The organism is Kribbella sp. NPDC031520, assembly GCF_055580825.1.
Genome location: NZ_JBVIKS010000003.1, coordinates 611,749 through 668,168 on the forward strand (window position 1 = coordinate 611,749; position 56,420 = coordinate 668,168).

The window sequence follows — 56,420 nt, forward strand, 5'->3', positions numbered from 1 at the left end:
GGCGGAGCTGAAGACCAGCCATCGGGTGATCACCCTCGACCTGCGCGGGTACGGCGAGTCGCCGTCGGCGCCGCAGTACTCCGACGCCGGCGACGTACTCGCGCTGCTCGAGGAGCTCCAGGCGCACGACGTGACGGCGGTCGGGGCGTCGTACGGCGGGTACGTCGTACAGCAGGTGGCGAGTCGCCGGCCGGAGCTGTTCTCGCGGCTGGTGCTGCTCTGCGCGCCGACCGACAACGTGCAGCCGGACGACGAACTCCGGGCGCTGTGGGCCGAGGAGAACAAGCTGCTCGAGGCCGGCGACGTCGACGGCGCGACCGACCTGACCGTACGCCGCTGGATCGGCCCCGACGCGGACCACGAGGCCCGCGAGCTGCTCCGGGTGATGCAGAAGCGTGCGTACGACGTACAGCTGGCGGCCGGCGACGTCGACAACGAGGAATGGCCGGTCGAGCCGGAAAAGATCAGCGCGCCCGTGCGACTGGTCACGGGCGCGCATGACTTCGCGTTCTTCACCGACAGCGCGGACTACCTCGCCGACCGGCTACCGGCCCCGGAGCGGATCCACCTCCCCTGGGCCGGCCACCTGCCGACTCTGGAGCGTCCGGCCGAGGCGCTGGAACTACTGGGCTAGGGCACCCATCGGGTCCCAGGCGGGGAGCACGATCGGCGCGTCGTCCAGGCGCGCCTGCAACTCGGCCGGCAGCGCGGAGCGGCGGACCGCGATCTCGAAGACGTGCTCGCCGAACCACGAGTCGTTCATGGTCCAGAAGCCGTTGTCGGCCTTCTCGTCGCCCCAACTGTTCTCGACCCGCCAGCGGCGCGGCTCGCCGTCCACCACGTCCACGCCGGTGAACAGCATCGCGTGCGTCATCAGGGTCTCGTGGTGGACCAGGCGGTCGGCCTTGTCCAGCGTGAACTCGGTGTCGTAGACGGCGCTGTAGTCGTACAGCTTCGCGTCCCAGAAGCCGAGGTCGGCGTTCATCTGCTTGCCGACGTCGCAGCCGAACCAGACCGGCTCGCCGCCGACGATCGCGTCCTGGGTGAGCTTCTTCATCAGGTCGATGTCGACGTTCAGGTACACCACCGGCGGCGCGTCGATGACATTGCCGAGGAAGTCGACGGTGAACGTCTTGCCGACCGGGCTGGTCGACCGCGGGTCGTGCACGAGGCAGACGTACTCGTCGACGGGCAGCTGGACGTACGCCCGGGCGAACTCGGTCGGCGTCACCCAGCCGTCGCGGTGGAAGCCCTTGTCGCTGTCCTTCCACTGCCACAGGAACTTCTGCGGCGGCGTACCGAGGTGGATGCTGAGCACCCGATGCACGGTGGTGAGGATCTCGCCCTTGCGGTCGCGGCGCGCCTCCTCGCCCTCCAGCGTCCGCAGGTCGCGCGCGCCCTGGCGGAGCAGCTTGCGGAGGATGTCGTTCATCTGCGCGGTCGCCGACGAGCTCTCGCTCTCCGGCATCGCCGACTTCGGCACCAGGCCGTGCTTGCGGACCACCGCGATGAACATGTTCCACTGGCCGCCGTCACCGATCGGGTCGGACAGCAGGTGCGCGACGGTCCGGTCGTCGGCGTCGCGGTCCGCGGTCTCGATGATCGCCTCGAGGAAGAAGTTCGCCCGCTCGAACTTGTCCCAGAACAGCACGTAGTTCTGGGAGAACTCGAAGTCCTTGACGCCGAGTTTCTCGGCGGCACCGACCCGGAGCAGGTTCAGGCCGGCGAACATCCAGCACCGCCCGCTCTTCTTCTGGTTCGTCACCTTCCAGTCGTCCAACTGGTTCGACACCGAATGGTCGATCGAGGTGAGGACCTGACGGTCCAGGGCAATGCTGTTGACCGGCGTCTGCGTGACGGCGTTCTGCATCACCCGGTACTGCGGGTTCGACGCGAACTCCTTCTCGAAGAGCGCGAGCTGATCGGCTGTGAGATTCCGCTCCATAAGAGTCGACGGTATAACAGCCGCCAAGCCCGGACCGCCGCAACGGTGTGGCGCATGTATGCCCTGGCCGAAACGCGCCACCGGCCAGGGCTCGCGCGGGCAGTGCGTGATCAGACCAGGCGGCGGTCGGTGGCCCAGCGGGTGAGTTCGTGACGGTTGGAGAGCTGGAGCTTGCGGAGTACGGACGAGACGTGGGTCTCCACGGTCTTCACCGAGATGAAGAGCTCGCGGGCGACCTCCTTGTACGCGTAGCCGCGGGCGATCAGCCGCAGCACCTCCCGCTCGCGCTGGGAGAGGCGGTCGAGGTCCTCGTCGACCGACGCGATGTCGATCGCGCCGGAGAACGCGTCCAGGACGAAGCCGGCCAGCCGCGGTGAGAACACCGCGTCGCCCTCGGCGACCCGGTTGATCGCGTCGACCAGCTCGGTGCCGGAGATGTTCTTGGTCACATACCCGCGGGCGCCGGCCCGGATCACGCCGATCACGTCCTCGGCCGCGTCCGACACCGACAGCGCCAGGAACTTGATGTCCGGGTGCCGCTGGTGCACCTGCTTCATCACCTCGGTACCACCGCCGCCCGGCAGGTGGACGTCGAGCAGCACCACGTCGGGCTCGGTACCGACGATCGCCTTGACCGCGGTGTCGACGTCGGAACCCTCCCCGACGATGTCGACCGAGCTGCCGATCTCGCTGCGTACCCCGGCCCGGAACATGTCGTGATCGTCGACGACGACAACGCGCCTGCTACTCATCTGTCCATCTCCAGTCGCACTTCGGTCCCTGTCTCCGGATCGGACCGCACTGTCGCGCGCCCGCCGTGCCGTTCCATTCTGCCCATCACACTGTGCCGCAGGCCGAGCCGGTCGTCCGGGACGTCGTCCACCACGAAGCCCTTGCCGCGGTCCCGGACGAACATCTCCACCCGGTCGCCGTCCACCTCGACGAACACGTCGATCTTCGCCGCACCGGAGTGCTTGGCCGCGTTCACCATCGACTCCCGGGCGGCCCGGACCATCGACGCCAGCTGCTCGGTCAGGTCGCAGTCGCCGACCGTGACCACCTCGATCGGTACGCCGTGCGAGTCCTCGACCTCCGCGGCGGCCTGTTTCGCGGCCCCGGTGACGGTCTGGCCGGCGTCGTGCTCCTCGTCGTACAGCCAGGACCGCAGCTCGCGCTCCTGGGAACGTGCCAGCCGCGCGACCGCCTTCGGGTCCTCGGCCTGCTTCTGGATCAGCGCCAGCGTCTGCAGCACCGAGTCGTGCAGGTGGGCGGCCATGTCGGCGCGCTCCTGCGAGCGGACCCGCTCGGCGCGCTCGGCGTTCAGGTCGCGGGTCAGCCGGTGCACCCACGGGCCGGCGATGACGCCGATCCCGACCACCGCGAGCAGCAGGGCGATCAGTACGTCGCCGACCATCTGGAGGCGGCCGTTCTGGACCAGGAACAGGGTGACCGCAGTCCCGAGCAGGACCAGGCCGACGGCGATCCGGACCAGCGACTTCCAGCCGCCCTTGCCGAGCACCAGGCCGAGGAACGGGACGCGGATGTCCTGCGTCCACTTGTCCTTCTGGGCCTCGTCGGCCTGCCGCCAGATCAGTGCGAGACCGGTCGCCGCGAACACCAGCGGCCAGAACAGCTTCCCGGCGATGCCGAGCCCGGCGACCTGCAACAGGATCAGCACACCGATCCCGATCGCGACCAGCGCGGGCAGCTGGCCGCGGCTCTTCTCCCGCTTACGCTGCTTCGCCTCGGCGACCGGCGCCGGCGGCTCGTCGGTCCGCATCCCGGAGCGCGTGTGCGCGGCCAGGCCCGGTGCGCCCGGCACCGTCTCGGGTGCGAGCGGCATCAGGAACCACAGCGCCGCGTAGATCAGTACGCCGAAGCCGCCGGACACAGTGGTCGCGATCAGCACCAGCCGTACGACAGTGTCCGAGATCCCGAGGTGATCCGCTATCCCACCGGCAACACCGGCGATCACGCGTCCTTCGGTACGGCGGTACGCCCGGCGCGGCGCGTCCGAGCGCGGCGCGGACTGCCCCGGTGGCAGGTAGGACGAGCTGCTGAACGGACCGGTGTAGCCGCCGGTGACACCTGCCTGGGCGCTCATGCGCGCAGCGTAGGCGGCGTACGGGCCCTGGTACTGGCCGGCCGGTCCCTGCGGGCCCCAGCCTTTGTAACGCCACTGGTCCTGGTTCTGGCCAGGCGTAGCCTCAGGCGGGGCTCCGTTGTCGGAGGGTCCGCCCGGCGGCGCGGCTGCTGGCTGGCTCATCACCACGATCGTCACATGCGGACCGGCCCGACACCAGCGGGCTTGTCCCCGGCCGCCTCCTCAACGCCTGCCCGGCCGGCTCAGGGTCGCCTCGGGGTGAACCCCGATTTCGGGCCACTCCGGGGGCCGTCAGGGTGCATCCCCGATGTTCGCGGCGGGAAACTGGTGTGAGTATCGATGGCATGGAGCAGAACCAGAGTGGACCCGCCGGGTTCGACCGCGACCGCCTGCAGAACCCGCAGAGCTGGCGTCGCAGCAGGTCGGACCGCTGGGTCGCGGGTGTCTGCGGCGGTATCGGCCGTTCGCTGAACATCGACCCCGTGCTGGTCCGCGTGGTGATGGCCGTACTGATCATCAGCGGCCCGGGCATCGTCTTCTACCTGGCCGCCTGGCTGCTGATGCCCGAGGAGGGCAGCGACCGGGCGCCGGTGCAGAGCGTGCTCGGCGACAAGATCCGGACCGACCACCCGTGGTTCTGGCCGGTGGTGATCGGGATCTGCCTGTTCGCGGCGATCGCGACCATGTCGTCGTTCAAGTTCGGCCACTTCGTCCCCGGTCCGGTGATCGTGGTGGCGGTGATCTGGCTGCTCGCCAAGCACCGCAAGGGCAACAAACAGAACCACGGGCCGCAGCAGCCGCCGCAGCCGCAGCCGCCTCAGTACGGGCAGCCGATGCGGCCGCAGGACACGACGTCCCCGGCCGGCTCCGGCCAGCAGTTCACCTCGGCGTACACGCCTCCTCAGACCGGCCCGTCAGCTCCCCCGGCGGGCCCGTCGTCCTCGGCCACACAGCGACCCCAGGACCGCACCGTCGAACCGGTCCAGCCTGTGTGGACCGAGGACGACCCCCTAGGCCTGTACGTCGACGAGCCGGCCGGCGGTCGCGGTACGACGGCCACGACCACTCCGGCTGCGCCGCCCGCGAAGGGCATGCGCGGGGTGAAGTCGATCGTCGTCGTCCTGACCGGCCTCGCGATCGGTATCGCCGCGCTGGCCCATGCGTCCACTGCAACGATGCTGGTGATCGGCGTGGCAACGCTGGGCGCCGGCATGCTGATCGGCGGGTTCGTCGGCCGGACGCTCGGCCTGCTCCCGCTCGGGATCCTGCTCGCGGCGGGTGCGGTCGTCAGTACGGTCTTCACCAACGTGCCGCGGAACTTCGCCGACACGAACTACGTGGCGCCGGTCGGTACGACGATCACCGCTACCGGGTCGACGTACAACTTCGACGCCGGGTCGGTGCACCTGGACCTGACCAAGGCGAAGTTCGCCGACGGCGCGAAGGTGGACGTACGTGGCGGCGTCGGCGAGGTGATCGTCAAGGTCCCGAATGACGTCGACGTGAAGGGGCAACTGTCGACCGAGATGGGAGACGTTGCCTTCCTCAACGACAACCACAGCGGCCATAATGCGAGCCTGACCCTCAACGACCAGGGCGCCGACGGCAAGGCCGGCGAACAGGTCATCGTGGACGTGAGCCTCAAACTGGGCAGCATCAAGGTGGAACGCGGATGAGCCAGCAACGCAAGACCAGGCCGGACGTACCCGGCGTGGTGGCGGGCACCGTCCTGACCGGTGCCGCCACGATCTGGATGCTCACCGACAATGGAGTCCTGCAGACCGACGACCTCGGCGTCACCAGCGCCCTCCTGCTGGTCACCGCCGGGCTATTGGGCCTGGCCGCCTCGCACCGCGGCTGACCCCGCGGGGAACTCGGTGGACGGCGTTAGGCAGCTTCTCTAGGCTTCGGGGCGTGACCAGCCCGGAGGCGGACAGACCGTAACCGCCGGCCGTTCCGTGACGACCCCGGAACCGGCCGGAGACGACTCATGCCGTCTTCCTCTGGTTACGGAGTACCTCCATGCCTTTCGTGCTGTATCTGCTCGGCCTGGCCGTTTTCGCCCAGGCGACCTCCGAGTTCATGCTCTCCGGGCTCGGCCCGGAGATCGCCCAGGACCTGGGCGTCTCGATCTCGCCTCGGCTCGTTCGCGGGCGTGACGGTCGCGGGGCGGTACGCCGACCGTCGCGACCACCGGCTCGTGTTCGTTGCCGGGGGCATCCTGTTGCTTGGGTGGATCACATACGCGCTGACATCGGCGTACGTCGTACCGTCCATCGTGCTGGTGCTGGTCCAGGGGGCGTTGTCGTTCGCGGTCGGGTCGACGTTGATCGCGTACGCGCTGTATGCGGGCTCCCAGGACCCGGTCCTGACCGGCGGACTGGCCACCGCCGCCCTCAACGTCGGCGCCGCCGCCGGGCCGGTGCTCGGCGGGCTCGCGATCGGCGTGTCCGGCTTCCGTGGACCGCTCTGGGTGAGCGCGGCACTGGTGGCTGTCGCGCTGGTTGCCGGCGGCTCGATTAAGCTTGTTGGTCGCGAGGGGCCTGGGTAGAGCGGGTTCCGTGGTCGAGGAGATTCGATGGTGCGCGGCACCGTGAAGTGGTTCAACGCGGACAAGGGCTACGGCTTCCTGGCCGTCGACGGTCAGGACGACGTGTTCGTGCACTGGAGCAAGATCGTCTCCGACGGGTACAAGACCCTCGAGGACGGCCAGCAGGTCGACTTCCAGATCGTCGACGGCCCCAAGGGACGAGAGGCCGACGCGGTCACTCCGGTCTGAGGTCGTCTGGGAGTCCTGCGCCGTCGCGAGCAGGTGCTCGGCGGAGTGCAGCGCAAGGCGGAGGACGGGGCTCGGAGTGGGGTTCTCCGTGCCCCGTCCTCCAACGCGGCGATGTGCCCGCCGAGCGCCGCGCAGTAGGCGCAGGACTCCCAGACGTCCTCCACCAGCGGTACGGTCCGGTAAACGGTAACCTGACCTCTCATCGTGTGAGGGGTGAGACGTGGCCGATCCGGTACCCGTGATCCGGAAGCTCGAGCATGCGCTGGCGGACGACGACTTCGCCTGGTCCTTGCTGCTCGTCGGTGAGGACCAGACCGACAAGCTGGCGACGCTCACCGGTGACCTGCGCGGCCCGTTCTCGGCTTCCGGCGACGGCAAACGGATCACGTCCGGTTTCTCGTACTGGGGGATCGCGCCGACGATCGCCTGGGCGAACGCCACCAACGACCCGTTCTACCTGGTGATGAAGGCCGGCGCCGAGTCGTTCCAGCGGCACTGGCGCAAGGTCCGGACGCATTTCGAGAACGGCGGCTTCCACCTGGTCAGCCTCGGCGTCGGCACCGGCGTGAAGGACCGGACCATCCTCGGCGACATGCGCCGGAACAACCCGGACATGTACTACATCCCGGTCGACATGAGCTCGGAGATGCTGCGGATGGGCACGCTGGAGCCCGTCCGCGGCGCCCGGTTCCCGGTGTCCCAGGTGCTACCGGTGCAGCTGGACTTCTCGATCGACGACAACATGGACGAGCTGGCCCAGATGCTGGCCCGGCTGGTCGGTGACGACCCGATCCTGTTCACGCTGACCGGCAACACGCTGGCCAACTTCGAGAGCGACGAGGAACTGCTCGGCACCCTGACCCGGGTTCTGCGGCCGCAGGACCGCCTGCTGCTCGAGGTCGCCAGTACGACACGACTCGACCAGGAGACCGCCGACGCGGCCGCGGACGAGTACCACCAGACCAGGGCGTTCGCGGAGTTCGTGACCAGCGCCCTGCGGTACAACACCGACCTGAAGATCAGCAACGAGCTGGTCAGGTTCATCGGCGCGGTCGAGGACGACGACGCGCTGCTGGTCAAGATCCTCTGGCAGAACGACACCGGCGAAGAGATCCGGATGGAACTGCCCGACCACACCGAGGTGGTACTCCCGGTCGGCGACACGATCCGGCTCTACACCACGAGGAAGTACTCCACCGACCGGCTCAAGCGGCTCACCGAGGCGTGCCAGCTGACCCCGATCGAGGCAATCCAGTCCCAGTTCCGGTACGCCCGCCGGGCGAACCCGTTCGGTCTGGAGCTGCTGCTGCTCGCACCGGAGGCGGCCGGCGAGACCCCGCACACCCTCGCCGACGACATCTGGTCCGTGTGAGTCGAGGGGTGAACCTCCGCAGGTTCGTCAGCTTTGTCACGTACGGGCTCCTCGCGGTCGCGTTCGTCCTGGGCATCATCTGGTTCATCTGGCCGGGGAACTCGCGCTGGGAGCCGGCGGTCAACTCGCTGACGCTGGTCGCCGGACTGACCGGCATCTTCGTGGAACGGCTGACCTCCGAGGCAGAGCGTCGTACCGAGGTACTGCGAGCGGTCGCGGACGAACTGCACGAGAACACCCGGCTGCTGAACGACCCACGGTTCTCGCCGGACGCGCCGACCACCCGGCAGGTGTACCCGCGGCTGATCGTGTCCGCGGTGGACCTCGCGCTGGTGTCCGGTGCGCTCGGCCTGCACAAGGACGCCGAGCTGGTCGGGTTGCTGCACCGCTGGCGGGACACCGTGCACCTGTTCAACCGGCGCCTCGACCTGACCGAGGTCAGCACGTTCTCGAACACGATCTCGCCCGCCGAGCTGGCCGCGTTCCGCCGAGCGCTGCAGCGCGACGACAGCTACCTCGCGGCGACCCGGGAGATGCTCCAGGAGCTGCTCAGTAAGCTGCCTGACCTTTAACGGCCGAGGCCGTAACCGCGCCCGCCGCTGCCAGTAACTGCAAATTCCGCTGAGTGGTTGACTTCGTCACGCCGCGAGCGCTTCACTTTCGGACAGGACCGTAAATACGGCACCCCGGAGGCAACCGCATGCGATCAGTCCGCTCCCTTCTCGCCCTGGCCGTCACCGCCCTGTTCGTCACCACGCTCGCCACACCGGCCCAGGCGGGGCACAATCCACCGACGGCGACGGTCGTTTCCCTCGGCGTTCCGCTGTCCGACGTACTGCTGATCGGGGGCACCGTCGCCCCCGGCCCGAACGGCAAGACCGCGATCTGGAACGTGTCCAGCGGGGCTCCGGCGTACCTGAACGCCATCGACCCGGCCACCGGCGACAGCCTGCTGTCCGCGGCACTGCCCGGCGGCGACGGCAGCTACGCGGTCTCCGCCGCACCGGACGGGACGATCTACGCGGGCACCTATTACAACGGCCACCTGTACCGGCTGAAGCCCGGCGCGACGACCGTGGAGGACCTCGGACAGCCGCTCGCCGGCGAGACTTTCATCCTGCGGATCACCGTCGACGAGCAGGGCAACGTGTACGGCGGTACCTACCCGCACGGCAAGGTGTTCCGGTACGACCACGCGACCGGCGCGGTCCGCGACTACGGCACGATCAAGGCCGGCCAGGGGTACGTGAAGAGCATCGACTACTGGAACGGCAAGCTCTACACCGGCTCCGAGCCGGACGCCTACTTCTCCGAGGTCGACGTGACCACCGGTGCGGTCACCGAGATCCCGGCGCCGCCCGGGATGGGCGACCCGAAGAACCAGGTCGTCTACGACCTGAACGTCCGCGGCGGCCGGATGTACACCCGGGTCAGCACCGCGTTCCCCGGCCCGCTGTACGTCTGGGACATCGCGTCGCGGACCTGGGTCGACACGATCCCGAACGAGCACGGCCTGGACATCTCGCCGATCGGCGCGAACGGTGCGATCTACATGATCCAGGCGAGCGAGCTGAAGAAGTACGACCCGGCGACGAAGACGCTCACCGGTACCGGCCTGACGTTCACCGGCCGGATCCAGAACGCCCGCGCGATCGGGTACGCCGACCTGAACCTGCCCGACTATCCGGGAACCAGCGTGGTCGGCACGCTCTGGCGCGGCGAGGAGTTCCGGTACAACCCGCAGACCGGCAAGTCCGAGATCTTCCAGACCAAGGTCCGGCGGGAGCCGATCCAGATCCTGGCCGTGGCCGGCGGGAAGAACAGCATCTACGCCGGCGGCTTCCTGAACGGGGGTGTGTCCGTCGTCAACCCGGACACCGGGGAGGCCAAGTTCAACCGGTTCTCGCAGGTCGAGGCGCTGATGGAGGGTTCCGACGGCAAGGTGTACGTCGGCGCGTACCCGGAGGCCCGCCTCTACTCGTACGACCCCACGCAGCCGTGGAGCAGCCCGGAGTACTCCCCCGGACCGCCCGGGACGCCGGACAACCCGGTGCAGCTGCTCAACCTGAAACCGGACATCTTCCAGACCCGCGCCCGGACGCTGGTCGAGGTGGACGGCAAGATCGCGGTGGGTACGGTGCCCGACGGTGACCGGCTCGGCGGCGCGCTGGTCATCTACGACCCGAAGACCGGGGCGAGCGAGAAGTACCGCAACGTGGTCCAGGACGAGTCCGTGTACGGCCTCACCGCCCACTGCGGCATCGTGTACGGCGGTACGTCGATCGCCGGCGGCCTGGTCACGACGCCACCGACCCGCACGGCGGGCACAGTATTCGCCTGGGACGTCGCCAACAAGAAGAAGCTGTGGGAGACCGTGCCGGTGCCGGGTGCGGCAACGGTCTCGTCCGTGACGATCGGGCCGGACGGCCTGCTCTGGGGCGTGGCCGGCAAGACCGTGTTCGCGCTCTCCCCGGACAACGGCAAGCTGAAGCGGTCCTTCACGCTCGGCACCACGACCTCCAGCGGCGATATCGTCGCGACCTCGGAGGCGGTTTACGTGAGTATCGACCTGAACAAGATCTATCGGATCGAGCCCGGGGCGAAATCGGTCCCGGCGCTGTTCGTCGAGCACGCCCATTCCCGGCTCGGCGTCCGTGGAGATCACCAACTGCTGATGACGAAGGGACCCGAGCTGTTCCGGATTGATATCAGCCGTTGACAGCCGAAATTCGCCCCGGTTACTTTCGGTCCTGACCGTTATTCGGTTCAACTCATTCCGGCCCTGACTTCCGGACACCTGGGGGTACGATGAAACTCACCGTCCGCCGCATCGCGGCACCACTCACGGCGCTCGTGCTCGCCGCAGCGCTCAGTTCCTGCGGCGGCAGTGACAGCGGCAACAGCGGGGGCAAGAAGAGCCTCACGCTCTGGATGTACCCGGTGATCGCCGACAAGGCGGCCAACGACACGTACTGGAAGAAGGTCGAGACCGACTTCGAGGCAGCCAACTCGAACATCGACCTGAAGATCGAGCAGCAGCCCTGGACCGACCGCGACCAGAAACTCGCGGCCGCGTTCTCCGGCAAGAAGGGCCCGGACGTGCTGCCGATGATCCCGGACCAGATCCCGCAGTACGTCGCGAACGGCAGCCTGCAGCCGGTCGACGACGTGGTCGGCCCGCTGAAGGACCAGTTCCTGCCGTCGGCCATCTCCGGCCTGACCGTGCAGGGCAAGATCTACGGCGCACCGATCTACCACACCGTCACCACGACGATGTACAACAAGACGGTGCTGGCCAAGGCCGGGATCGCCAAGCCGCCGGAGACCTGGGACGACGTCAAGGCCGCGGCACCGAAGCTGAAGGCCGCCGGGTTCCAGACGCTGGACTACTCGGCCTCGCCGGAGGCGACGCTGAACCTGAACTTCTACCCGCTGCTGTGGCAGGCCGGCGGGCAGGTGTTCGCCGACGACGGCAAGAGCGTCGCGTTCAACCAGGCCCCGGGCGTGAAGGCGCTGACGTTCCTGAAGACGCTCTGGGACGAGGACGCGATCCCGAAGACCGCGCTGACGGCGGGCAACGTGGCCGCCGACTCGCCGTTCGGCAAGGGCAAGGTCGCGATGTCGTTCAGCGCCGTGCTCGCCGACGCCACTACGGTCGCCAAGACCTGGGGCGCCTCGAACGTCGAGATCGGGATGCCGCTCAAGGACGAGAAGCAGGCGGCGCTGGGGCTGCCGGGTGGTCTGGTGGTGAACGCGGCGTCGGCGAACATCGACGGCGCGAAGAAGTTCCTGACCTTCATGTTGCAGCCGGCCCAGCTCGACGGGCTGGCCAAGGCGTCCGGGACCTACTCGCCGCGCGCCGACGCGAAGTCCGAGCTCGCGGACCCGAACGCCCCGAAGTTCGCCGCCGCCCTGCAGTACGCCGTACCGGGCGACCCGAACCCGGCCGCGCGGCAGATCATGTCGCTCCTCAGCACCGACATCCAGGCCGTGCTGACCGGTAAGAAGCAGCCGCAAGATGCCCTGAACGACGCCGCCAAGCAGGCCAACGACCTGCTCTCGAGGCAACGTTGACCGAGGCCAACCGGCCAACCCCGGCGGCGGGTCGGGCGGGACCCGCCGCCGGCCCGGCTCACCAGCCGGGTCGGCCCCGCCTCTTTTCCCGCGCCGCGTCGCCCGCAGGGCGGCGCGGCGCGCTCGAACGCCCATGGGTCGGCCTGCTCTTCGTCGCACCCATGCTGGTTCTGTTCTTGGCCTTCCGGTTTCTGCCGGTGATCGGCGCCCTCCTGCTCTCGTTGACCGACTACCGGATCAGCGGGAGGTGGGAGTTCATTGCCCTCGACAACTACAAGCGGCTGTTGTCGGACAGCATGTTCGGCGACGCGCTCGTGGTCACGCTGACGTACACGCTGATTTTCGTACCGCTGACAGTCCTACTCTCGCTCGGCACCGCCGTACTCCTGCACCGAGTGGTGTGGAACCGCGGGTTCTTCCGCGGCGTGTTCTTCCTGCCGTACGTCACCAGCATCGTGCTGGCCGCCGTGATCTGGAAATGGATCTACGACGTCCAGGACGGCCTGCTGAACTCGATCCTCGGCTGGTTCGGCGTCGGCCCGATCGACTTCCTCAGCCGTGCGAGCACCGTGCTGCCGTCGATCGCGGTGACCTCGGCCTGGAAGGGTTTCGGGTACTCGATGCTGATCCTGCTCGCGGGCCTCCAGGCGGTACCGAAGTCGTACCTCGAGGCCGCGATGATCGACGGCGCCGGCAGCTGGCAACGGTTCCGGTACATCACCTTGCCCCAGCTGCGGCCGGTGCTGTTCTTCGTACTGGTGATCGAGACCATCGGCGCCTTCCAGGTCTTCGACGCGATGTACGTGATGACGGGCGGCGGGCCGGTCCGGTCCAGCTACTCGCTCGTGTACTTCCTCTACGACAGCGGTTTCAAGTACTTCGACTTCGGCTACGCCAGCGCGATCGGTCTGGTGCTGTTCCTGATCGTGCTGATCGTCTCGCTCGTACAGCGCCGGCTCGTGGGGAGGGACGACTAGATGACCCAGGTACTCGAGGCCCGCCCGGTCGTCGAGGCACGGCCCGCTGGTCGCCGTACGACGGCCCGGCTCACCTTGCCGACTCTGCTGACGCTGACGGCGATCGTCACCATCGTCCCGTTCGCGGCGATGGTGCTGGTCGCGTTCGCCCCACCGAGCGGGCAGACGTTCCCCGGTGCGCTGAACCCCGCGCATTTCACGCTCGAGAACTTCCGGAATGTCCTGAGCAGCTCGGACATCCCGCGGTGGACGGTCAACTCGCTGCTCTACTCACTCGTGTCGGTGGTCTGCGTACTGCTGTTCGCGTCGATGGCAGGCTATGCCTTCGCGAAGAAGAGGTTCCCTGGCCGGGAGATCATGTTCTGGGCGTTTCTGGCGACGCTGATGGTCCCGTTCCAGGCGACGCTGATCCCGTCGTACATCCTGATCGCGAACCTGAACTGGGTGGACAGCTACTGGGGCCTGATCGTGCCTACGCTGGCCAACTCGCAGGCGGTCTTCCTGATGCGCCAGTTCATCAGGCAACTGCCCGACGAACTCTTCGAAGCCGCCGAGATCGACGGCGCCGGCGAGTGGCGCATCTTCACGATGATCGTCCTCCCGCTGATCCGCCCGGTCCTGGCGACGCTCGGCATCTTCGTCTTCCTCTGGCACTGGAACGACTTCCTCTGGCCGCTGATCATCGGCCAGTCCGGCAAGATGCAAACCCTCACCGTCGGCCTGGCCACCCTCCAAGGCCAAGCCGTCCCCATCAACCAGGTCATGGCCGGCGCCACCATCACCGTAGTCCCCAGCCTCCTGGTCTTCGGCCTCCTCCAGCGCTACCTGACCGACAGCATCACCATGTCAGGCCTGAAGGCGTAGCTCGCCGAACGCTTCGATCGCGCGGAGGGTGTCAGCTTGGGACATGCCGGGGGGTTGGATGCGGAGGATGATGCCGTCGGCACCCATTTGTTCGTAGTGGGCGAGCCGCTCGGCGCACTCGGACCTTGAGCCGATCAGGCTGCGGGCGGTGATGTCGTCCCAGCCCTGGGTGTAGCGGGACACGTCTGTCGACGTACGTTTCCAGCCGGTGTAGGCGTCGTACAGGTCGCAGAGGGGCTCCTCGAGGGCTGCGCGGGCCTGCTGGGACGTGTCGGCGCAGTAGCCTTCGCGGCACAGGATCACCTCGTGGCCCAGCGAGTCAGGGCCTTGGGGGTACGACCGGTACTCGGCGATCTTGTCCGGCAGGTCGGCGTCCAGTTCGTTGAAGGACGTCGTCCACCCGTCGCACATCCGCGCCGTCCGTTCCAGTACGGCGGACACCCGGCCGCCGTTCCAGATCCGCGGCCGCGGCGACTGCACCGGTCGCGGCGAGAGGTACGCCTCCTGGATCGACGTGAACTTTCCGTCGTACGTCACCTCGTCCGACGTCCACAACCGCGTGAGGATCTCCAGCCCCTCCTCGAACCGCGCGACGCGCTCCGACTGGGTCACGCCGTACAGCGCGAACTCCTCCGGCCGGTAGCCCAGTACGAACCCCGCCGTCAGCCGGCCCCCGGACAGTACGTCGATATGCGCCAGCGTCTCCGCCAGCACCACCGGGTCGTACAGCGGCGCCACGATGCCCGCCGTCGCGATCCCGATCCGCGAGGTGTGCGCGGCCAGCCAGGTCATCGACGTGAGGATCTCGTGGTACCCGGGCCGGTGCAGGTGCCGTTCGCCGAGCACCACCCACTCGAACCCGGCCTGCTCGGCCAGCTTCGCCTGTTCGACCGCGTCCGCGAGTTGCGGGCGCTCGTCCGGGGTGCCGTAGAGGTTCAGATACAGACCCAGCCGCATCGGGGGTGCCACCTTCCGTTGACAGAGAGCGCTCGGGGTATTTACGGTCTTGACCGTAAATGCTTTTCGCGCCGAATGCTAGGAGCCGGTCATGAGTCTTGCAGCAGTGCCGGCCGGATTGCCGGACGGGGGAGCAGCAGCGCCGATCAGCGCGATCAAGACCCGGGTCGTCAGCGCGCGGTACCGGCGGCCGTTCCGGATCAGCAGTGGGGTCAGCAACGAGCTGATCAGCCTGGTCGTCGAGGTGCACACCGCGGACGGCGCGGTCGGGATCGGCGAGACGTCCCCGATGACGGCGTACACGGGTGAGACGCTGGCCGGTGTCCAGGCCGCGATCGAGGAGTACCTCGCCCCGGCCCTGGTCGGCCGCGACCCGCTCGACCGGGCCGGCGCACATGTCGTGATGGACGGCGTACTGCGCGGCCAGCAGGTCGCCAAGGCAGGCCTCGACATCGCGCTGTTCGACCTCGCTGGGCGGATCAGCGGCTGGCCGGTGCACGCCCTGCTCGGCGGTAGCGTCCGCGAGCGGGTGCAGACCACGTGGGTCGTCGGCCTCGGCACGCTCGACGAGATGGCCGCCGAAGCCGCCGAGTACGCCGGCCGCGGATTCCGGCACCTGAAGGTCAAGGGCGGCCCGGACCCGGCGAAGGACCTCGAACTGATCCGCGCGGTCCGCGCCGCGATCCCCGCCGACGCCGAGCTGTGCCTGGACGCCAACGAGGGGTACGACGCCACGACCGCCCTTCCGTACCTCGCGAAGATGAGCGCCGCGGGCCTCAACCTGCTCGAGCAGCCGCTCCCCCGCTGGGACCTGGCCGGCCTGGTCCGGCTCCGCGACCGCCTCGACATCCGCGTGATGGTCGACGAGAGCATGCACTCGCTGCACGACGCGCTGGAGATCGCCCGCCGCGGCGCCGCCGACGTACTGAACATCAAGATCCTGAAGGTCGGCGGTCTGCACCGCGCGCTGCAGATCGCCGCCGTCGCGGAGGCCGCCGGGCTCGCGGTGAAGGTAGGCTCGATGCCGGAACTGGGCGTGGCCACGCTGGCCGCCGTCCACCTGGCCGCGGCCGTTCCGGGCGCGACCGTCGCGGCCGATCTGGTCGGCCCGCTGATGGTCGACGAGGACCCGCTGGCCCCGACCGTTTTCGCCGATTGCGACGGCTGGATCGACGTACCGAAGCGCCCCGGTCTCGGCCACGACATCTGAGAGGTCATGCGATGCATCCGCTGGTAGAACGGCTCCGCGGCACGCTGCTCCCCGCGGTCGTCACCCCGATGGACTCCGACGGCCTGATCGCGTACGACGCCTTGTCCGCGTACGCCGTGACGCTGACCCGGCACGCGATCGGCGGCGTCGCGGTGTGGGCGCACACCGGACGCGGGCTCTACCTGTCGCCGGGCGACCGCGCGAAAGTACTGGAGACGTGGCGCGCGTCGACCGACGTACCGATCGTGGCCGGTGTCGGCGTACCGAAGTCCGCGCAGGCGACGACGCTGGAGGAGGCGGCAGACGCGACGGTCGAGATGGCGCGGGCCGCCGCGGCGGGTGGGGCCGACGCGGCGATGGTGTATCCGCTGGCCGCGTTCAACGAGGTCGCGGACGGGCACGCGCAGGCGGTGGCGCTGCACGAGCGGGTGGCGGCGGAGAGCGGGCTGCCGCTGGTCGGCTTCCACCTGCACGGCGCGGCCGGCGGGTACCCGTACCCGCCTGAGCTGATCCGGGACCTGCTGTCGCTGGACGCGATGCTCGGTGTGAAGACCGCGACGCTGGACCGGGCGATCGGCTGCCAGGACGCGATCTGGGCCGGCCGCGGTACCGGGAAGCTGCTGATCACCGGCGAGGACCGGATGTACGGCCCGTCGTTCATGTGGGGCGCCGACACCGCACTCGTCGGGATCGCGTCGGCCCAGGTCGAGCTGTCGGCCGCCGTACTGCGGGCTTGGACGGCCGGCGACCACTCGGAGTTCCTGGCCGCGTCGGAGCGGCTGGACCGGTTCGCGGCGGCGACGTTCTACGCGCCGATCGAGGGCTACGTACAGCGGATGCTCTGGGCGGCCGAGTGGGAAGGGCTGGTACCGGCCGCGGCCGCGCACGATCCGTACGGCCCGGACCTCCCGCCCGGCGAGCGGGAGCTGGTCATCCGCTGCCTGGAGCAACTCCACGGGCAGTGAGGTGGCGCGCTCCCTCCCACGCTCCACCACACCTGCGCTCCCAGGACCACAGTTCAGCGGTGGCGGCAATTGTGGTCCTGACCGAAAGTAGGAGAGCAAGGCCGGGACGTCAAGATCTCGGGCCTACCCTGCGCTATTCTGCGTCATGACGGGACTTGAGGGCCGGACCAGAAGTCGTCGGAGGCTGCCGTGGGGATCTGCGTCGGGGTCGTCGGGCCTGAGGACCTGGTCCAGCGGGTGACCGCGGTCGGTGCCCCCAGCGGTACCACGCTCGCCGCGCTCCCCTACCGGCACGAGACCGAGGCCGTTGACCTGGTCCGGCAGGCCCACGGCGACGTAGACGCCTTCCTGTTCACCGGCGTCGTCCCGTACACGATCGCCACCGAGGCCGGCGCGATCGACCGGCCGGCGATGTACGTCTCGTACGACGGGGCGACGCTGCTGCGCGCACTGGTCGAACTGCTCCGGCTCGGGCACAACGTCACCCAGTTCTCGATCGACACGCTCCGGCGGTCCGAAGTACTCGAGACCCTGATCGAGGCGAAGCTGCCGACGGACCGGATCCACGTGCTGCCGTACCGGCCCGGGCTGACGTCGGACGACATCGTCGCGTTCCACCGGACCGCGCGCGCGAAGCACGACACGAAGGTCGCGATCAGCTGCCTCGGGTCCGCGTTCCACCTGATCGAGAACGAGATGCCCTCGGTCCGGCTCGCCCCGTCGCGGTACTCGATCCGCTCGACGCTGCAGGCGCTCGTACTGACGACCACCGGGCAGCACGTCGGCGACGCGCAGGTCGCGCTCGGCGTCATCGATCTGCCGGAGCCGGACGACGCGCTCGCGGCCGAGCTCATCACGCTAGGCGGCAGCCTGGCGGCGCTGCCCGACGGGCGGCATCTGGTCGTCACCACGCGCGGTTTGCTGGAGCAGGCGACGGAGCAGTTCTCGCGGATGCCGTTGCTGGATCACCTCGCGGCGCGGCACAGTACGGCGTACGTGGGGTTCGGCGTCGGACGTACGGCGGCCGAAGCAGAGGCTCTCGCCCGCCGGGCGGTGGGACGCGCCGCGTCGATCGGTACCGTCGCCGGGGTGGTGTCGATGTCCGACGACGTCGAGATCGTGATCGAGCCGAGCGGCGAGCAGCCGGTGAGCGTCCGCGGCCCTGAAAGCCTTCCTTTGCTGGCGCGCCGGGTCGGCCTGAACACGCAGACCCTCTCCCGGATCCGAGAACTCACCGCCACCCTCCCCGACGGCCTCACCACCCAGGACGTCGCCGACCACCTGGCCGTCCAACTCCGCACCGCCCGCCGCGTGCTGAAACGCCTGGAACGAGCCGGCCTGGCCGCCCCCACCGGCACCCAACAACACGGCCGCACCGGCCGCCCACCCACGGTCTACCTGATCAGGCTGTAGCTACGGGGTGAGGGTCTCCGCGCGGTCACCGGCGAGGGCCGGTCGTTGCGCATCTCGCCTCCAGGGTGCAGGAGGTCACTCGGCCCACTGATCGTCGTTGCGCGGGGAAGATCGCCTGCCCGGTGTGGCGGACCGAGATCGCGACTGTCAGGAAGCCGGCCCGGGCGAGTACGGGGTTCGCGAACGGCAGCAGTGCGGCTGAGCGATCGCCGGGTCCCCAGCCTGGGCAGCCGTCGATGCGTACGACGACGGGAAGCGGTGCGGCCGGCATCGGCGTGGGGCCGAGGACATCGAGGCAAAGGTCGATGCCGTTCGGGGTGGCGAAGCAGACGTCCCTCAGCTCGAATTGCGTCTCGGGCATCGGATCCTCCTCGGTCGGGATCCGAACGTCGCACCTACGGGCTGACATGGTCCAGAGCTACGGCGTGATGACTGTGACTCCTGCTCGAGTGCCGTTGGAGAGGGCTGCGAGAGCGGCTGGGGTTTGGTCGAGGGTGATGGTGCGGGTGATCAACTCGTGCGGGTTGAGGTTGCCGGTGGCAACTAGTTCGAGCATCTCCGGGTAGGCGTGGGCGGGCATGCCGTGACTGCCCAGCCACGACAGCTCCTGGCCGATCAACCGACCCATATCGAGGTTCACGCCGGACGGCAGCAGGCCGACCTGGACGTGGCGGCCGCGCGGCCGGAGCGCGCGCAACGCCTGCTGCACGATGTCGCTGGAGCCGAGCGCGTCGATGGTCACGTGAGCATCGCGCAACTCCAGAGCAGGAGCCTGAACTGTGTGGATCGCGCCGTAGGTCCGGGCCAGTGCGAGCGCTTCTGGGTTGGTGTCGATGGCTGTTACTTCGGCACCCAACGCTGAGGCGATCATCACCGCGGACAGGCCGACGCCGCCGCAGCCGAAGATGGCTACTCGTTCTCCGGGCTGTACTTGGGCTACTTGGTGGACGGCGCGGAAGGACGTGGCGAAACGGCAGCCCAGGCCCGCGGCGGTCGCGAAGTCCATCTCGTCGGGGAGTCGGACCAGGTTCACCTCGGCGTACGGTACGGCGACGTACTCGGCGAAGGAGCCCCAGTAGTTGAAGCCGGGCTGGAGCTGGTTCGGGCAGACCTGCTGGTTGCCCTCCAGGCACTGCTCGCACTTGCCGCACGCACAGATGAACGGCGTCGTCACCCGATCGCCGACCGCCCAACCGGACACCCCGGCGCCGACCGCGGCGATCGTCCCCGCCAGCTCATGCCCAGGCACATGCGGCAACACGATGTCCGAGTCGTGCCCCATCCACCCGTGCCAGTCACTCCGGCACAACCCGGTCGCCTCGACCTTCAGTACGACCGCCCCGGCCGCCACCACAGGCTCCGCCACCTCACGAACCTCAGGCAGTACGCCGTACTCCTCGATCACCACAGCACGCATGCGTAGAACTTAATCAGCCCACGCAGAACTCGTTGCCCTCGGGATCGAGCATGATGACGTTCGCGAGTACTCCGGGAGCCCAGAACTCCTCGCGGACCTGAACGGCTCCCAGGGTCACGAGCTCAGCCGCCTTGGTACGCATGCGTTCGATCGCGGCGGCATCGTGCTGATCCGAACCGGCGACGCGGATGTCGATGTGGAACCGGTTCTTCGAGGTCTTGGGTTCGGGGACGCGGAGGAACCCGATCGCAGGCCCGACGTCCTCGGGATCCACGATCGATGCCCCGTCCGGATAGTCGTACCCGGGTTCCAGGATGTAGCCGAGCGCGGCAGCCCAGAACTCTGCCAGGCGCTGCGGGTCGGCGGCGTCTCCGCCGAGGGTCCATTTCGTCGCCATAGCGGTGACGATAGCCCCGGTTCCGGACGGAGTACGCCCGGAACCGGGGGAGAATCAGCCGCCGGCGACTGCGGGGATGATGGAGACCTGGCCGCCGTCCTTGATCGCGGTCTGGAGGCCGTCGGCGAAGCGGACGTCGTCGTCGTCGACGTACACGTTCACGAACCGGCGCAGCTCGCCCGAGTCGTCCAGTACGCGACCCTTGATGCCCGGGTACGACGCGTCCAGCGAGTCGAGTACCTCGGTCAGCGTCGCGCCCTCGGCGGACACCTCGGACACCCCCTGGGTGTAGGGCCGCAGGATGGTCGGGACCCGAACGCTCACACTCACTGCAGGCCTGCCTTCACGAAGGCGTCGTACGACGCGGGGATGGTCACCTTGGGGCCGACCCGGTCGGCCACGGCGTCGAGCGTCTTCAGCCCGTCGCCGGAGTTGATGATCACGGTCTCGGCGTCGGGATCGAGCTGCCCGGTCGCGATCAGCTTCTTCAGCGTCGCGACGGTCACCCCGCCGGCGGTCTCGGCGAAGATGCCCTCGGTCCGCGCCAGCAACTGGATGCCCTCGACGACCTCTTCGTCGGAGACGTCCTCGATGGCGCCGTTGGTACGGCGGGCCACGTCCAGCACGTACGGCCCGTCGGCCGGGTTGCCGATCGCGAGCGACTTCGCGATGGTGTCCGGCTTCACCGGCTTCACCACGTCGTGCCCGTCCCGGAACGCCTGCGCCACCGGGGAGCAGCCGGTCGCCTGCGCGCCGTACACCTTGTAATCGGTGGCGTCGACGAGCCCGAGCTTGCCGAGCTCGGTGAAGCCCTTGTCGATCTTGGTCAGCTGCGACCCGGACGCGACCGGTACGACGATCTGCTCCGGCAGCCGCCACCCGAGCTGCTCGGCGATCTCGAACGCGAGCGTCTTGGAGCCCTCGGAGTAGTACGGCCGGACGTTGACGTTGACGAACGCCCAGCCCTCCTCCTCACCGGCGATCTCGGACGCGAGCTTGTTCACGTCGTCGTAGTTGCCCTCGACGGCGACCAGGGTGCCGCCGTACACGGCGGTGGTGATCACCTTCGGGCGCTCGAGGTCGTACGGGATGAACACGACCGAGCGGATACCGGCGCGAGCGGCGGCTGCGGCGACCGCGTTGGCCAGGTTACCGGTGGAGGGGCAGGCGAAGACCTTCATGCCGAGCTCGCGGGTCGCGCTCAAAGCTGAAGCGACCACCCGGTCCTTGAACGAGTGCGTCGGGTTGCCGGAGTCGTCCTTCACCCACAGCTTGCGCAGGCCGAGCTCGCGGGCCAGGTTCTGTGCGTCGACGAGCCGGGTGTAGCCGGGCTCGGTGTTCGGGAAGCTCGCCACGTCGACGGGGACGGGCAGCAGCGGCTGGTACCGCCAGATGTTCTTCGGGCCGGCCTCGATCTGTTCGCGGGTGATCGTCGGGTAGTCGTACCCGACCTCCAGCGGACCGAAGCACTCCATACAGGCGTAGAACGGACCCAGCGGCGACTTCGCACCACAGGCGCGGCAGCTGAGGTGCGTACCGTTGCCGAAGGCACCTTCACGGATGGTGTGGGCGCTCTGGCTCATGAGTGAGGTTCCCTCCTCATCTTCCCCGGTCGCCGGATCTCGGCGCGGGACGGATTTGGCACCGGTCCCTCGCTGTCGGCCCGGACGGGCCTACGGCGGGGAGGGTTGCCGGGACGTCAACGGGCCGTTTCCCTCAATCCCTCTGGATGAGCTCCCCCGAGATTACCCAATCGGGTCCATATTGTGTCCCGTGATCCCACCATCCGAGACGCGCGATCTCAGAGCCGGTGGGTGGCTCCCGGGGTGTGGGTCGGCAGCGATTTGCGCGGGCCGAAGCGGGGGTGGCCGATGCCGGCGAGTTCGATCAGGCGCTGGACGCGGAAACGGTGGCCGCGGTACGGCTCGATCAGCTCGGCGGTGCCGTCGTCGTCCAGCTCCTCGCCGATCAGCGCGTACGACACGTTCCGTGACACGTGGTAGTCCGCGAACGAGAACGCGTCCGCGTCACCGTGCGCCCGCTGACGTACTTCGGCCGCCGTCCACACGCCCACACCGGGCAGCGACCGCAGCCGCCGCTCGATCTCCGCACCGTCGGTCAGCTCGAGCGTCCGCTCCAACGCGCGCGCCCGGGACGCCGCCGTCAGCACCACCCGCGACCGCCGGTTCTCGACTCCCGCCCGCAGGAACTGCCACGACGGGATCAGCCGCCACTCCTCCGGCGACGGCGGCACCATCATCACCCGGTCGCCCTGCCGGCCAGGCCCCGGCGCGGGTTCGCCGTACTCACGCAGCAGCAACCGCCACGCGCGGAACGCCTCCTTACCGGTCACCACCTGCTCGATCCCCGCGGCCGCCATCGCCTCGAACACAGCCCGCGACCGCGGCACCCGGAGATGCGGGAAGCGCCGCGCCGCGTCCACCAGTACCCGATGCTCCGGCAGCGGCTCGAACCCGTCCCAGCTGTCCCGCTCCCCGAGCAGCTCCGGTACGCCGTCCAGCGCCCACTCGGCCCCCGGCCCCCACGCCTCCGCCTCGACGGCCCCGGCGTACGGCGTCAACCGCAACAGCACCGGCCCGTCCGGCGTCCGGGTCGCCCGCCACACGGTCCGCCGCCCCGCGTCGAACACGTACGCCGGATCCCCGGGCCCCTTCCGCAACCCACCGATCACCGAATGCGGATCCACCACCCGCCCAGCCCGCCAGACCCGCACCACCGAACTCACCCGCCAAGTCTTACTCACCCGACCGACAACTACCGCGCCGGTCTCGGCGCCGACGCCAAACGCTCGCGCATCCAGGGGTAGGGATCGACGATCGCGTCGCGGCTCGAGAGCACCGTCTGTACGACGTCCGCCAGCGCCTGGCCCATCACGTAATGCCGGCCCTTGGTCTCACCGACCGGACGCAACAGCCCGAGCTCGGTCAGGCGCGCCAGATCACGGGTGGCGGTCCGCTCCTCGATCCCCGCACGCCGTACGTAGGTTGCCCGACGCATCCGGAATCCCAGCGAGGCGTCGAAGAGCTCATCGGCGACGCGCTCGGCCAAACCGTGCTGCTCGATCAGCTCGTCGAACGCCTGCCAGAGCTTGCCGGCTTCGCGATACCGCCGCCGAACCGTCTGCGCCTGGATGTGATGCGCCCGGAGGTTGAACTTAACCCACAGGTCGGCCGATCGCTCCGGGCGCCAGGCGCCGGCACCGGTGGCCGCGAGCACGGCGTAGTACTCCTCGGTGTTGCTGCCCAGCCACTCCTCGATGCTGGAGAACGCCGGCTCTCCGATCCCACCTCGGGACAGGACAAGCGTCTGCAACGCTCGCGCCATCCGGCCGTTCCCGTCGCGGAACGGGTGGATCATCACCAGGTTCAAGTGCGCCATCGCGGCCTGCACCAACGAGTCCGCGGTACCCCCGGCCATCAGGTCGTCGGTCAGCTCGGACACCAGGCCGGGCACGTCCTCCGCGGGCGGCCCTTCATAGACGTTCTCGCCGCTGGCCTCGTCGTGCACGTACACGACGCCCTGCCGGTAGCTGCCCGGGCTCTTGGACAGGTCGTGGCTGAGCATCATGAAATGCATGCCCCGAACGGCTGACACGTCCAGCCGGAAGTCCGGATCCTTAGCCATCGCAAGGACGTAGCCGAGGGCCTGACGGTAGCCGCGGATCTCGGCGAACGTACGGTCGTCGGCGCTCAACGCTTCTTCGTCGTCGAGAGCGGCGGCAGCGTCGTCGAGCTTGACGTCGTATCCCTCGATGCTGTTCGAGCCCTGAATCGCCCGGGCCAGCATGCTCCGCCGAAGCCCACCGACCCAGCGCCGTGGCACTCGGAGCACGTCGGCCAGCTCGGAGCGGTAGGCGTGGATCTGCTCGAGGACCTGCTGATCCTCGAGGTCCGGCTCCGGCGTGCGGAAGATGGTCATCAGGCTCCGATGTCTCAATGTCTCAATGTCTTAATTCTTAGGACATGGTATCCGATGTGTCCTAAGAATTGCGACATCGAGACATCAGCTCGATACTGACCCCATGACTGGCTGGCAGTGGGTGAAGTTGGTGGGGAACTTTCTCAATCTGTCTACGCTAGCGGGGGCGTTGGTCGGGGCGCTGGGGCGGGTTGAGTTCAGCCGGGGGCCGCGGGGGTTGTTCTTCGCGAACGGGTACAAGCTCGGGTTTCCGGTCGCGGGGGCGTTCACGATCGGGAACGTGATCCTGAGCAAGAACGGGCGGGAGTACTTCGACGACGAGAAGCTGGTGCGGCACGAGGAGCGGCATTCGTGGCAGTACTTCTGCCTGATCGGGTTGCCGATGCTGCCGCTGTACGTCGTCGGCGTACTGATCTCGTTCCTGCTGACCGGGGACCCGGCGTCGCGGAACCCGTTCGAGCGGCTCGCGAACCTGAAGGACGGCGGGTACGTCGAGCACCCGATCCAGCCGATCGGGAAGACCGTGACGCAGGCGTTCAGCGTGCTGCGATCGCGTCCGAAAGGGCCGTGAGGACGGTCACCACGCCGCTCGGGTCGTCGACCACGATGTCGGCGGCGTCGATCAGCTCGGTCGCGTTCGAGGACCGGGTCGCGAGCAGTACGGCCGGACGCCCGGCGGCGCGCTCCGCCTCGATCGCGCGGAACGCGGCCAGGTCGCCCAGGTCGTCACCGGCGTACAGGATCGAGCGGGCGCCGGTCGACGCGAGCAGGCCGCGGATCGCGACGCCCTTGTCGATCCCGGGCGGCCGCAGTTCCAGTACGAGGTTGCCGGGCTCCAGCCGCAGCTCGGTCTCCGCGGCCAGTGCGGTCAACGGGCCGCGCAACAGCTCGAACGCCCCGGCCGGGTCGTCCAGCCGCCGCGTATGCACGGCCAGCGAGCTCTCCTTGTCCTCGACGAACGCATCCGGTAGGCCGGCCTCGCGGAGCAGACCCGGCAACCGGTCCCGGGCCGTCGCGACCCCGGGCGGCACCGGTTCGCTGGTCACCTTGCCGGTGGCCGCGTCCCACCGCTCCAGGCCGTAGTGCCCGAGTACGACGAGACGCCCGAGGCCGGGGTGGCCGCTGACGCCGGTCAGCTCGGTGGCGACCAGTGCGGGCCGGCCGGTGACGATCGCGACCTGGTTCACGGACCTCGCCAGCCGGGCCAGCGCGTCCAGCGCACCGTCGACCGGGCGGGACCGGGCCGGGTCCTCGACCAGCGGGGACAGTACGCCGTCGAAGTCCGACGAGATCACCGCCGAGGCCGGGTCGGAGACGATCGCCTCCCAACCCTGGTGGCCGGCGTCGGTACGGATGACCGGAGCATTCATCCGGCCGTCATCCCACGTAGTCCGAGGTCAGGATCACGGTCAGGCGATCCTTCTTCATGTTGTCCAGCGCGCCCTTGGTCCGGCCGACACCGAGGTCGTGGGCGAGCTGGTTGGCGGCGTCGAGCATGCCCGACGGGTAGTACACGGTGCTCTCGGCGACCTTGCCGTGCCAGTTGTCCGGCGAGCCGGCCACGATCCAGCCGGCCTGCCGGGCGCGGATCGCGACCGCGTCGGCGAGGCCCTTGCGCGCGGTGTTGTTGTACACCTCGATCGCGGGCCGCTCCTCGGCCGGGACGGTCACTGCGTGCGTCGGCTGCGTCGTGGCCGCCGGCGGCTGGGTGGGCTGTGCGGACTGGGTCGGCTGGGTTGTCGACGGTGCCGTCGTGGGCTGGGTCGCAGGCTGGGTCGGCGGTTTCTCGGACGGCCGCGGAATGCTGGCCACCGCCGTCGACGGTCCGCCCGAGGACTTACCGGACGCGGCCGGCTTCTCGTCGGCCTTGCTGTCGTGCGCGCGGGTGCCGAACAGCACGAGCAGCCCGGCCACGATCGCCACGACCGCGCCCACGGCGACCAGGGACGACAGCACCTGCCCTCGCTCGCCCCGTTGCCGAGGCACACGTGGACGTGGGGCAGTAAGGCACGCCCTGAGGCGGCGGAACATGGTCAGACCTCGATGCCCAGGCGGCGTGCGGAGCGGGCGCGCTGGCGGGCGGCGCGGAGGCGGCGCAGGCGCTTGACCAGCAGCGGGTCGTGCGCGAGGGCCTCGGGCCGGTCGATGAGCGCGTTCAGGATCTGGTAGTACCGGGTCGCGGACATCTGGAACTGGTCGCGGATCGCCTGTTCCTTGGCGCCGGCGTACTTCCACCAGTGCCGCTCGAAGGCGAGGATCTGCCCGTCGCGTTCGGAGAGCCCCGCGACAACGGGCGGCGCAGCTTCGGCGGGGCCGGGAGAGCTGGCGTTGGCGCTGTCCATCTGCTGCTGACTCCTGTGCGGTCGGTGATCGTCCGTCCGCCTGCCACTGTACGTGTTGAACAACAGCAATGTCATTCACCGCCACCCGACACGAAGCGTGTCGCTGACTCGGCAGCCGGACCTCCCCAACTCTGGCAGGATCTTTGGGGTGAGCTCAACCGACTCCAGCGTGGCGGTGGTGGCGGAGCTGCAGGGGCGGATCGGGGATGTCGACCGGTCGGTGAACGCCGTCTGCACGCCGAACCCCGCCGCACTCACCGACGCCGCCCGTCTCGACACGGAGCGTGCGGAAGGGCAGGTCCGTGGCCCGCTGCACGGCGTACCGGTGCTGGTCAAGGACAATATCGACACGGCCGACCTGCCGACCACGGCCGGTTCGCTGGCGCTCGCCGACCAGCCGCCGCCCCCACGGGACGCTCCGCTGGTACGTCGTCTGCGCGAGGCGGGCTGCGTCGTCCTCGGGAAGACCAACCTGAGCGAGTGGGCGAACTTCCGCGGCTCGTCGTCCTCCTCCGGCTGGAGCGCGTACGGCGGCCTCACCCGGAACCCGTACGCGCTGAACCGCTCGCCCGGCGGCTCCTCGTCCGGCTCGGGCGCAGCCGTCGCCGCCGGCCTGTCCGACTACGCGATCGGTACCGAGACCAACGGCTCGATCGTCTGCCCCGCCGCGCTCAACGGCGTGGTCGGTCTGAAGCCCACGGTCGGCCTCGTTCCGCAGCAGGGCATCGTTCCGATCTCGCACTCGCAGGACACCGCCGGGCCGATGACCAAGACGGTCGAGCAGACCGCTGCCCTGCTGTCGGTCCTCACGGGCAACCAGACCGACTACACGGACGCCTGCCGTGGCACGGACCTCAGCAACGTACGCATCGGCGTACCGCGAGGTCCTCTGTGGGGCTACTCGAACGGGCTCGACCAGGTCACCGAGAGGGCGCTGGAGCTGCTCAGCCAGTGCGGGGCCACGTTGGTGGACCACCTCTCGCTGCCGACACCAGGTGGTGACGAGGACCAGCTACAGGTGCTCTCACACGAGCTGAAGGTCGACCTGGCCGCCTACCTCGCTACCCGGGCTCCTGGCGGTCCACGCACGCTGGACGACCTCATCGCGTTCAACAAGGAGCATGCAGACCAGGAGCTGCAGTGGTTCGGGCAGGAACTGTTCGAGCGTGCTGCAGAGACGGACGGCCTCGACTCCCCCGCGTACGTCGCCGCACGCCTCACCGCACTCCGCGCCGGCCGGGACGGGATCGACAACCTGCTCCGCGACAACCAGCTCGACGCGCTGGTCTGCCCGTCGTACTCGCCGGCCTGGGCGATCGACCTGGTGAACGGCGACCACGTGCTGGGCAGCTCCTCCTCACACGCGGCCCTGGCCGGATACCCGCTGCTCTCGGTGCCGTCAGGAATGGTCTCCGGGCTGCCGGTCGGGCTCACGATCAGCGGTACGGCGCGAAGTGAGGTCACGCTCATTCGCTTGGCTCACGCCTTCGAAACCGCGAGAATCGCTGCCGACGGCCCGTTCCCGACCCCGGAGTTCAGACAGTGGGTATAGATCTCGTCCGGTGGGGAATCGTTGCGACCGGCAACATCTCGACGCAGTTCACGCAGGACCTGGGGCTGCTCGCGGAGGACGCCGTCGCCACCGCGGTCGCGTCCCGCTCGCAGGACAGCGCCGACCGGTTCGCCGCCGAGTTCGGGATCCCGCACGCGTACGACGACTACCGCCGGCTGATCGACTCCGGCACGGTCGACGCGATCTACATCGGTACGCCGCACCCGCAGCACTACGCGATCGCCCGGTCCGCTCTGCAGGCCGGTATCGCCGTACTGTGCGAGAAGCCGGTCACGCTCACCGCCAAGCAGGCCCGTGACCTGATCGCGGTCGCCACCGAACACAAGACGCTGTTCGCCGAGGCGATGTGGATGCGTACGAACCCGGTGATTCAAGCCCTGTTCAAGGATCTGCACAGTGGCGCGATCGGCGAGCCGCAGCAGGTGGTTGCGGACTTCGCGTTCCACAAACCTTCATTGCCGGTTCGCCTGCTCGACCCGGCGCTGGGTGGAGGCTCGCTGATGGACGGCGGCATCTACCCGATGACCCTGGCCTACATGGCGTTGGGCCGCCCGGCGGAGGTGAAGGCAGTCGGTTCGCTGAACGACGACGGCGTCGACCTGAACGTAGCGATGGCCTGGCGGTACGACTCCGGCGCGGTCGCCGCGCTGACCTGCGGCCTGCGCTCGCAGAACCCGTGGGTCGCGTCGATCAGCGGCCCGGACGGCAGCCTGCAGCTCCCGCACCGGTTCCACCACCCCGAGTACTACGTGCGTACGACCGCCTCCGGAGCGGAGCGTGTCGACGTACCCGCGCATGGCCGTGGGTACCACTATGAAGCAGCAGAGGTAATGCGTGCATTGCGCCAGGGACTGATCGAGGTTCCGGCTCTTCCCCACGCCGGCACGCTCGAGATTCTCGAACTGCTCGACGAGACCCGGAGCCAGATCGGGGTTCGCTACCCCGGTGACGACGACGACCTGAGTGGATGACGCTGATCATGTCTGGACTGCCGAACGGTAGGAGTTCCTTCGTAGTGGTGGCCAACCGGCTGCCGGTCGACCGGATCGAGATGCCCGACGGCAGCACGGCCTGGCGGCGCAGCCCGGGCGGCCTCGTGACCGCGCTGGCACCGGTGATGCAGGGCCACCACGGCGCCTGGATCGGCTGGACCGGCAGCCCCGACGAGAAACTGGATCCCTTCGACGACAACGGCATGCACCTGGTGCCGGTGATGCTCAGCGCCGAGGACGTCCAGCTGTACTACGAGGGTTTCTCCAACGCCACGCTCTGGCCGCTGTACCACGACGTGATCGTCGCGCCCGAGTTCCACCGCGAGTGGTGGGAGTCGTACGTCGCGGTGAACCGCCGGTTCGCCGAGGCCGCCGCGGAAGCCGCCGCCGACAACGCCGACGTCTGGGTGCACGACTACCAGCTGCAGCTGGTCCCGGCGATGCTGCGCCGGATGCGCCCCGACGTCCGGATCGGGTTCTTCCTGCACATCCCGTTCCCGCCGACCGAGCTGTTCGCGCAGATGCCGTGGCGGCGGCAGATCCTGGACGGGCTGATGGGCGCCGACCTGGTCGGGTTCCAGCGGCCCGGTGCCGCGTCGAACTTCGCCCGGCTGGCCCGCAACCGGATGGGTCTGCGGACCCGCGGCGACCGGATCCATCTGCCGGACGACCGGATCGTCCGGGCCAAGGCGTTCCCGATCTCGATCGACGTGAACGAGCTGGAGAACCTGGCCCGGCAGCCGGAGACCACCGCCCGGGCGGCCGAGATGCGCGAGGAGGTCGGCAACCCGACACACATCCTGCTCGGTGTGGACCGGCTCGACTACACCAAGGGCATCCGGCAGCGGCTGCGGGCGTTCGGCGAACTGCTCGACGAGAAGCGGATCTCGGTCGACGACGCAGTGTTCATCCAGGTCGCGACGCCGTCCCGCGAGCGGGTCGAGCAGTACCGGGTGCTGCGGGACGAGATCGAGCTGCTGGTCGGCCGGATCAACGGCGAGCACGGCCGGATCGGTACGCCCGCGATCAACTACCTGCACACGTCGTACTCCCGGACCGAGATGGCGGCGTTGTTCCGGGCCGCGGACGTTGCGGTCGTGACCCCGTTGCGGGACGGTATGAACCTGGTGGCGAAGGAGTACGTGTCGACGCGGTACGACGACACCGGGGCGCTCGTACTGAGTGAGTTCGCCGGAGCGGCGGACGAGTTCCGGCAGGCGTTCCTGGTGAACCCGCACGACATCAACGGGATGAAGGACACGATTGTCGACGCGATGAACACCGACGAACGGCAGCTCGGCCGGCGGATGAAGGCGATGCGCAAGCACCTCGCGGCGCACGACGTGAACGTCTGGGCCCAGAACTTCCTCAAGGCCCTGCATGACGAAGACTGACGGACGGGTCCTCGCTCTCGATCTGGGTACGTCGTCCGCGCGCGCCCTTGTTCTGCACGAGGAGGACGCGTCGCCGATCCCGGGCGCGCTGGCCCGGCACAAGATCTCCCCGGCGTACGGGCACGACGGCTCCGCGACGCTCGACCTGCACGAGTACGTCGAGGGCCTGCTCGGGTGCCTCGACGAGCTCGAGCAGAACGGGCATCTGGAGGGCATCGGCTCGATCGTGCTGTCCTCGCAGTGGCACTCGATCGTTGCCCTGGACAACAAGGGCGCGGCACGGACGCCGGTGATCACCTGGGCGGACACGCGTTCGGTGGACCTCGATCTCGGTACATCGTTCGACGAGCAGGCGTTCCATGCCCGGACCGGGACGTGGTTGCACCGGCTGTACTGGACGCGCCGGATCCCGTGGCTGCTCGCGTCGGACTCGCCTGCGGCGTTCGCGGGTCTGCCCGATCTCGTCCTGGAGCGGCTGACCGGCGAGAGGGTGACGTCCGTGTCGATCGCGTCCGGGACCGGGACGCTCGACCTCGCGACCGGTACGTACGACGGCGAGGCGCTGGCGATCGCGGGCGTGACCGCGGACCGGCTGCCGCCGATCGTGCCGACCGGGTGGACCGGGAGGTTGTCCAAGGAGTACGAACGCCGCTGGCCCGGGCTGGTCGGCGTACCCGTGCATCCCCCGACCGGTGACGGCGCCGCGTCGAACGTCGGCACCGGCGGGTACGACGCGGGCACGGCAGCGGTGACGGTCGGTACGTCGGCCGCCGTACGGGTCGTGCACCCGATCGAGAACGCGCCGGAGCTGCCGTGGGAGCTGTGGCGGTACCGGGTCGACGACAAGCGCGCGGTGACCGGGGTGGCGTTCTCCGCCGCCGGGAACCTGCACGCCTGGCTGACCGGCGTACTGCGGCTGGAGTCCGACGAACCGGTCGGCGTCGAGATCGGCGGGACGCATGCGATCGCGATCCCGTTCATGGCCGGTACCCGGCCGCCTGCGAACGTGCCGGGCGGTTCCGGGGTGTACTTCGGGCTCTCGTTCGACGACAGCCCCGCCGATCTGCTCGCGGCCGCGCTGCAGGGCGCGTCGCTGGAGATCGACCGTGGCCTACGCCAGCTCGACGCGCTCTTCGACCGGCAGCTGGACGTAGTGCTGGGCGGCGGCGGGATCGACGCGTCGGAGTGGTGGCGGCGCTGCCTCACCGCGACGTTCGCCCGCCCGACCACGGTCTGCGCGGAGGCGGAGGTAGGTGCCCGGGGCGCCGCGGCCGTAGCACTCGGCCTGTCCCCGTCGCCGGGCGGTGAGCACCTGACACCGGATGATGAAGAGGTCGACAGGGTCGCAACCATGCGCCCGCGGTACGAGGCGCTCCGCGACCTCGCCGTACAAGCCTCCGAGGACCCAGCCTGATGCCGTACAACGCCGACATCGAATCGATGCTCGACGCCGATCCCGTCGCCGTGGCCGCAACAGCCTTCGGTCCCGTGTTCGCCGGAGTCGAGCTCGGGAAAGAGACCGCCTCGGGACGTGTCCGCAAACACCTGCGAGCCACCTACGGATCGGCCCGGTGGAGCGACCCCGACGGGCACGTGTACGACGCTGTCGCGCTTCAGACGATCCTGCTCTGGCAACGGGCCGCCGTGGCCGGCCGGGCCTACAGCGGTCAGCTGGTACTGCTCCCGCGCGGCGTCCGCCTGCTGGCAGCCGCCGATCCGATCACCGCCTTGGCCGAGCTGCTCTGATACCGCGATCGCGGTACGGCGGGGATACGGCCGGAGGACGACGCGGTCCGCTGGACGAACACGTACTGTGAAGTCATGGAACGGCTCATCAGGTTCTGCCGTGTCTTCAGGCGGCACCCGCTGGCGCTGGACCTTGCACTTGCCCTCGCGATCCTGCTGATCAACCTGACGGTGCCGGGCGGCCGGCACATGGGCGAGCGACTCCAGTTGGACCGGACGACGGTAGTGCTGGCTCTCGTGGGTGCGGTCGCGATCGTCTTCAGGCGGCGCGCGCCGATGCTGGTGCTGGCGATCACCACCGCGGTCGCGACCGCTTTCGTGATCGCCGAGCAGGCCAAGAGCCCGATCGTCATGTACCTGGGCGTCGCGGCCTACACCGTCGTCCTCTGCAAGGACCGGACGACCCGATCGATCGCGGTCGTCGCCGCCGCCTTGATCACCCTGACGGCCGAGGCGTTGTTCGTCGGCGGGGACGTGCTCGACAACCTCGGCCTGACCTTCTTCGTGCTGTTCTCGGGCGCGATCGGCGAGGCCGTGCGGTACCGGCGCGCGTACCTCCAGGAGTTGGAGGAACGAGCGACCCGCGCGGAGCAGTCCCGTGACGAAGAAGCCCGGCGCCGGGTGATCGAGGAACGGCTGCGGATCGCCCACGAGCTGCACGACGTCATCGCGCACCACATCGCGCTGATGAACGTGCAGTCCGGGGTGGCAGCACATGTACTGCGCTCGCAGCCGGACGAGGCCGAACGCGCCCTCGCCCTGGTCCGATCAGGCGGCCGCACCGTACTCCAAGAGCTCACCGTCCTCCTCGGGGTGCTACGCCGCTCCGGCTCTCCCCTGCCGACCGCACCGACCCCGTCGCTGCACGAGCTGGGCGCTCTGATCGACTCCTTCGCAGCGGCCGGCGTAGACGTCCAGTGGACGCCCCCTGCGTCCCTAGAACCCCTGCCGGACGTCGTAGAACTAACCGCCTACCGCGTCATTCAGGAGTCCCTCACCAACGTCCTCAAACACGCCCCAGGCGCAACCGCCCGGGTCTGTATCGACCGGGGCGCAAGTGCGCTGACGATCGAGGTAACAGACACAGGTGATGAGCCGACTGCCGAGCACATGGGCGCCGGGCATGGGCTGGTCGGCATGCGGGAGCGGGTTGCTGCGGTGGGCGGCCGGTTGACGACTGGACCGGAGCCGGCTGGTGGGTTCGCGGTACGTGCTGTGTTGCCTTTGGAGACGGGAGTGATGGGTGACGATCCGGGTACTGCTGGCCGACGACCAGACGCTGATCCGCAGCGGGTTCCGGGTGCTGGTGAGTTCGGCACCCGATCTGGAGGTCGTCGCTGAGGCGTCGAACGGGCGGGAGGCGGTCGAGCTGGCCCGGAGCGAGCGGGCCGACGTGGTGCTGATGGACATCCGGATGCCGGAGCTGGACGGGCTCGCGGCGACCCGGATGATCACCGCGGACGAGGCGCTGGCCGGCGTGAAGGTGCTGGTACTGACCACGTTCGAGGTGGACGAGTATGTGTTCGAGGCGATCCGCGCCGGCGCCAGTGGTTTCCTCGGCAAGAGCGTCGAGCCTGCCGAACTGATCGACGCGATCCGGGTGGTCGCCCGCGGCGACGCGCTGCTCTCGCCCAAAGCGGTCCGCGGGCTGATCAACCGCTTCCTGGCCGAGCCCACCCCCGGCCGGACGACGGGTCCCACGGTGCTCGACGTCCTCACCGAGCGCGAACGCGAGATCGTCGGCCTGGTCGCGCTCGGCCTGTCCAACGACGAGATCGCCGAGCGGCTGGTGCCGTCCCCGTCGACCGCGAAGACCCATGTCAACCGCGCGATGATGAAACTCGACTGCCGCGACCGCGCCCAGCTCGTCGTGCTCGCGTACCAGACCGGCCTGGTCCGCCCAGGCATACCGCAGTCGCAGTAGCCCGGTACGGCGATCGCGGTACGGGCGGATGTCCGCGATCGGGCGACGCGGAGGACGGTGCCGCGCCGGGAGCATCGAGAGCATGGCTACGTACCTCTACCGGCTCGGCCGGTTCGCCTTTCGCAGACGGCGGCTCGTCGTACTGATCTGGCTCGGGCTGCTCGCGGCCGGCGTCACCGGCGCGGTCGCCCTGTCCGGCCCGACCTCCGCCGGCTTCTCCATTCCCGGCACCGAGTCGCAGCGGGCCGCCGACCTGCTGCACGATCGCTTCCCGCAGGCCGGCGCTGACTCCGCGACCGCCCGGATCGTCTTCCAGGCGCCACCCGGCCAGCAGCTCGCCGGCAACCCGCAGGTGCAGCAGACCCTGGCCCGGATCGCCACCGCACCACAGGTCGCCCACGTACTCGACCCGTTCACGGCGAAGGCGATCTCACCGGACGGCCGTACCGGCTACGCCCAGGTGACGTACACCGTCCGCGCCGCCGACGTCACGCCCGAGGCCAAGGACGCGGTGGACGCCGCGATCGCACCGGCGCGGGCATCCGGTCTCACTGTCGAGTACGGCGGGGAGGCGCTGCAACCGAGTGGCGCACAACACCTGACCGAGGTGATCGGCCTGGGAGTGGCCGCGGTCGTCCTGCTGATCACCTTCGGCTCGCTCGTCGCGGCCGGCCTACCGTTGCTGTCGGCAATCATCGGGGTGGGCATCGGGGTGACCGCGATCACGGCGCTCAGCGGGTTCGTCGACATCGGTTCCGGGACGTCGATCCTGGCGCTGATGATCGGACTCGCGGTGTCGATCGACTATGCGCTGTTCATCATGTCGCGGTACCGGCACGAGCTGAGTACCGGCCTCGAACCCGAGGAAGCGACCGGGCGCGCGGTCGGTACGGCCGGATCCGCGGTGGTGTTCGCGGGACTGACCGTGGTGATCGCGCTGGCCGGGCTGTTCGTCGTCGATATCCCGTTCCTCACCCAGATGGGCCTGGCGGCCGCGTTCACGGTGGTGATCGCGGTCGGGATCGCCCTCACCCTTCTGCCCGCCCTGCTCGGCTTCGCCGGGCCGCGGGTCTTCTCCGGGCGACTCGGCCAGCTGACGGCCGGGCGGTCGAGAGGACGGGAGACCGCGGGGCGCCGGTGGGTGCGGTTCGTGACCCGGCGGCCGCTGGCGGTACTGCTCGTCACCGTCGCCGGCCTCGGCATCCTGGCCGTCCCGGCGACCGATCTCGAACTCGGCCTGCCCAACGACAGCACCGCGGCGCCCGACTCCACCCAGCGCAAGGCGTACGACCTGCTGTCCGAGGGCTTCGGGCCCGGCTTCAACGGCCCGCTGATCGTCGTCGTCGACGCCGGCGGAGCCCCCGACCCACAGAACGCTGCCACCAGCACCGCAACCGCCATCCGCACCCTGCCCGACGTCAAGGTGGTCTCCCCACCGCGCTTCAGCCCAGCCGGAAACACTGCGCTGCTGACCGTGATCCCGGACAGCGGTCCGAGTACGACGCAGACGAGCGACCTGGTGAAGTCGATCCGCGCACTGCCGAACCCCGACGGCGCCGAGGTCGCGGTGACCGGCGCGACCGCGATCAGCATCGACATCTCGGACAAGCTCGGCAGCGCACTCGTCCCGTACCTGACCCTGGTCGTCGGGCTGGCGTTCCTGCTGCTGATGCTGGTGTTCCGTTCGCTGCTCATCCCGTTGAAGGCGACGCTCGGGTTCCTGCTCAGCGTGGCGGCAACGTTCGGTGCGGTGGTCGCGGTGTTCCAATGGGGCTGGCTGGCCGGCGTGTTCGGGATCTCCGGGCAGACCGGGCCGGTGATCAGCATGCTGCCGATCTTCCTGATCGGAGTGGTGTTCGGGCTGGCGATGGACTACCAGATCTTCCTGGTCACCCGGATGCGCGAGGAACACGTCCACGGCGCGGGCCCGCAGGCCGCGGTGGCCAACGGGTTCGCGCACGGTGCGCGGGTGGTGACCGCGGCGGCGGTGATCATGACCGCGGTGTTCTCCGGGTTCGTCCTGTCCGACCAGGCGCTGATCCGGGAGATGGGCTTCGGGCTCGCGCTCGCGGTCCTGATCGACGCGTTCGTGGTCCGGATGACCGTCGTACCGGCGGTGATGGCACTGCTCGGCCGGCGCGCCTGGTACCTCCCCCGCTGGCTGGACCGCGTACTCCCGAAGGTCGACGTGGAGGGCGACGCGCTCCGCCGCCCACCAGCCGATTCGCGTCAGGGAGTGATGACCAGCGTCTGAGTCGCCTTGTTCAGTACGAGGCCCAGCGTCTTGCTGCTGGCAGGACGACCCGCAACGGTGATCTCGGCGTCGGTCAGGGTCCGCCCGCCCTGAGCGACGTACCGCGTGGCCACCCAGCGGGTCGTACTGCCGCTCTTGTACGTGTAGACGATCGTGCTCACCGTCAGCCGCCCCTGTCCCGCGGTGGACGGCATGCCGACCGTGGACGTACCGAGGATGTGAAGCCCGCGCGTCCCCCTGAGCGCGGCCACCTTCTGCTTCAGCGCGTTCTGCGGCGTCTGCGGCCCCCACCACGTGTTGAACCGGATCATCCGGCTGTCGGCGGTGTCGTCGAACCGGGTCTGGTGCTTGGCCACGTCCACCTCACGCCAGGTCTTCGGCAGTACGGCGTTCGACAGGTATCCGTGCGGGTACTTGCGCTCGAAGTACCGCTTCACGAACGTCACCGAAGTACTGCTCTGTGCACTTCTCTGGGCAGCCGTCAGCTTGACCGGCTGCTGGGTCACCGCGGCGCTGCTCGGCTGTGTCGTCCCCAGCAACACACTCCCCGCCGCCGCCAGCGCCGCGACCCCCGTAGCGACCCCTGCCATCACGCCGTACCGCTTCATCTCTCGATCCCCTCCATCAGGCGCTCCCCCGTCGGCAGCGCACCGGTTGAGACACCACGCCCCTGCGGAAAGTTGCCGACTGCCACAAGATTCGATCCTGATGAAAAGGTCCGACGTGACTGCGGCCACTGACAGCCGGGGGCTACGCCGGGATCATGAGCCGGCATGTGGCGCGACATGATGAAGTCGAAGGTGCACCGGGCGACGGTGACGCAGGCGGACCTGGACTACGTCGGGTCGTGCACGCTGGACGCGGACCTGATGGACGCGGCGGACCTGCTGCCGGGCGAGAAGGTCGACATCGTCGACGTCACCAACGGGCAGCGGCTGTCGACGTACCTGATCGAGGGACCGCGCGGGTCCGGGATCGTCGGGATCAACGGGGCGGCGGCGCACCTGATCCACCCGGGCGACCTGGTGATCCTGATCGCGTACGGGATGTTCGACACCGCCGAGGCGAAGGTCTTCGAGCCGAGCGTAGTCTTCGTGGACGAGCACAATGCGATCACCCGCATCGGCTCCGACCCCGCGGAGGCACTGCCGGACAGCAGCACGCTACGTGGGGACCAACTGCACCCGTAGCGAGATGAGGACTGGTCACCGATGACCGAGAACGCTGCCGGGAACACCGGCACCACTGGCCCGAAGACCGCGTCCCACGACAGCGAGCCGAGCCCGAAGCTGCGCGCGTTCATGAACTCGGGATGGGCCGACTCCGAGCGGCACGATCTCTCCCTGAGTGACGTCGGCGTGTGGGCGGCGAAGCGCCGGGACGCACTGTCGCAGGCGTTCCCGGGCGAGCGGCTGGTGATCCCGGCCGGCACCTACAAGGTCCGCTCGAACGACACCGACTTCGTCTTCCGCCCGCACACCGACTACGTGTGGCTGACCGGCAACCAGACCTCCGACGCCGTCCTGGTGCTCGAGCCGAACGGCACCACCGGCCACGACTCCGTGCTGTACTTCCGGCCGCGCGCCGGCCGCGGCCAGGGCGAGGAGTTCTGGCGGGACCGGACGTACGGCGAACTCTGGGCCGGCCGCCGCCCGTCGCTGACCGAGACCGCGAAGGAGTTCGGCATCGAGACCCAGCACGTCGACCAGCTGGCCGACGCGTTGAAGGGCGACGTACCGACCCGCGTCCGCCGGGACGAGGACGAGTCGATCGCTGCGCTGCTGAGCGGCGCGCGGACCGACGACCTGAAGGACAACGAGCTGGCCGCGACGCTGTCCGAGCTCCGGCTGGTCAAGGACGCGTACGAGCTCGACCAGCTCCGGGACGCGGTCGCGATCACCCACCGCGGGTTCTCCGACGTCCTCGCCGAGATGGACAAGGTCAGGACGTACGGCGAACGCTGGATCGAGGGCACGTTCTGGCGCCGGGCCCGCGCCGAGGGGAACGACGTCGGGTACACGTCGATCGCCGCGGCCGGTCCGCACGCGACCACGCTGCACTGGATCGAGAACGACGGCCCGGTGAACGACGGCACGCTGATGCTGCTCGACATGGGTGTGGAGAACCGGCAGCTGTACACCGCCGACATCACCCGCACGCTGCCGGTGAACGGCGAGTTCACCCCGCGCCAGCGGGACCTGTACCAACTGGTCCTCGACGCGCAGAACGCCGGTATCGCCGCCCTCACGCCGGGTGCCGCGTTCCGGGCCGGGCACGAGGCCGCGATGGAGGTCATCGTCCGCGGGCTCGACGCGATGGAGCTGCTGCCGGTCTCGGCCGAGGAGGCGCTCGACCCGGAGAGCCGCCTGTACCAGCGCTACACGCTGCACGGCGTCAGTCACATGCTCGGCCTGGACGTCCACGACTGCGCGGCGGCCCGCGAGGAGAAGTACCGCAAGGGCACCGTCCAGCCCGGGCACGTCCTCACCGTCGAGCCGGGGCTGTACTTCCAGGCCGACGACCTGACCGTGCCCGAGGACCTGCGCGGGATCGGCATCCGGATCGAGGACGACATCCTGATCACCGACGGGGCCCCGGAGAACCTCTCCGAGGCCATGCCGCGCACGATCGAGGGCATCCAGTCCTGGATGGCGTCCTAGGCGTTTTGGTAGCGCGGGTGCGGCGCGAACTCGCCGAGCTTGCCGGTTCGCAGCCGCATCCGCACCAGTAACTCGACCGTGGCGGTCGCCGCCGCCACACCGTCGATCACGCTCACCCCGAGCTCGGCCGACAGGTCGTGGCACAGGCCGGCCATGCCGGCGCAGCCGAGCACGATCGCGTCGGAGCCGTCCAGCGCGAGCGCCTCCTCGCACGCGCGCAGGATCGTGGCCCGCGCGTGCGGATCGGTGTCGAGCGCGAGCACCGGGATCTCACACGCGTGGATCCCGAGGCACTGCCGCGCCACGCCGTACTCCTCGGCCAGATCGTGGGCGTGACCCACGGTCCGGCGAAGCGTAGTGACGACGCTGAACCCGCGGCCCAGGTACGCCGCCGTCCGCATGCCGGCCTCCGCGATCCCGACGACCGGTCCGCGGGCGAGCTCCCGGGCTGCCTTCAGGCCCGGGTCGCCGAAGCACGCGATCACGTACCCGTCGTACCCGGCCGCTTCGCCGTCCACGATCTCCTGCAGCAGCCCGGGTGCGGCGTACGCGTCGTCGGCGTGGCTCTCGATCGACGCCGGCCCGTGCGCCGGGTTCACCGCGTCGACGGTGACCCCCGGACCGGCGACGGCCCGGGCGCACTCGCCGATCAGCGCGGTCATCGACGCCGTCGTGTTGGGGTTGATCACCTTGATCCGCATCATGCCTGTCCTTGGGCGATGCCTGCGCGGCGCGCGAGGACCGAGTAGACCGCGTAGCCGACACCGCAGCCGATGAACCAGCTGTAGTCGCTGAGCCACAGCGCCTCGCCGATCCACCGCGGTACGAGGACCGACGCGACCGAGACGGCACCGGCGGCGATCACGGACCGGATCGCGACCGGGTTGTAGCCCTTGCGGTAGTAGTACGCGCCGTCCTTGTCCAGCGTGAACATGTCGTCGACGACGAGTTTCTGCTTGCGGATCAGGTAGAAGTCCGCGATCAGGATGCCGAACAGCGGGCCGATCAGCGCGCCGAGAATGCCCAGCGTGTAATGGATTGCCGTGTCGTTGTTGTACCAGTTCCACGGCGTCAGCAGGACCGAGCCGACGGCCGCGATCATGCCGCCCATCCGCCAGCTGATCTTCTGCGGGCTGACGTGCGAGAAGTCGAACGCCGGCGAGATGAAGTTCGCGACGATGTTGATGCCGACGGTCGCGGTGACGAACGTCAGGGCACCGAGCAGGATCGCGAAGGTGCTGTCGATCCGCTCCACGGTCTTGATCGGGTCGGTCAGCAGTTCGCCGAACACCGGAACCGTTGCGCCCGCGGTCAGCACGGTCAGCAGTGAGAAGAAGACGAAGTTGATCGGCAGGCCCCAGAAGTTTCCACGGCGCACGCTCTTGAAGCTGTTGCCGTAGCGGGCGAAGTCGCCGAAGTTCAGCATCGGCCCGGAGAAGTACGAGACCACCAGGGCGATCGCGCTCAGCATTGTGCCGATCGTCGCCCAGCCGGTCAGGCTGTGGTTGGACAGGTTCAGGTCGATGTGGAAGTCGGACTTCACCAGCAGGTACCCGCAGAGCAGCAGCATCGTCACGTACACGGCCGGGCCGGCGAAGTCGATGAACTTCCGGATCGTCTCCATCCCGCGCCAGAACAGCGCGGCCTGGGCGACCCACAGGATTGCGAAGCTGACGTACCCGAGCACGGACAGGCCGGCGAATCCGTGCACCTTCGCATCCGCCCACGGGCCGAGCGCCGGCCAGAGCTTGAGGAACACGATGTTCAGCGATTCGGCGGCCAGGAACGTCTGTACGCCGTACCAGGCAACGGCGATCAGGCCGCGGATGATCGCCGGGATGTTCGCGCCGAGGACGCCGAACGAGACCCGGCTGATCACCGGGTACGGAACGCCGGCCTGCTGGCTCGGTTTGGCGACCAGGTTGCAGAAGAACTGCACGATGCAGATCCCGAGGATCAGGCAGACGAACACCTGCCAGCTGGTCAGGCCGAGCGCGAACAGGCTGCCCGCGGTCAGGTACCCGCCGACGCTGTGCACGTCGGACATCCAGAACGCGAAGATGTTGTAGCTGCGCCAGGTCTGCTGCTTCAGCGGCGCGAGGTCCTGGTTGGTCAGCCGCGGATGGTAGTCGCGCGCCGCGGGTTCCACCGGATAGCCGGCCGCCTGGACGATGTCATCGGGTACACGGGATTCGGTCGCCATCGTGTGCTCCTCCGGCCCGGGGCCGCAGCGCGGGATCGTGCGGCCGAGTAGCACGGAAAGCTAGACCCGAAGTTTTGGCCAAGCCAGGAATAATTCGAAGTTCCGCTCAAATATATGATCCGCCCTTGCAAATATAGGAAAACCACGTTGTCAGGCCGGATCGGCGAAGCATTCCGGGTCGTCGGCGAACTCCGCGATCGCGGCCTTCAGATGCGCGTAGTGCCGCTCCGACGCGGCGACCAGCGCGTCGGCGTCGCGGGCGACGTACGCCGCCACCAGCTGCTCGTGATCGGCCTGGAAACCTTCCCGCTCCTGCACCGCGACCCGGGCCATCGGCCGGGCCGGCTCGGTGATGTTCCAGGCGGTCTCGTACATCCGGATCAGCCGGTGCATCCCCGACGGCTCGATCAGCGCGAAGTGGAACCGCCGGGTCGCGGCCGCGTACTCGCGGGCGTCCATCGACGAACCCGCGCCGGCCAGGGCTTCGTGGGCGGCGCGGATCCGGTCGTGATCGTCGGCGGTCGCGTTGACGGCAGCCGCGCGCAGGGCCGCGGACTCCAGCGCCTGGCGGACGTCGTACAGCTCGCGGAACTCGAGGAACGTCAGCTTGGCGACCCGGTACCCGACGTGCGGCCGGTGCTCGACCAGCCCTTCGCCGAACAGCGTCTTCAGGGCCTCGCGTACCGGGATCGCGCTGACCCCGAAGAACGCCGCTACCTCGTCGATCGGCACCGAGGTCCCCGGCGGCTGATCGCCGGTCAGGATCGCAAGCCGCAGATCGCTCTCGACCGCCGGCATCTCCCCCGCCGCGGCCGCGGTCCGCACCAGCCGCGACGTGAACTCCGACGGTCTCCGCATCTCCGGACGATAAGCCTGGGCGGAACCGCCTGTCGAGGAACTACCGGACAACGTGGAAGCGCAGGTGGGTGACCCCGCTGCCGGCCTCGACCACGCGGTCGCGGGTCAGGTTCACCGGCGATGCACCGAGCAGGTCGAACAGCCGGACGCCGTCGCCGAGCAGTACGGGTACGAGGTGGACCTGGATCTCGTCGAGCAGCCCGGCAGCCAGTGCTTGCTGTGCCGCGGTCGCGCCGTGGATGCCGACCGTACGGTCACCGGCCACGGCTTTCGCCTGCTTGACGGCGCTCTCGATACCGTCGGTGACGAACGTGAACACCTTCGGCGCCTCGGCGGGCGGCTCGTGCGTCAGGACGAAGCACGGGACGTCGCCGGCCGGTCCGCCGTCACCCCAGCCACCCTCACCGACGCAGAAGTCGTACGAACGACGTCCCATCAGGATCGCTCCGGCTCCGGCCACCATCTCCTGCAGAACTTCCCGGTCGGCGGCGGTCGCCGTCGCCCCCAGCCAGTCGTGCAGGATCTCACCGCCTTCTCCGAGCGGGTTCTTCCGGCTGTCGTTCGGGCCGGTGACGAACCCGTCCAGTGACATCGACATCGCTGACGCTACGGTTCCCATGATTCCTCCAAGGCTTGTCGGACTTGTCCCAAGCCTGGCCGTATGGGACTGCGCCGGGCATCCGTGCTGACCACGGATCGACTACGGAACCTGCCGCGTTCCGGTCTGGTGGTCCGGGTGCAGGGCGAGGGTGCTGGCTTGCTCGAAGCGGGCACCGATGCGGCCGAAGGCGTCAGCGGCTGTTAGCAGCTCCTGCAGGTTGCCCGTGTGCCGTGCGGCGGCTCGCGTACGGCAGGCGGCGGCCCAGTCGTTCTCGGCGGCGTCCTGGGCGGTGGCTCGAAGCAGCTCACCCGCGTCGGGCAGGCCAGCGATCACGGCGAGCTCGGCGGCAGTGGTCCGCGCGTACGGCGCCCACCAACGCTCCCCGAGCGCACCGAACGCCCGCCGCACAATGTCTTCCACCTCTTCGTCGTTCGCGCGTTGTACGGCGACCCGCGCCTGCGCGAACGTGTACGGGGCAACCAGCCACGGTGCGTCCTCCGGCTTCGCGCACCGCGCGACCTCGAGCGCACGTGCCTGCCAGACGTCGAACAGCCCGTCGTCGCGCAACCCGTGCACCATCGCGGCCATCGACAGCGCGGACGCCATCCATTCGATCGGCGGCGCACCCGCGCGCTGCCACCGTTCCCAGAGAGCGTCGGCATGCTCCACACACGCGTCGAACTCGCCCGTCAACGCTGTCACCCGGATCCGCCGCGGCAGCGAGATGTACGGGTGATCCCCGACCGGATCGTCGGACGCGTTGACAGCCGCGAAGGCGGCCGGCAGATCACCGACCGCGGTCGCCGTCGTCGGCGCGACGTGAAAGGCGTCGATGATCTCGGCCGCCGCGTACGGCTCGTGCCGCGGCAACGGACCGACCAGTTGCATCCGCTCCACCGCGCAGGCCCGCGCGTCCCGCAACCGGCCTGCGTTCGCGGCTGCCACGGTCAACGCATCGAGCGCCCCGGCGATCAGCACCGGATCTCCGGTCCTGCGCGCCGCCTCGACAGCCTCGCCGGCAAGCTTCGCATCCGCCTCGATCCGCCGCCCGCCGTACTCCCAGGCATTGGCCGTCGCCAGCAGTGCGCTTACGTGCACGTCCCCGGCCCGCGCGCAGTCCACGGCCTCCCGCAGCAACGCGCGGCTGCGCTCAGCCGGGAAGTCGTACAACGTCCCGGTCGGATACCGGTTGACCGCGATCACGGCCAGCGCGAGCACCGTGGCCCGAACGTTGCCGTCAGCAACCGCCCGGTCGGCCGCGTCCAGCAGCAACGCGACACCGGTCTCCGCGTCCGAGATCGCGATCGTGGCATCAGCCGCCGAACGTAGATCCAGCGCAGCCTCGATACCGTCGGCGGCCCGCTCGGCCGCGGCCCGGTAGTGGCCGACCGATTCGACGAACTCACGCCGGGCAAACCCGAGATGTCCCAGCGCGCGAGCCAGCCGGTGCGCCACCGGGTCCGGGGCTGCAGGCGTGGCGGCCAGGGCGGCGCGGAGATCGGCGACCGTCTCGTCGTACTGCTCGTGCCAGCCGGTGGTGTCGAGCTTGCCCTCCAACGTGACGGCCGTGTCGGCCGCCCAGTGCAGGCAGCGATTCTGGGCGATCGCCAGCTCGTCCGGCGTGAGTTGCTCGCGGGCGAACTCCCTGATCGTCTCGAGCAGCCGCCAGCGCGTTCCCCGCCGGACGGCGAGACTCTTGTCCGTCAGCCGCCCGAGCAGGTCCGCCACCTCGCCCCGGCCGAGCTCCGGGCTGGTCGCACTGGCGGCCTCGAGATCGAAGCCGCTTACGTAGATCGAGAGCCGCCGGAACAGCAGCCGCTCCTGGTCGTCCAGCAAATCGTGACTCCAGCCGATCACAGCCCCCAGCGACCGGTGCCGGACGTCCCTGCCGCGCCCACCAGCGAGCAGCAGGAGTCTGTCGTCGAGCGCCACCTGCAGACCGGCGGTTCCGAGCGAACCGATCCTGGCCGCGGCGAGTTCGATGGCCAGGGGCATGCCGTCCAGTCGCGCGCAGATCTCGGCGAGCTCGCCGTCCGGCGCGGTGAAGGACGGGTCCACGGCCCGCGCGCGGTCGGTGAAGAGTTCGATCGCGGCGTCCAACGGGGGCAGCAGCACGGTCGCCTCCGCCGGTACGCCGAGGCGCTCGCGGCTGGTCGTGAGGATCCTCACTCCGGGACAGGTACGGAGTAGCTGTTCGGCCAGTACTGCGACCTCGTCGATGAGGTGCTCGCAGTTGTCCAGAATGAGCAGTGAGGGACCCTGTTGCAGATGCTCGATCAGCACCTGCTCCAGGCTTTGCGGCGGGCGCTCATCGAGCTCGAGCGCTGTCGCCACCGCCCGCGTGACCAGCCCGTCCCGCACCGGAACCAGATCCACGAACGCTCCGGACCCGCCGGCGCCTGCCTCGGCGGCAACGACGGCCGCCAGCCGTGTCTTACCCATCCCACCGGGGCCGACCAGCGTCACCAGCCGTGATCGCCGAAGCGCTTCGCGCACCTCCACCGCCTCGGCGGAACGCCCGACAAACGTGGTCCGGCCGGCGGGTACTCCGCTCACCTTCGAACCACCCACAGCAGCCGGGACGGGCGGATCGGCTGTGCGGCGGTCCTGGTTGACGAGGTCGGCCAGTTGGCGGCGGTCGGCTGCGCCGTACTTGCGGAGAAGTGACGAGACGTGGCTCTCGACCGTGCGGACGGAGATGTGCAGGGCGTGGGCGATCTGCGCGTTCGACCGATGGTCGGCCAGCGCCGCCAGTACCTCGGCCTCCCGTTCCGACACCTCGTTCACCCGCCCATCATGACCGATCCGTGGTGTCTCCGTGGTGAGCACGGATGTGAACGACAGGTCCTCCACGCGAAGGTCGTCGTACCAGAAACCGACCTTGGAGGTAATGATGAGCACGACGATGACAGCCCGCAGAGTCCGGCCGGGTGCGGTGGCGCTGTGGGTGGTGCAGGGAATACTGGCGTTCGGGTTCGTGATGGCAGCCCTGCCGAAGCTGACCGGCGATCCGGCCATGGTCGACATCTTCGACGCGGTGGGCGCCGGACAGTGGCTGCGCTACGTGATCGGCATCCTGGAGATCGCCGGCGCGCTCGGTCTGCTGATCCCGCGGCTGTGCGGTCTCGCCGCGACCTGCCTTGCCGCGCTCATGATCGGCGCGAGCCTGACCAACGTCTTCGCCGTGCACGTGTCCCCGGCGATCCCGGTCGTCTACCTGCTCCTGACGGCCACCGTTGCCTGGTTCCGCCGCGACTCGATCCGAGCCCTGGTGCACCGATGACTACCACGACGTACGCAGACCTGACCCGCCCGGGAGACCCGGACTACGACTCGGCCCGTGCTGTCTGGAACGCGATGATCGACCGCCGTCCGGCCGCCATCGCACGCTGCGCCAGTACAGCCGACGTCGTCGCTGCCCTCCGCTACGGCCAGGAGGCGGGTCTGGAGATCGGCGTCCGCTGCGGCGGCCACAGCTTCCTCGGCCTTCCCGTCGTGGAAGGCGGCTTGCTCATCGACCTCTCGGCGATGAACTCGGTGCAGGTCGACCCAGTCAGCCGCCGGGCGCGCGTCGGCGGTGGCGCGTTGCTCGGCGCACTGGACACTGCGAGCCAGCGGTACGGCCTGGCGACCACGGCCGGCAACGTCTCGCACACCGGCGTCGGCGGGCTCACGCTCGGCGGCGGCATCGGCTGGCTGGCCCGCGCGTACGGCCTGACCTGCGACAACGTGGTCTCGTACCAGCTGGTCACCGCGGACGGCGCCGTACTCCGCGTCACCGAGTCCGACCACCCGGACCTCTTCTGGGCCTTGCGCGGTGGCGGCGGATCCTTCGGCGTCGTCACCGAGTTCGAGTTCCGCCTGCACCCCGTCGGTACCCAGGCGCTGACCGTCGACTTCTACTACGACCTGGACAATGCCGGTACGGCGCTCCGCGGCTGGCGAGACCTCTTCGCCGAGGCGCCACGCCCGGCAACCCCGGTCGCCCGGATCGGCCGCTCCGACGACGGCCGTCCGGTCGCGAGCATCGGCTACGTCTGGGTCGGCGGTCTCAACGAAGGACGCCGGCTGATCCCGTCGTACCAAGCGATCGGCAAGCCGATCGGACAACGCGTCCGGGAGCTCACCTACCTCGACCTGCAAACCCAGTCCGACGACGCCGAACGCCATGCCCTCCGCCGCTACTGCAAGGGCCACTACCTCCGCACCCTGCCCGACGCCGCGATCGACGCTTTCCTTGCCCAGGACAACAATCCGGGCGCGCGACTCACCCTCAACTGCGGCGCCATCAGGGACGTACCGGACGCCGCCACGGCCTACAGCCACCGCGACGCTCTGGTCGAGTTCACCACCGGCGACGACTGGACCGATCCCGCCGAAGACAGCGCCCGAATCACCGCCACCCGAAGCTACGCCGCCACCCTGGAGCCGTACACCAGCGGCAGCTACGTCAACACGATCGCCGACAACGACCCGACGGCCGTACATCGCGCCTACACCCCCGGAAAACTCGCCCGCCTGCAAGAACTCAAGCAGACCTACGACCCGACCAACGTCTTCAACCAAACCGCCCTGAAGCGCTGATCCCAGCCGACCCCGGCGGGCGCCATCCGAGTGCCCGCCGGGAAATCTACGCTGCCGTCGTCACGCTATGCCGGACCGACCCAGCTTTGGTTGCGGGTGCCGACGCAGTCGTAGATCTGGAGTTGGCGGCCGTTGGTGAAGTCGGCCTCCGGCAGGTCCAGACATCGCCCGGAGGCGAGGTTGACCAGGGTGCCGAAGTTGCCTCGCCGCCATTTCTGGTTGCTGCCGCCCGAGCAGGCCGCGACCTGCACCAAGGTCAGGTTCGCCGTCTGGCCGGAAGGCACCTCCATGCAGACGCCTCCGGTGGTGAGTTCTCCGGAGCTGTTCAGATTCCACGTCTGGTTGGAGTTCTGCAGGCACGTCCACAACTGGACCTTGCCTGAGGCAACGTCACGGTCGACGCACAGGTCCTGCCGAGTGGTCGAGGCGATGCCGCCGGCGGGAGCTGCGCCCTCGGGGGCCGGGGTCCAGGTCGACGCGATCGGCGAGAAGCTCAGCGACGTGAGCGTGACAGCGCCGCCGACGGAGTACAGCCGGATCCCGAGGCTGCCGGACGAGGAGTCGAACGCGACGTTGTCGCTGATGACGGTCTTCCCGTCGTTGCCGAACACCTCGAGCTGCCCGCGATCCACGAGGAGCCTGACCGTGACCCGGTTGGAGATCGGTGGCATCGACGCGCCGTAGAGGGTCTGCGGCGCGACGGCGTACGCAACTGTACGGTCGCTCGACCCGTCCGACCGCGCGTGCAGGCGGAACCCGAACTCCGACGCGGTCACGCCGCTCAGGTCGAACTGTGCGGTGAGCTCGTACGTGTCGGCCGAGACACCACTGAGTGGGTCGGTCGACGGATCCGTCGTGATCGTGCGTGTTCCCCAGCTCTGGGTCGACGTACGGATGGCCGAGATCTCGCTGACCGGGTTGCGGGTGATGCGGATGCCCTCGGGATAGGTCTTCAGCGCGAGCTCGACCGGGAACGACGCGTTGCCGGTCCAGGTCACGCCGGCGTTGCTCGGTTGCCAGGCCAGCTGGACGATCCGACCGTTCGGCAGTTGGTTGAAGGTCTGCGAGGCGTACCACGTGGACGGCGGGAAGGCCGCACCGGAGACTCCCCACTCCATGCGCTGCTGGGTCGCCGAGTCCGCGACGAAGAGACCGTTCGCATCGAGCGAGCCGATGACGTACTCGCCACTGGCATCCTGGAGGACCCACTTCTGGACATTGGAGTTCCCGTCCACCGGCAGGCGGTAGAGATCGGGACACTCGACGAACCAGCCTGCGGAGTAGGCGCCGCGGTACGTCCAGTCGAGCAGATTCGTCGAGGTGTAGAAGGCGGCGCCGGTACCGGCCCGGAACGTGACCAGTTCCCAGCGATTGTGGTCCGGGTCCCATTGCACCTTCGGATCGCGGCTCTCGACCGGATCGGTGATGACCTTCGCTCCGCCGTTGTACAGCTGGAACGTCTTCGCCCCGTCGGTCGAGTACGCGATGCTCACCCCGTCGGTGTTGGTGAACAGCAGGATGGGATCGTCGGACCCGACCTTCAAGCCGGTCACGTTGTTCACGTCGACCCAGCCCGAACCCGACCAGAGAGTGGCATTCTGTACGCCGGGTTCGAGGGCGATCGGTTGCTGCGTCCAGTGCACCAGGTCGGTGCTGGTCGCATGCCCCCAGTGCACCGCCGCGTCCCAGCCGAGCCCGTGCGGGTTGTGCTGGAAGAAGAGGTGGTAGACCCCGCGATAGTACAGCGGGGCGTTGATGTCGTTCATGAATCCGTTCTGCGGGCTGAAGTGGAACTGGCCGCGGAACGGTTCGGTGTAGTCGGTGGCGGCGTACGGGTACTCCGGATAGTCCGACGGTGAGCCGGCGATCGCGGTGGGGATCGCCGTCAGGCCGGTGAGCGCGAGGAGCCCGAGGAGCGCAGCCAGGAATGCGGCGATGCGGGTCATGGAGTGGCCCGGAATCCGTACGTCGCTCCGGTCAGGGCCTGGAACTCCGCGGTGGTGCCGCAGTCCAGGACCTTCGTGTTGACGGTCGATCCGTCGAGGACGACCGTGTGGACGGCGACATTCGCGGCCGTGTGGTTGGTTGCGACGTAGTTGTTGCTCCCCGACTTCACCAGGACCATCGTCGGGGTCGCGCCGGACGGCGTGATGTTCGCGGTCGGTACGTCGAACGAGAAGTGGTTGCCGACCACGGTGTTGCCGCTGCCGTTGAGTTGCACCAACCCGAACAGATCGTCGAGGCCGTTGTTGAAGCCCTGCATGGCCGGGAACGACTCGTGCTGGCGGAGGAAGTGGTTCGACCCGATCAGGTTGTTGTGACAGGCCCCTTCGAACTGGATCATCCCCGGATAGAAGGCGTGCAGGCGGTTCGCACTGAGGTTGTTGTTGGTGCAGTTCTTCAGGTGCACCGAGCTCTTGCCGCGGGGGAAAATGTTGTTGCCGGAGACAATCAAGCCGAAATGGTTCTCGGCGAAGATCGAGAATCCGACGTAGCCGGCGCCGATCATGTTGTCGTTGACCATACTGGCCTGCCCGGAGCTGACGAGCTCGATGCAGTTGCCGTTCTCGCAGAGGAAGTTGCCCTGGATGTGCAGCGCGTCGGCGTCGGTGATCATGATCGCGTGCTCGAGGTAGATCATCCCGAGGCCGCGGATCCGCAACGAGTCGGTGGCGGTGGTCGACCGGATCCCGTACTTGCCGTTCAGGTAGCTGTTCTCGTTCGGGGCGAACGAGATACCGTCCAGGCAGAAGTCCAGCAGCTCGATCGAGCTGAGCCGGGGATCGCCGCTGCGGCTGATCAGGATGGCCTCGGCGTTCCCGTCGGTGTTCTCGACCCGGATCCGGCTGCCGCCCGGCCAGATCTCGTGCCAGCCCGAGGTGTCGCCGGAGTTGTACCGGATACTCGACGACGTGAAGCCGTGGCCGGATCCCTTGAGCTGCAGGTAGCTGATGTCGATCACGATGCGGGTCTTGAGCGAGTAGTCGCCCGGCGGGATGTAGATCACCGCGCCCGGCTTGGAGGCCTGCGCCGGCTGATTGGTCTTGATGTCGGCGATGATGCTGTTCACGACCGCGCCGATGTCGGTGTACGCGGTGGTCGATGGGCTGCCGGGGATGGTCCAGGTCGTGACGTCGTAGATCGTCGAAGGCATCGTCTTCCCTTTCGGGTCGTGGACGGTCGAGATGCAGCGGGCCAGAGCAGGCCTCAGAGCAGGCCTCAGAGCAGGCCGAGGAGGGTGTTGTGCGGCCGTGGCTCTTCCGAGGACACGGCAACGCCGGCCGCAACGGCCGGCGTACTGGGGATCTCGAGGTAGCCCGCGGCGCTCACGGCGGCCGCGGCTGCCAGGAAGACCCGGCGTGACAGGCGTGCTTCCGGCGGAGTGGAGGAGTTCATATCGGCTCCTTCGAGGCAGATGCCAAAAGGTTTTGGCACGACTGAATTGATCCGAAGGTAGGACCGCCGCCGGGCAGCGGCAAGATCGCCGTAACTGCCAAAACGTTTGGCAACTGTTTGGCAGGGAGTTTGGCGTTGACCCCGTGAAGCCGGCTACCCAACACTGCTGCCAAGACGTTTTGCCAAAACGTTTAATCACACGTCTGGAACGGAGTCGAAGTGATGAAGCTTCGCAGTACGAGCGGTCGTCTCCGGACCGCGATGGCAGGTATCGCCGCTGCCACCAGCCTGATCCTGGCCGCCGCCGGCTGCGGCGCCGGCGGCAGCTCCGCGGGTGCGGCCGGCAAGCTCACCGTCCTGGTGGAGGGCGGCGGCAAGGCCGAGCTCCAGCCGATCGCCGATCTCTACCAGAAGCAGACCGGCACCACGGTCGACCTCGTCGAACTGCCGTACGACGGCCTCTACGACCGGATCCAGACCGAGCTCGGTGCCGGCAAGACGTCCTTCGACGTCGCGGCGCTCGACGCCATCTGGTTGAGCGCCTTCGCGGGCGGCGTCTCGCCGCTCGACGACCTCTTCACCGACGACGTGAAGCATGATCTGTTCCCGGGCCTGGTGACCGAGGCGCAGGTCGGCGGTTCGTACGTCGGTATGCCGGTCTGGACGAACTCCGAGATTCTCTACTACCGCACCGACCTGTTCGGCGACCCGAAGGAGAAGGCGGCCTTCAAGGCGAAGTACGGGTACCCGCTCGCCCCGCCGACGACGTGGAAGCAGTACAAGGACGCGGCCGAGTTCTTCACCCGCGACACGAACGGCGACGGCCAGACCGATCTGTACGGCACCGATGTGAAGGGTGCGGTCGAGACGGAGTGGCTGGCCACGGTGTCGCAGACCGGCGAGAAGACGATGGTCCTCGATCCGAAGAGCGGCAACGTGACCATCGACGACGCCGATCACCTCGCGGCCCTGAACTTCTACACCAGCTTGTTGCCGTACGCACCGCCCGGCGCCGCGCAGCTCGACTGGGCCGGTGCGCAGAACCTCTTCTACCAGGGCAAGCTCGCGATGATGCGCTTCTGGGGACACGCGTACACCCAGACGCCGGCCAACGCCAAGGTCAAGGGCAAGATCGGCGTCGCCCCGATGATCGCCGGTCCCGGCGGCGTCGCCGGCGTACCCGGCGCCTGGTACCTCTCGGTGCCGAAGGCAACCAGTAGGCAGGCCGAGGCGAAGAAGTTCATCGCCTTCGCGTACGCCCACAACGACCTGTCGATCAAGACGTCCTTGGGTCTGGTTGCCCGGATCTCGGCGTTCGAATCGCAGACCGGCGTCGCCGGGCACGAGAACTACCCGGCGATCCTCACGACGCTGAAGTCGCCGGCGACGATCGCCCGGCCGGCCACGCCGAAGTGGCAGGAGATCGTCACCACCGTGCTGACGCCGATGCTGCAGAAAGCGGTCGTCAAGGGAGCGGACAACGCAGGCCTGCTGAGACAGGCGAAGACGAAGATCCAGACCATCGTCAAGTAGGCCGACTCCGAAGGGCACCCCTGTGCGTCTCACCGACCGCCGGTTCGCGCTCGCACTGATCGCGCCGGCCGCAGTGTTCCTCGCCGCCTTCGTGGCGTGGCCGCTGCTCAGATTCGTCTCGAACGCGTTCTACGAGATCTCGCCGATCGCCGGTGGACCGCGGACGTTCGTGGGCTTCGCCAACTTCGCGACCGCCTTCGGGTCGCCGGCGTTCCAGGACTCGGCTCTGCGGACGATCGTCTACACGGTCATCGTGGTCACGCTCGAGTTCACCTTCGGGCTTGCGGTGGCCTTGGTCTTCGCGGCGCTCGGCAGCCGATCGGCAGTGTTCCGGACGGTCTTCATGTACCCGCTGATGGTCGCCCCGGTAGTGGCCGGCCTGCTGTGGCGATTCCTGCTCATCGACAACTTCGGCATCCTCAACGAACTGCTGCGCCGGGCCGGGGTACTGCACAGCACGGACCAGGTCGGCTGGCTGAGCAATCCGAAGATCGCGTTGTTCTCGGTGGCGATGCCCGACATCTGGCTCACCACCTCGTTCATCACGCTCGTCCTGTTCGCGGGACTGCAGAACGTGCCGGGTGACGTCATCGAGGCCGCGCGGATCGACGGGGTGCGGTTCCCGACGCTGCTGTTCCGGATCATCCTGCCGCTGCTGCGGCCGGTGATCGCGGTGGCGCTGATCGTTCGCGGCATCGATGCGGCCCGGGCGTTCGACATCATCCTGATCCAGACCAACGGCGGGCCCCAGGACAGTACGACCACCCTGAGCCTGCTGATCTACCGCACGATGACGCGGAACGGCGATCCCGGTCTGGCCAGTGCCATGGGCACCGTCTATCTGATCGGGATGCTCGTCGTCGCCGCGGTCGCGATCTTCGCCATCTGGCGGCCTGGAGGTGCGGACGCGTGAACGGCCTCGAGTCCCGTCGCCGCCCGGCTCGCGTGATCCTGTGGGGTGCGCTGGCCGCGGTGCTGGTGCTGTACGGATTCCCGTTCCTCTACCTGCTGCTGACGTCGTTCAAGACACCGCTGGACGCGATCGCCGTACCGCCCCAGGTGTTGCCGTCGCAGTGGACGCTCGACAACTACGTCGCCGCGCTCGGCAAGGAAGGCGTCGTACCGGCCCTGATCAACAGCGTCGCGACCGCGGTCCTCAGTACGGCGTTCTCACTCGTCCTGGGCGTGCCGGCCGCGTACGCGATCACGCGCTACCGAACGCCGAGCGGCCGGATCTTCGTGATCGCGGCGCTGGTCACCCGGATGGTGCCGACGATCGCGGTCGGGGCGCCGCTGGTCGAGACGATGCGACGGCTCGGCATCTCCGACACCACGATCGGACTGGCGATCGCGCACACCACGATCTCGCTGCCGCTGTCGATCTGGCTGATGTCGAGCTTCTTCGAGGCGGTTCCCGCCGAGTTGGAGGAAGCCGCGAAGGTCGACGGCAGCGACCGGCTGCAGGCGTTGCGGTACGTCGTCCTGCCGGTCGTGTCCGGCGGACTGGCGGTCACGGCCATCTTCGCCTTCCTCGCGTCCTGGAACGAGTTCCTCTTCGCGCTCCTGCTCACCTCGGTCCGGGCCCAGACCACGCCGATCGTGATCGCCAACTTCCAGACCCAGTTCGGCCTCGACTGGGGCGGGATGACCGCGCTCTCGGCGGTGTACTCCGTCCCCGTCATCCTGCTCACCCTCGCCCTCCAGCGGCACATCGTCGCCGGTCTGACCCTGGGCGCCGTCAAGGGCTGACACCACTCACCGTTTTCCGGCAAAGATGGAGAAGATATGGAATTCTGGCAACCCAACAGCCCGCTCGGCGGCCTGGCCCATGTGAAGTCCGGCCGGTCCCGGCGCGAGTCGAGCTGGGACCGCAGCGGCGGCAACCGCGACTTCGCGGTGGTGCCCGCGGGCGACACCTTCGTCATCGCTGACATCGCGGGCGCGGGCCGGATCGAGCACATCTGGCTGACCACGCGATGCTACTCGGAGAAGTACCTGCGCAAGCTCGTCATCGAGATGTTCTGGGACGGGGAGGAGAACCCCAGTGTCCGCGCGCCGCTCGGCGACTTCTTCGGCGTCGGCCACGCGGTAGCAAAGCACTACATCTCGCTGCCGCTGAACGCCGTGTTCGGGCCACGGCGCGGTCCCAAGGGTCCGTTCGCAGCCGCGATGAACAGCTACTTCCCGATGCCGTTCGGCAGCCACGCGAAGATCCAGGTCCGCAACGAGAGCGACCAGTCGATCGAGAACCTCTTCTACTACGTCGACTACGAGCTCAGCGACGAGCCGATCCCGGACGACGTGGCCCGGTTCCACGCGTACTACCGGCAGGAGAAGCCGACCACCGCCGTCCGCCACAGCACCGATCTCGAGAACCCCGCGCCGTGGGACCTGCCGGGGACGAACCTGACCGGCGACGACAACTACGTGATCCTCGATGCGACCGGCACGGGGCACTACGTTGGCTGCGTGCTCAGTATCGACAACTTCGACGCCTCCAACCAGGTGTTCACCTGGCCGGGCGAAGGAGACGACATGTTCTTCATCGACGGCGAGGTCTGGCCGCCGTCGTTGCACGGGACCGGCACCGAGGACTACTTCGGCGCGGCCTGGGGTTTTCCCAGTGGGGAGTACGCCGGTCCGTACCACGGCATCACGCTCGGAGCGAGCCCGCAGGAACACTTCGGGCTGTGGAGCATGTTCCGCTGGCACATCGAGGACCCGGTCCGGTTCCAGAAGAGCCTGCGGGTGTCGATCGAGCACGGACACGCCAACGACCAGGGCAACGACTACTCGAGCGTCGCGTACTGGTACCAGCTGGGTGAACACGCGCCGCACGCCGACCTGCCACCGGTCGACGAGCGGCTGCCACGACGATGGCCCGAGCACGGCCTCTGGGACGAGTGAGGCCGAACCGATGAGCGGGGCAGAACAGGAATCGGTCACGCCGAAGGTGGGCATCCGCGACGTCGCCCGGGTCGCGGGTGTCTCGGTGACAACCGTCTCGCACGTGCTCAACGAGACTCCGCACACCCGGACGAGCGAGGCGACCCGCGAGCGGGTGCGATCGGTCGCCCGGGACCTCGGATACACCCCGAACCGGCTGGCCCGTGGCCTGCGAACCCGGACGTCGGACATGATCGGGCTGCTCACCGAGGAGATCGCCACCACCCCGCACGCCGGCCGGATCATCCTCGGCGCGCAGGAGGAGGCGAGCCGGCACAACCTCACGCTCGCGATCATCAATTCGCATCTGGACGCCGGCGCGGACGCCCGCCGCGCCGACGCGCGCGCCCTGATCGAGCGCCAGGTCGACGGGATCATCTACGCCACGGTGTTCCACCACGAGGTGTCCGTGCCGCGCGAGTTGCGAGCGGTGCCGGCGGTTCTGATAGGAGCCCTGGACCGGCAGGGCGTCGTACCGGCGGTACTGCCCGACGAGGCCGGCGGCGCGGTCGATCTCGTCGCTCTGCTGGCCGAGGCGGGGCACCGCCGGATCGGGTTCGCCAACTCGAGCATCGAGGTGCCGGCCACCCAGGGGCGGTTGGCCGGGTACCTGCGCGGGCTCGAGCAGGCGGGCCTCCCGCGCGACGACCAACTGATCGCCTCCGGGGTGTCGGAGGCGATCGGCGGCTACACGGCCAGTCTGGAGTTGCTCGATCGCGCCGACCGGCCGACGGCGATCTTCTGCTACAACGACCGGATGGCGATGGGCGCCTACCGCGCCGCGCAGGAGCTCGGCCTGCGACTGCCCGACGACCTGGCGATCGTCGGGTTCGACGACCAGGCGCCGATCGCGGGCAGCCTTCATCCGGCGCTCACGACCGTTGCCCTGCCGCATTACGAGATGGGCGCCTGGGCGGTTGCCACGCTGACCCGGTTGATCCAGAGCAGCAGCAAGACCTGGTACCGCTCGACGCATCCGACCTGGCTGCCCTGCCCGGTCG

General features: G+C 68.8%; 55 protein-coding genes and 1 riboswitch (2 of these 56 only partly in view). Of the genes, 32 read left to right on the top strand and 23 right to left on the bottom strand.

Features of this window, described 5'->3' with window-relative positions; all coding sequences use genetic code 11:
* Positions 1 to 634, top strand: partial view of an alpha/beta fold hydrolase gene (locus tag ACZ5BU_RS18310; protein ID WP_465700292.1) — the 3' portion only. The gene continues 92 nt to the left of window position 1, outside the view; the window shows 634 of its 726 coding nt (coding positions 93-726); the start codon falls outside the window, past its left edge; its stop codon occupies positions 632 to 634.
* On the opposite strand, the gene ACZ5BU_RS18315 is transcribed toward ACZ5BU_RS18310, so the two are convergent.
* The 3 genes from ACZ5BU_RS18315 to ACZ5BU_RS18325 form a co-directional block, all read right to left on the bottom strand.
* A complete protein-coding gene (locus ACZ5BU_RS18315) occupies positions 623 to 1,945 on the bottom strand; it encodes a C1 family peptidase (RefSeq protein WP_465700294.1) in 1,323 nt (440 codons plus the stop codon). The two genes, ACZ5BU_RS18310 and ACZ5BU_RS18315, sit on opposite strands and share 12 nt — an antisense overlap.
* A gap of 110 nt (positions 1,946 to 2,055) precedes the next feature.
* Entirely contained in the window at positions 2,056 to 2,697 is a 642-nt protein-coding gene (locus ACZ5BU_RS18320) for a response regulator transcription factor (protein ID WP_359938519.1), read from the bottom strand.
* Complete coding sequence (locus ACZ5BU_RS18325; RefSeq protein WP_465700296.1) at positions 2,694 to 4,049, bottom strand: PspC domain-containing protein; 1,356 nt, start codon at positions 4,047 to 4,049, stop codon at positions 2,694 to 2,696. Before ACZ5BU_RS18325 ends, ACZ5BU_RS18320 begins: the two co-directional genes overlap by 4 nt.
* 344 nt (positions 4,050 to 4,393) lie before the next feature.
* Between ACZ5BU_RS18325 and ACZ5BU_RS18330 the strand changes: the two genes are divergently transcribed.
* The 10 genes from ACZ5BU_RS18330 (at position 4,394) to ACZ5BU_RS18375 (ending at position 14,115) form a co-directional block, all read left to right on the top strand.
* Positions 4,394 to 5,725 (top strand): PspC domain-containing protein, encoded by a 1,332-nt coding sequence (locus tag ACZ5BU_RS18330; RefSeq protein WP_465700298.1) that lies wholly within the window; start codon positions 4,394 to 4,396, stop codon positions 5,723 to 5,725.
* The gene (locus ACZ5BU_RS18335) at positions 5,722 to 5,910 is read left to right on the top strand and encodes a hypothetical protein (RefSeq protein ID WP_141858343.1); all 189 of its coding nucleotides are present in this window, start codon (positions 5,722 to 5,724) and stop codon (positions 5,908 to 5,910) included. The genes ACZ5BU_RS18330 and ACZ5BU_RS18335 overlap by 4 nt, the downstream gene beginning before the upstream one ends.
* A 294-nt stretch (positions 5,911 to 6,204) precedes the next feature.
* The gene (locus ACZ5BU_RS18340; protein ID WP_465700300.1) at positions 6,205 to 6,600 is read left to right on the top strand and encodes an MFS transporter; all 396 of its coding nucleotides are present in this window, start codon (positions 6,205 to 6,207) and stop codon (positions 6,598 to 6,600) included.
* Positions 6,601 to 6,627: 27 nt separating this feature from the next.
* Positions 6,628 to 6,828: a cold-shock protein gene (locus tag ACZ5BU_RS18345; RefSeq protein WP_465700302.1), complete on the top strand. Its 201-nt coding sequence runs from the start codon at positions 6,628 to 6,630 to the stop codon at positions 6,826 to 6,828.
* 220 nt (positions 6,829 to 7,048) lie between these two features.
* Positions 7,049 to 8,200: an L-histidine N(alpha)-methyltransferase gene (locus ACZ5BU_RS18350; RefSeq protein WP_465700304.1), complete on the top strand. Its 1,152-nt coding sequence runs from the start codon at positions 7,049 to 7,051 to the stop codon at positions 8,198 to 8,200.
* Between the two features lie 8 nt (positions 8,201 to 8,208).
* Positions 8,209 to 8,772 (top strand): hypothetical protein, encoded by a 564-nt coding sequence (locus tag ACZ5BU_RS18355; RefSeq protein WP_465700306.1) that lies wholly within the window; start codon positions 8,209 to 8,211, stop codon positions 8,770 to 8,772.
* 128 nt (positions 8,773 to 8,900) lie between these two features.
* Positions 8,901 to 10,919 (top strand): ligand-binding sensor domain-containing protein, encoded by a 2,019-nt coding sequence (locus tag ACZ5BU_RS18360; RefSeq protein ID WP_465700308.1) that lies wholly within the window; start codon positions 8,901 to 8,903, stop codon positions 10,917 to 10,919.
* 89 nt (positions 10,920 to 11,008) lie between these two features.
* Positions 11,009 to 12,274 carry an extracellular solute-binding protein gene (locus ACZ5BU_RS18365; RefSeq protein WP_465700310.1) on the top strand — a complete coding sequence of 422 codons (1,266 nt, stop codon included), beginning with the start codon at positions 11,009 to 11,011 and terminating at the stop codon, positions 12,272 to 12,274.
* Between the two features lie 161 nt (positions 12,275 to 12,435).
* A complete protein-coding gene (locus tag ACZ5BU_RS18370) occupies positions 12,436 to 13,251 on the top strand; it encodes a carbohydrate ABC transporter permease (protein ID WP_465700312.1) in 816 nt (271 codons plus the stop codon).
* Positions 13,252 to 14,115, top strand: coding sequence for a carbohydrate ABC transporter permease (locus ACZ5BU_RS18375; protein ID WP_465700314.1), 864 nt, complete (start codon positions 13,252 to 13,254; stop codon positions 14,113 to 14,115).
* Here ACZ5BU_RS18375 and ACZ5BU_RS18380 read toward each other — a convergent pair.
* Complete coding sequence (locus ACZ5BU_RS18380; protein WP_465700316.1) at positions 14,098 to 15,072, bottom strand: LLM class flavin-dependent oxidoreductase; 975 nt, start codon at positions 15,070 to 15,072, stop codon at positions 14,098 to 14,100. The genes ACZ5BU_RS18375 and ACZ5BU_RS18380 overlap by 18 nt on opposite strands.
* A gap of 91 nt (positions 15,073 to 15,163) precedes the next feature.
* On the opposite strand from ACZ5BU_RS18380, the gene ACZ5BU_RS18385 reads away from it, so the two are divergent.
* From ACZ5BU_RS18385 to ACZ5BU_RS18395, 3 genes are all read left to right on the top strand, one after another.
* Positions 15,164 to 16,282, top strand: coding sequence for a mandelate racemase/muconate lactonizing enzyme family protein (locus ACZ5BU_RS18385; RefSeq protein WP_465700318.1), 1,119 nt, complete (start codon positions 15,164 to 15,166; stop codon positions 16,280 to 16,282).
* An 11-nt stretch (positions 16,283 to 16,293) separates the two neighbouring features.
* A complete protein-coding gene (locus tag ACZ5BU_RS18390; protein ID WP_465700320.1) occupies positions 16,294 to 17,247 on the top strand; it encodes a dihydrodipicolinate synthase family protein in 954 nt (317 codons plus the stop codon).
* A 189-nt stretch (positions 17,248 to 17,436) separates the two neighbouring features.
* Positions 17,437 to 18,660 carry a hypothetical protein gene (locus tag ACZ5BU_RS18395; RefSeq protein WP_465700322.1) on the top strand — a complete coding sequence of 408 codons (1,224 nt, stop codon included), beginning with the start codon at positions 17,437 to 17,439 and terminating at the stop codon, positions 18,658 to 18,660.
* Between the two features lie 25 nt (positions 18,661 to 18,685).
* Here the strand turns inward: ACZ5BU_RS18395 and ACZ5BU_RS18400 are convergent, their stop codons facing one another.
* The 7 genes from ACZ5BU_RS18400 to ACZ5BU_RS18430 form a co-directional block, all read right to left on the bottom strand.
* The gene (locus ACZ5BU_RS18400; RefSeq protein WP_465700324.1) at positions 18,686 to 19,021 is read right to left on the bottom strand and encodes a hypothetical protein; all 336 of its coding nucleotides are present in this window, start codon (positions 19,019 to 19,021) and stop codon (positions 18,686 to 18,688) included.
* Between the two features lie 57 nt (positions 19,022 to 19,078).
* Positions 19,079 to 20,077, bottom strand: a complete 999-nt coding sequence (locus tag ACZ5BU_RS18405) for a zinc-dependent alcohol dehydrogenase family protein (protein WP_465700325.1) — start codon at positions 20,075 to 20,077, stop codon at positions 19,079 to 19,081.
* Between the two features lie 13 nt (positions 20,078 to 20,090).
* On the bottom strand, positions 20,091 to 20,474 hold the full coding sequence (locus ACZ5BU_RS18410; protein WP_465700327.1) for a VOC family protein: 384 nt from the start codon (positions 20,472 to 20,474) through the stop codon (positions 20,091 to 20,093).
* 54 nt (positions 20,475 to 20,528) lie between these two features.
* A complete protein-coding gene (locus tag ACZ5BU_RS18415; RefSeq protein WP_465700328.1) occupies positions 20,529 to 20,804 on the bottom strand; it encodes a ubiquitin-like small modifier protein 1 in 276 nt (91 codons plus the stop codon).
* A complete protein-coding gene (gene thrC / locus ACZ5BU_RS18420) occupies positions 20,801 to 22,057 on the bottom strand; it encodes a threonine synthase (RefSeq protein WP_465700329.1) in 1,257 nt (418 codons plus the stop codon). Before thrC ends, ACZ5BU_RS18415 begins: the two co-directional genes overlap by 4 nt.
* Before the next feature lie 13 nt (positions 22,058 to 22,070).
* Positions 22,071 to 22,210, bottom strand: a riboswitch (SAM riboswitch).
* Between the two features lie 65 nt (positions 22,211 to 22,275).
* The gene (locus tag ACZ5BU_RS18425) at positions 22,276 to 23,220 is read right to left on the bottom strand and encodes a DNA-3-methyladenine glycosylase family protein (protein ID WP_465700331.1); all 945 of its coding nucleotides are present in this window, start codon (positions 23,218 to 23,220) and stop codon (positions 22,276 to 22,278) included.
* Between the two features lie 29 nt (positions 23,221 to 23,249).
* Positions 23,250 to 24,413: a Fic family protein gene (locus tag ACZ5BU_RS18430; RefSeq protein WP_465700332.1), complete on the bottom strand. Its 1,164-nt coding sequence runs from the start codon at positions 24,411 to 24,413 to the stop codon at positions 23,250 to 23,252.
* Between the two features lie 169 nt (positions 24,414 to 24,582).
* Here ACZ5BU_RS18430 and ACZ5BU_RS18435 point away from each other — a divergent pair, with 169 nt between their 5' ends.
* Entirely contained in the window at positions 24,583 to 24,984 is a 402-nt protein-coding gene (locus ACZ5BU_RS18435) for a hypothetical protein (protein ID WP_465700334.1), read from the top strand.
* Here ACZ5BU_RS18435 and otsB read toward each other — a convergent pair.
* The 3 genes from otsB to ACZ5BU_RS18450 all read right to left on the bottom strand — a co-directional run bounded on the left by otsB (position 24,950) and on the right by ACZ5BU_RS18450 (position 26,755).
* The gene (gene otsB / locus ACZ5BU_RS18440) at positions 24,950 to 25,783 is read right to left on the bottom strand and encodes a trehalose-phosphatase (protein WP_465700335.1); all 834 of its coding nucleotides are present in this window, start codon (positions 25,781 to 25,783) and stop codon (positions 24,950 to 24,952) included. The genes ACZ5BU_RS18435 and otsB overlap by 35 nt on opposite strands.
* 7 nt (positions 25,784 to 25,790) lie before the next feature.
* A complete protein-coding gene (locus ACZ5BU_RS18445) occupies positions 25,791 to 26,369 on the bottom strand; it encodes a LytR C-terminal domain-containing protein (RefSeq protein ID WP_465700337.1) in 579 nt (192 codons plus the stop codon).
* Between the two features lie 77 nt (positions 26,370 to 26,446).
* Entirely contained in the window at positions 26,447 to 26,755 is a 309-nt protein-coding gene (locus ACZ5BU_RS18450; protein WP_465700338.1) for a DUF3263 domain-containing protein, read from the bottom strand.
* Between the two features lie 148 nt (positions 26,756 to 26,903).
* Here ACZ5BU_RS18450 and ACZ5BU_RS18455 point away from each other — a divergent pair, with 148 nt between their 5' ends.
* The 8 genes from ACZ5BU_RS18455 (at position 26,904) to ACZ5BU_RS18490 (ending at position 36,638) form a co-directional block, all read left to right on the top strand.
* Positions 26,904 to 28,307 carry an amidase gene (locus ACZ5BU_RS18455; protein ID WP_465700340.1) on the top strand — a complete coding sequence of 468 codons (1,404 nt, stop codon included), beginning with the start codon at positions 26,904 to 26,906 and terminating at the stop codon, positions 28,305 to 28,307.
* Positions 28,298 to 29,299, top strand: coding sequence for a Gfo/Idh/MocA family protein (locus tag ACZ5BU_RS18460; RefSeq protein WP_465700341.1), 1,002 nt, complete (start codon positions 28,298 to 28,300; stop codon positions 29,297 to 29,299). The genes ACZ5BU_RS18455 and ACZ5BU_RS18460 overlap by 10 nt, the downstream gene beginning before the upstream one ends.
* Positions 29,300 to 29,307: 8 nt before the next feature.
* Positions 29,308 to 30,714, top strand: coding sequence for an alpha,alpha-trehalose-phosphate synthase (UDP-forming) (locus ACZ5BU_RS18465; protein WP_465700342.1), 1,407 nt, complete (start codon positions 29,308 to 29,310; stop codon positions 30,712 to 30,714).
* Positions 30,701 to 32,128: an FGGY family carbohydrate kinase gene (locus ACZ5BU_RS18470; protein WP_465700344.1), complete on the top strand. Its 1,428-nt coding sequence runs from the start codon at positions 30,701 to 30,703 to the stop codon at positions 32,126 to 32,128. Before ACZ5BU_RS18465 ends, ACZ5BU_RS18470 begins: the two co-directional genes overlap by 14 nt.
* A complete protein-coding gene (locus ACZ5BU_RS18475) occupies positions 32,128 to 32,460 on the top strand; it encodes a hypothetical protein (RefSeq protein ID WP_465700345.1) in 333 nt (110 codons plus the stop codon). Before ACZ5BU_RS18470 ends, ACZ5BU_RS18475 begins: the two co-directional genes overlap by 1 nt.
* Positions 32,461 to 32,535: 75 nt before the next feature.
* Positions 32,536 to 33,801, top strand: coding sequence for a sensor histidine kinase (locus ACZ5BU_RS18480; RefSeq protein ID WP_465700346.1), 1,266 nt, complete (start codon positions 32,536 to 32,538; stop codon positions 33,799 to 33,801).
* A complete protein-coding gene (locus ACZ5BU_RS18485; RefSeq protein ID WP_465700348.1) occupies positions 33,704 to 34,384 on the top strand; it encodes a response regulator transcription factor in 681 nt (226 codons plus the stop codon). Before ACZ5BU_RS18480 ends, ACZ5BU_RS18485 begins: the two co-directional genes overlap by 98 nt.
* An 82-nt stretch (positions 34,385 to 34,466) precedes the next feature.
* Positions 34,467 to 36,638 carry an MMPL family transporter gene (locus ACZ5BU_RS18490; protein WP_465700349.1) on the top strand — a complete coding sequence of 724 codons (2,172 nt, stop codon included), beginning with the start codon at positions 34,467 to 34,469 and terminating at the stop codon, positions 36,636 to 36,638.
* Here the strand turns inward: ACZ5BU_RS18490 and ACZ5BU_RS18495 are convergent.
* Positions 36,614 to 37,246 carry a hypothetical protein gene (locus ACZ5BU_RS18495; protein ID WP_465700351.1) on the bottom strand — a complete coding sequence of 211 codons (633 nt, stop codon included), beginning with the start codon at positions 37,244 to 37,246 and terminating at the stop codon, positions 36,614 to 36,616. The two genes, ACZ5BU_RS18490 and ACZ5BU_RS18495, sit on opposite strands and share 25 nt — an antisense overlap.
* Before the next feature lie 165 nt (positions 37,247 to 37,411).
* Here ACZ5BU_RS18495 and panD point away from each other — a divergent pair, with 165 nt between their 5' ends.
* A complete protein-coding gene (panD, locus tag ACZ5BU_RS18500; protein WP_465700352.1) occupies positions 37,412 to 37,828 on the top strand; it encodes an aspartate 1-decarboxylase in 417 nt (138 codons plus the stop codon).
* 21 nt (positions 37,829 to 37,849) lie between these two features.
* On the top strand, positions 37,850 to 39,298 hold the full coding sequence (locus ACZ5BU_RS18505) for an aminopeptidase P family protein (protein ID WP_465700353.1): 1,449 nt from the start codon (positions 37,850 to 37,852) through the stop codon (positions 39,296 to 39,298).
* Here the strand turns inward: ACZ5BU_RS18505 and ACZ5BU_RS18510 are convergent.
* The 5 genes from ACZ5BU_RS18510 to ACZ5BU_RS18530 form a co-directional block, all read right to left on the bottom strand.
* Positions 39,295 to 40,002, bottom strand: a complete 708-nt coding sequence (locus ACZ5BU_RS18510) for an aspartate/glutamate racemase family protein (protein ID WP_465700355.1) — start codon at positions 40,000 to 40,002, stop codon at positions 39,295 to 39,297. The two genes, ACZ5BU_RS18505 and ACZ5BU_RS18510, sit on opposite strands and share 4 nt — an antisense overlap.
* Positions 39,999 to 41,501, bottom strand: a complete 1,503-nt coding sequence (locus ACZ5BU_RS18515; RefSeq protein ID WP_465700356.1) for an NCS1 family nucleobase:cation symporter-1 — start codon at positions 41,499 to 41,501, stop codon at positions 39,999 to 40,001. The genes ACZ5BU_RS18510 and ACZ5BU_RS18515 overlap by 4 nt, the downstream gene beginning before the upstream one ends.
* Before the next feature lie 150 nt (positions 41,502 to 41,651).
* Positions 41,652 to 42,359, bottom strand: coding sequence for a GntR family transcriptional regulator (locus ACZ5BU_RS18520; protein ID WP_465700357.1), 708 nt, complete (start codon positions 42,357 to 42,359; stop codon positions 41,652 to 41,654).
* A 40-nt stretch (positions 42,360 to 42,399) separates the two neighbouring features.
* Entirely contained in the window at positions 42,400 to 42,978 is a 579-nt protein-coding gene (locus tag ACZ5BU_RS18525) for a dihydrofolate reductase family protein (RefSeq protein WP_465700358.1), read from the bottom strand.
* A gap of 81 nt (positions 42,979 to 43,059) precedes the next feature.
* Positions 43,060 to 45,861 (bottom strand): ATP-binding protein, encoded by a 2,802-nt coding sequence (locus ACZ5BU_RS18530; protein ID WP_465700360.1) that lies wholly within the window; start codon positions 45,859 to 45,861, stop codon positions 43,060 to 43,062.
* A gap of 4 nt (positions 45,862 to 45,865) precedes the next feature.
* On the opposite strand from ACZ5BU_RS18530, the gene ACZ5BU_RS18535 reads away from it, so the two are divergent.
* Together ACZ5BU_RS18535 and ACZ5BU_RS18540 are read left to right on the top strand one after the other, a co-directional pair.
* Positions 45,866 to 46,243, top strand: a complete 378-nt coding sequence (locus ACZ5BU_RS18535; protein ID WP_465700361.1) for a DoxX family protein — start codon at positions 45,866 to 45,868, stop codon at positions 46,241 to 46,243.
* The gene (locus tag ACZ5BU_RS18540) at positions 46,240 to 47,544 is read left to right on the top strand and encodes an FAD-binding oxidoreductase (protein WP_465700362.1); all 1,305 of its coding nucleotides are present in this window, start codon (positions 46,240 to 46,242) and stop codon (positions 47,542 to 47,544) included. Before ACZ5BU_RS18535 ends, ACZ5BU_RS18540 begins: the two co-directional genes overlap by 4 nt.
* A 65-nt stretch (positions 47,545 to 47,609) precedes the next feature.
* Here the strand turns inward: ACZ5BU_RS18540 and ACZ5BU_RS18545 are convergent, their stop codons facing one another.
* The 3 genes from ACZ5BU_RS18545 to ACZ5BU_RS18555 form a co-directional block, all read right to left on the bottom strand.
* Positions 47,610 to 49,490, bottom strand: a complete 1,881-nt coding sequence (locus ACZ5BU_RS18545) for a ricin-type beta-trefoil lectin domain protein (RefSeq protein WP_465700364.1) — start codon at positions 49,488 to 49,490, stop codon at positions 47,610 to 47,612.
* On the bottom strand, positions 49,487 to 50,698 hold the full coding sequence (locus ACZ5BU_RS18550) for a NosD domain-containing protein (RefSeq protein ID WP_465700366.1): 1,212 nt from the start codon (positions 50,696 to 50,698) through the stop codon (positions 49,487 to 49,489). Before ACZ5BU_RS18550 ends, ACZ5BU_RS18545 begins: the two co-directional genes overlap by 4 nt.
* Before the next feature lie 65 nt (positions 50,699 to 50,763).
* A complete protein-coding gene (locus ACZ5BU_RS18555) occupies positions 50,764 to 50,940 on the bottom strand; it encodes a hypothetical protein (RefSeq protein ID WP_465700367.1) in 177 nt (58 codons plus the stop codon).
* Positions 50,941 to 51,162: 222 nt separating this feature from the next.
* Here ACZ5BU_RS18555 and ACZ5BU_RS18560 point away from each other — a divergent pair, with 222 nt between their 5' ends.
* The 5 genes in view from ACZ5BU_RS18560 to ACZ5BU_RS18580 are tightly spaced (at most 36 nt apart) and all read left to right on the top strand, a layout consistent with a single transcriptional unit that may run on beyond the window.
* Positions 51,163 to 52,473, top strand: coding sequence for an ABC transporter substrate-binding protein (locus tag ACZ5BU_RS18560; RefSeq protein ID WP_465700369.1), 1,311 nt, complete (start codon positions 51,163 to 51,165; stop codon positions 52,471 to 52,473).
* 22 nt (positions 52,474 to 52,495) lie between these two features.
* Positions 52,496 to 53,386, top strand: coding sequence for a carbohydrate ABC transporter permease (locus ACZ5BU_RS18565; RefSeq protein WP_465700371.1), 891 nt, complete (start codon positions 52,496 to 52,498; stop codon positions 53,384 to 53,386).
* A complete protein-coding gene (locus ACZ5BU_RS18570; RefSeq protein WP_465700373.1) occupies positions 53,383 to 54,222 on the top strand; it encodes a carbohydrate ABC transporter permease in 840 nt (279 codons plus the stop codon). Before ACZ5BU_RS18565 ends, ACZ5BU_RS18570 begins: the two co-directional genes overlap by 4 nt.
* 36 nt (positions 54,223 to 54,258) lie before the next feature.
* Complete coding sequence (locus tag ACZ5BU_RS18575; protein WP_465700375.1) at positions 54,259 to 55,380, top strand: glycoside hydrolase family 172 protein; 1,122 nt, start codon at positions 54,259 to 54,261, stop codon at positions 55,378 to 55,380.
* A gap of 10 nt (positions 55,381 to 55,390) precedes the next feature.
* Positions 55,391 to 56,420, top strand: partial view of a LacI family DNA-binding transcriptional regulator gene (locus ACZ5BU_RS18580; protein ID WP_465700376.1) — the 5' portion only. 35 nt of this gene lie beyond the right edge of the window; the window shows 1,030 of its 1,065 coding nt (coding positions 1-1,030); its start codon is at positions 55,391 to 55,393; its stop codon lies off the right edge, out of view.

Coding starts and splice junctions, on each gene's coding strand:
- ACZ5BU_RS18315 (WP_465700294.1), bottom strand. CDS start 1,945: ATGGAGCGGAATCTCACAGCCGATCAGCTCGCGCTCTTCGAGAAGGAG.
- ACZ5BU_RS18320 (WP_359938519.1), bottom strand. CDS start 2,697: ATGAGTAGCAGGCGCGTTGTCGTCGTCGACGATCACGACATGTTCCGG.
- ACZ5BU_RS18325 (WP_465700296.1), bottom strand. CDS start 4,049: ATGAGCGCCCAGGCAGGTGTCACCGGCGGCTACACCGGTCCGTTCAGC.
- ACZ5BU_RS18330 (WP_465700298.1), top strand. CDS start 4,394: ATGGAGCAGAACCAGAGTGGACCCGCCGGGTTCGACCGCGACCGCCTG.
- ACZ5BU_RS18335 (WP_141858343.1), top strand. CDS start 5,722: ATGAGCCAGCAACGCAAGACCAGGCCGGACGTACCCGGCGTGGTGGCG.
- ACZ5BU_RS18345 (WP_465700302.1), top strand. CDS start 6,628: ATGGTGCGCGGCACCGTGAAGTGGTTCAACGCGGACAAGGGCTACGGC.
- ACZ5BU_RS18360 (WP_465700308.1), top strand. CDS start 8,901: ATGCGATCAGTCCGCTCCCTTCTCGCCCTGGCCGTCACCGCCCTGTTC.
- ACZ5BU_RS18365 (WP_465700310.1), top strand. CDS start 11,009: ATGAAACTCACCGTCCGCCGCATCGCGGCACCACTCACGGCGCTCGTG.
- ACZ5BU_RS18370 (WP_465700312.1), top strand. CDS start 12,436: ATGCTGGTTCTGTTCTTGGCCTTCCGGTTTCTGCCGGTGATCGGCGCC.
- ACZ5BU_RS18375 (WP_465700314.1), top strand. CDS start 13,252: ATGACCCAGGTACTCGAGGCCCGCCCGGTCGTCGAGGCACGGCCCGCT.
- ACZ5BU_RS18380 (WP_465700316.1), bottom strand. CDS start 15,072: ATGCGGCTGGGTCTGTATCTGAACCTCTACGGCACCCCGGACGAGCGC.
- ACZ5BU_RS18385 (WP_465700318.1), top strand. CDS start 15,164: ATGAGTCTTGCAGCAGTGCCGGCCGGATTGCCGGACGGGGGAGCAGCA.
- ACZ5BU_RS18390 (WP_465700320.1), top strand. CDS start 16,294: ATGCATCCGCTGGTAGAACGGCTCCGCGGCACGCTGCTCCCCGCGGTC.
- ACZ5BU_RS18400 (WP_465700324.1), bottom strand. CDS start 19,021: ATGCCCGAGACGCAATTCGAGCTGAGGGACGTCTGCTTCGCCACCCCG.
- ACZ5BU_RS18405 (WP_465700325.1), bottom strand. CDS start 20,077: ATGCGTGCTGTGGTGATCGAGGAGTACGGCGTACTGCCTGAGGTTCGT.
- ACZ5BU_RS18410 (WP_465700327.1), bottom strand. CDS start 20,474: ATGGCGACGAAATGGACCCTCGGCGGAGACGCCGCCGACCCGCAGCGC.
- thrC (WP_465700329.1), bottom strand. CDS start 22,057: ATGAGCCAGAGCGCCCACACCATCCGTGAAGGTGCCTTCGGCAACGGT.
- ACZ5BU_RS18430 (WP_465700332.1), bottom strand. CDS start 24,413: ATGACCATCTTCCGCACGCCGGAGCCGGACCTCGAGGATCAGCAGGTC.
- otsB (WP_465700335.1), bottom strand. CDS start 25,783: ATGAATGCTCCGGTCATCCGTACCGACGCCGGCCACCAGGGTTGGGAG.
- ACZ5BU_RS18450 (WP_465700338.1), bottom strand. CDS start 26,755: ATGGACAGCGCCAACGCCAGCTCTCCCGGCCCCGCCGAAGCTGCGCCG.
- ACZ5BU_RS18465 (WP_465700342.1), top strand. CDS start 29,308: ATGTCTGGACTGCCGAACGGTAGGAGTTCCTTCGTAGTGGTGGCCAAC.
- ACZ5BU_RS18470 (WP_465700344.1), top strand. CDS start 30,701: ATGACGAAGACTGACGGACGGGTCCTCGCTCTCGATCTGGGTACGTCG.
- ACZ5BU_RS18475 (WP_465700345.1), top strand. CDS start 32,128: ATGCCGTACAACGCCGACATCGAATCGATGCTCGACGCCGATCCCGTC.
- ACZ5BU_RS18480 (WP_465700346.1), top strand. CDS start 32,536: ATGGAACGGCTCATCAGGTTCTGCCGTGTCTTCAGGCGGCACCCGCTG.
- ACZ5BU_RS18490 (WP_465700349.1), top strand. CDS start 34,467: ATGGCTACGTACCTCTACCGGCTCGGCCGGTTCGCCTTTCGCAGACGG.
- ACZ5BU_RS18495 (WP_465700351.1), bottom strand. CDS start 37,246: ATGAAGCGGTACGGCGTGATGGCAGGGGTCGCTACGGGGGTCGCGGCG.
- panD (WP_465700352.1), top strand. CDS start 37,412: ATGTGGCGCGACATGATGAAGTCGAAGGTGCACCGGGCGACGGTGACG.
- ACZ5BU_RS18505 (WP_465700353.1), top strand. CDS start 37,850: ATGACCGAGAACGCTGCCGGGAACACCGGCACCACTGGCCCGAAGACC.
- ACZ5BU_RS18510 (WP_465700355.1), bottom strand. CDS start 40,002: ATGATGCGGATCAAGGTGATCAACCCCAACACGACGGCGTCGATGACC.
- ACZ5BU_RS18515 (WP_465700356.1), bottom strand. CDS start 41,501: ATGGCGACCGAATCCCGTGTACCCGATGACATCGTCCAGGCGGCCGGC.
- ACZ5BU_RS18520 (WP_465700357.1), bottom strand. CDS start 42,359: ATGCGGAGACCGTCGGAGTTCACGTCGCGGCTGGTGCGGACCGCGGCC.
- ACZ5BU_RS18525 (WP_465700358.1), bottom strand. CDS start 42,978: ATGGGAACCGTAGCGTCAGCGATGTCGATGTCACTGGACGGGTTCGTC.
- ACZ5BU_RS18535 (WP_465700361.1), top strand. CDS start 45,866: ATGACAGCCCGCAGAGTCCGGCCGGGTGCGGTGGCGCTGTGGGTGGTG.
- ACZ5BU_RS18540 (WP_465700362.1), top strand. CDS start 46,240: ATGACTACCACGACGTACGCAGACCTGACCCGCCCGGGAGACCCGGAC.
- ACZ5BU_RS18545 (WP_465700364.1), bottom strand. CDS start 49,490: ATGACCCGCATCGCCGCATTCCTGGCTGCGCTCCTCGGGCTCCTCGCG.
- ACZ5BU_RS18550 (WP_465700366.1), bottom strand. CDS start 50,698: ATGCCTTCGACGATCTACGACGTCACGACCTGGACCATCCCCGGCAGC.
- ACZ5BU_RS18555 (WP_465700367.1), bottom strand. CDS start 50,940: ATGAACTCCTCCACTCCGCCGGAAGCACGCCTGTCACGCCGGGTCTTC.
- ACZ5BU_RS18560 (WP_465700369.1), top strand. CDS start 51,163: ATGAAGCTTCGCAGTACGAGCGGTCGTCTCCGGACCGCGATGGCAGGT.
- ACZ5BU_RS18575 (WP_465700375.1), top strand. CDS start 54,259: ATGGAATTCTGGCAACCCAACAGCCCGCTCGGCGGCCTGGCCCATGTG.